Source organism: Agrobacterium tumefaciens str. B6 (genome assembly GCF_001541315.1).
Taxonomy (GTDB): Bacteria; Pseudomonadota; Alphaproteobacteria; order Rhizobiales; family Rhizobiaceae; genus Agrobacterium; species Agrobacterium radiobacter.
This window is the reverse complement of record NZ_LMVK01000010.1, coordinates 57,672-113,885: the sequence shown is the minus strand read 5'-3', so window position 1 is coordinate 113,885 and position 56,214 is coordinate 57,672. Positions and strand designations below refer to the sequence as shown.

The following is a 56,214-nucleotide window of genomic DNA, read 5'->3' as shown; positions in this document are numbered from 1 at the left end:
TTCCGTTCTTCCGAAATATTGGGATGCGCGAGCGCAGGGGCGCGGCGAATTCGGTGTCTCCACACCACGGATTTCAGGCTCGCATTCGCGGGACCGGATAATTGATTGATAATTGCCATCCTCAATACGCCAGAATCTGCCGCAAACGGAACGGCCAGAAAGCAATTATTAAGCCTCAATAAAGGCGCTGGCGGTCGCGGTGCCGTCAGCACCCGGGTCTTCGCCACACCGCGACCAGAGGGAACAAAAATGAAAATACTTTTGGGTGCCACAATTCTTTCCGCCGGCTTCGCCTTTTCAGGCGGCGCAGCCTATGCTGCCGACTGCGGAAACGTGACAATCGCCAGCATGAACTGGCAATCCGCCGAAGTTGCCGCCAACCTGGACAAGTTCATTCTTGAAAAGGGCTATGGATGCTCCGCCGAAATCGTGACCGGCGACACCGTGCCGACACTGACCTCCATGGCCGAAAAAGGCCAGCCGGATATTGCCCCCGAGGCATGGGTCAGCCTGCAGCCGGAAATCGTCAAGCAGGGTCTGGAAGGCGGCAAAGTGGTCGCGGCCGCAAAAATTCTTTCCGATGGCGCTGTTCAGGGCTGGTGGATCCCGAAATACCTCGCAGATGCCAATCCCGATCTCAAGACCATTCCGGACCTCTTCAAACATCCCGAGCTCTTCCCGTCGCCGGAAGACAAGTCGAAGGGCGCCGTGTTCAACGGCCCGCAGGGCTGGGGCGGCACTGTCGTCACCGCGCAGCTGTTCAAGGCTTTCGGCGGTGAAAAGGCCGGCTTCACCCTCGTTGACACCGGCTCCGCCGCAGGTCTCGACGGTTCCATCGCCAAGGCTTACGAAGCCAAGCAGCCATGGGTCGGCTATTATTGGGCGCCCACCTCGCTGCTCGGCAAATATGAGATGGTAAAGCTCGAATTCGGCACGGACTATGATGCGGCAGAATGGAAGCGCTGCACCTCGGTTGCCGATTGTCCGGACCCGAAGCCGAACGCATGGCAGGTGGACGACGTGCAGACGCTGGTCAGCAAGTCCTTTGCCGATCGTGCCGGCCCCGCCATGGACTATCTCAACAAACGCGCCTGGACCAACGCGACCGTCAACAAGCTGATCGCCTGGATGACGGATAACCAGGCGACCGGCGAAGATGGCGCCAAGCAGTTCCTGAAGGAAAACGAAGCTCTCTGGACGGGCTGGGTTTCTCCGGAGGTCGCGGAAAAGGTCAAGGCCGCCCTTTAAAAGCCGGTCCTTACATATCTGCCCGGCAACCGGCGTTCGCCAGCGGCGACGCCGCGCCCGCACCGGCTCCGAAATGCCCAAGGCTTTCGGTGGCGATGCGCCGGTTCAACAGAGCGTTCCGCCTTGCGTCCTGAAGGATGCGCGGCGCTCTGGCGATTTTGCTCCCGGAGCGCGGAGGACATCGATCCCCGCCTCCGGTTCGTCATGGAGAACAGGATATGGAATGGCTTTTCAAATTTCCGACCATGAATGACGATGCTCTGCGCGCGCTGAAAAAAGTCATCGACGAGGGGTTCCGGGCTTTTACCCGAACCTATGGCGGCGCAATCGAGGGGCTGTTTACCCCCCTTCAGAGCTTCCTCATCTGGGCGGAAAGGCTTTTGATCGGCGCACCCTGGCCGGTCGTTATTCTTATTGTCGCCGCGCTCGCCTGGTTCGGCAGCCGCAGCGCCACCATTGTTTCGCTGTGTTGCGGCATTCTCTTCGCCATCGGCTGGTTCGGCATGTGGGAAGACACGATGAAGACGGTCTCGATGATCTTCGTCTGTGCGGTGCTGTCCATCGTCGTCGGCCTGCCTATCGGCATCGCCATGGCGCGCTCCAACCGCCTGCAGAGCGTGGTCAATCCCGTTCTCGACGTTATGCAGACGATGCCGAGTTTCGTCTATCTCATTCCCGTCGTCATGCTGCTCGGCATCGGCCGCGTGCCTGGCGTCATCGCCGTCGTCATCTATGCCATTCCGCCGATGATCCGGCTCACCAATCTCGGCATCCGCATGGTCGACCACGACGTGCTGGAGGCTGCCGATGCCTTCGGCTCCTCGAAGCGCCAGAAGCTTTTCAAGGTGCAGCTGCCGCTCGCACTCCCCACCATCATGGCCGGCATCAACCAGACCATCATGATGGCGCTCGCCATGGTCGTCATTGCCTCGATGATCGGCGTGCAGGGTCTTGGCCAGCCGGTGCTGAAGGCCATCGCCAACCAGTATTTCACGCTCGGCGTATTCAACGGGCTTGCCATCGTCGGCATCGCCATCATCTTCGACCGCATCAGCCAGGCCTATGGCCTTCGCCTGCAAAAACACCGGGAAGTGGCGCATGGCTAGTCAATCGATCGAAATTCGCAGCCTCTACAAGATTTTCGGCCCCAAGGCGGCCGACTATGTCGACCCCGTCAAGGCCGGCATGTCCAAGGCGGATCTCAATGCCAAACATGGCCACGTGCTCGGCCTGCGTGATATCAACATCACCATGCCGGGCGGGCAGATCACCGTTATCATGGGCCTTTCCGGCTCCGGCAAATCGACGCTGATCCGCCACGTCAACCGGCTGATCGACCCGACCGCCGGCGAAATCCTCTATGGCGGCACCGATGTCTGTCGCCTCAACGAAGCGGACCTGCTGGAATTTCGCCGCCACAAGACGGCAATGGTGTTCCAGAAATTCGGCCTCTTGCCGCACCGCAACGTGCTGCAGAATGTCGTCTATGGCCTTGAAGTGCAGGGCGTCGACAAGCGCGAGCGGGAGGAAAGGGCGGAAGTCTGGATCAGGCGCGTGGGGCTGGAAGGCTTCTCCAACCATTATCCCAACCAGCTTTCCGGCGGCATGCAGCAGCGTGTGGGTCTGGCGCGGGCGCTCACCAATAATGCCGAAATCCTTTTGATGGACGAAGCCTATTCTGCGCTCGATCCGCTCATCCGCGTCGACATGCAGACAGTGCTTCTGGAACTGCAGAAGGAATTGAAAAAGACCGTGGTCTTCATCACCCACGATCTCGACGAGGCGCTGCGGCTGGGCGACAAGATCGCCATTCTGCGCGATGGCGAAATCATCCAGCAGGGCACGGCAGCCGAAATCGTCATGTCGCCGGCCGACAGTTATATCGAGGCCTTCGTCGAGGAGGTCAATCGCGGCAGGGTCATTCGCCTCGGCGCCATCGTGCAGCCGGAGTTTTCCGGCCAGTCGCGGCTTCAGCTCGATGCGGATATGACGGTTGAAGAGGGCCTGCGCGCGCTCGTCCGGGAAAATGTCAGCAGCGCCACGGTCGTTGGAGAAAATGGCAAGGCGCTCGGCGCCGTCACCACCGACGCCATCATGCGCTGCCTCGTCAGGACCGCCTCGGGTGAGGAAGCGGGCGCGGCGGAACGGCTCTCAGGCTGAGCCTTCAAGCCACCCGGCCATGCCCTTCGCGGCGGCCTTGCCGGTGGCGAAACAGGCGGTGAGCAGATAACCGCCGGTCGGCGCTTCCCAATCCAGCATTTCCCCGGCAGCGAATATGCCGGGGAGCCTTTCCAGCATGTAGCTTTCATCAAGGCCGCTCCAGGCAATACCGCCGGCCGACGAAATCGCCTCGGCAATCGGTCTCGCCTGCAAAAGCGGTATCTCCGCATGTTTTATTCTCGCGGCGACAAACTCGTCCGGCATGGCGGCGATATCGGGAAATATTTCCCGCAGAAGCCCGACCTTCACAGCCGATAAGCCGGCCGCCTTGCGCATACGGTTTGCAAAACTCTCCTTCCGGCCGAGCTTCCCCAGATCGAGGCTGAGACGTTCCACCGTACGTGCCGGTGCAAGATCAATCGCGAGCGATACTTTGCCCGCCTGTTCCAGCCGGTCGCGCAGGGCGGCGGAATGGGCATAGATCACGCTGCCCTCAATGCCATGCTTTGTTATCACGAATTCGCCCTGAAAGGCTCCTGCCGGCGAAATGGTGACCGTGGATTTCACCGCTTCACCCGCAAAACGCTCACGGAAGACATCACTCCAGTCAACGTCGAAACCGCAATTGGCCGGGCGGAACGGGGAGAGCTCGACGCCTTTGGCCGCAAGCGCCGGAACCCATGCGGCATCGGAGCCGAGACGCGGCCAGCTGGCACCGCCCAGCGCCAGCAGCACGGCATCGGCTTTGATAGTGACCCCGCCCCCCGGGGTCGAAAAACCCAGGTGCTCGCCGGAAAACCCCGTCCATCGATGCCGCGTCCGGATGGTTACGCCCTGCGCCTCCAGCCGGGCGAGCCATGCCCGCAGCAGCGATGAGGCCTTCATGACCGTGGGAAACACCCGGCCCGAGGTGCCGACAAAGGTCTCCTGCCCCAGCCCCTGCGCCCAGTCGCGCAACATATCGGGGGTGAAATCATCGAGGGCGGCACGCAGCCGTGGTTCCGCCTCGCCAAACCGCTGACGGAAACTGTCGTAGTCTTCGGCATGGGTGATGTTGAGGCCGGATTTTCCGGCCATCAGCAATTTGCGCGCCACGGTCGGCATCGCTTCGAACACCGTCACGGCATGGCCCGCCGCCGAAAGCACCTCGGCCGCCATCAGTCCCGCCGGCCCGCCGCCGATAACAGCAACCTGCCTCGCCTTGCTCAAAACCTTCTCCATCGCCATCTTCGCCATTCCGAGCCTTATACCGATTTCCGCATGCGAATATATGCGTTATTGAAACGCCCATGTTCACGCTCGACCGCCCCGTTTCCTTTTCGCAGGATATCAAGAAAAGCCGCTTCATCGCCTTTGCCGCGCCGGTGACGGGCGAAGAGGATGCGAAGAACTTCCTCGCGGCGCATTCCGATCCCGACGCGAACCATAATTGCTGGGCATGGCGAAGCGGCCAGACCTATCGTTTCAGCGATGACGGCGAACCCTCGGGAACGGCCGGGAAACCGATCCTTCAGGCCATCGACGGCCAGGCGCTGGATAATGTCGCGGTTCTCGTCATCCGCTGGTTCGGCGGCATTCTCCTCGGCAGCGGCGGGCTCATGCGCGCCTATGGCGGCACGGCGGCGGCCTGCCTGCGGTTAGGCGAGACGTCACCGGTCATCGCTTATGTCAGCGCCACGCTGAGCTGCCCCTTCTCCGATCTGGCGCTGGTGAAATCACGCCTGTCCGCCACCCAGAACCTGCGGATGGAAAGGGAAGATTTCACCGGCACCGGCGCGGATATGCTGCTCTCGGTTCCGGTCGAGGAAGCCGAACGGCTCACCCGGCTTCTGAGCGACCTGACCAGCGGGCGCGTCAATCTCCATATTCCCGACTAGCGGCCTGTCCGAATGTGCAATTCGTGCTAAGGAAGCGCCATGTCATCCGAGCTTTCCAACCCCGTCTATAATCCGCCACTCGACCCCTGGCTCACCATCGTGCACCGCGACGAGGACCTGCTGGTGCTGGATAAGCCGAGCGGACTTCTCTCCGTGCCGGGGCGCGATCCGGCGCTTTCCGACAGCCTGATGGCGCGTGTGCAGAAACAGTTCCCGAAAGCGCTGATGATCAACCGGCTGGATAAGGACACGTCAGGCATCGTGTTGATGTCCCTGAACCGCAGGGCGCATGCGGCGATTGCGTCGCAGTTTGAAAACCGCCAGACGCGCAAATCCTATGTCGCCATTGTCTGGGGGGAGGTTGCCGGAGAGGCGGGGGAAGTGACCCTGCCACTCGCCATCGATCCCGAAAACAAGCCCCGCCACCGGGTCGACCACGAAAACGGCAAGCCCGCGCAGAGCCTTTGGCGGGTGCTGGAACGTTTGCCGCTTCCGGCAACGCGGCTGGCGCTGACCCCCCTCACCGGCCGCACCCACCAATTGCGGGTGCATATGAAGGCGCTTGGCCACCCCATTCTCGGCGATGAATTTTATGCCGAGGGTAAGGCGCTCGCTGCCGCACCGCGCCTGATGCTGCATGCGCAGGAGGTTGGCTTCCGCCATCCGGATGGGCGTGACGTCACCTATACCGTGCCCTGCCCGTTCTGAGGTCGCAGATGAAGGAACAAAAAGAAAGCTTCGTGGTGGATTTTGTCGGCGGTGCGGTGGGCCACCGTTTCCGCTCCGACGAAGGGCGCGGACAGGCTCTGCCCAAGGCCGCGGGTTTCACCAAAGGCCGAACGCCAAAAATCGTCGATGCCACGGCCGGGTTGGGGCGCGATGCCTTCCTGCTCGCATCCCTCGGGGCTGACGTCACCCTCATCGAACGCTCAGCGGAAATGCATGCCCATCTCGCCGATGGCATTCGCCGCGCCCTGGAAGCGGGCGGCGCCTACGCCGAGGCGGCAGCGCGCATGACGCTGCTCAACGGCGATTCACGCTATCTGCTGAAAGAGCTTTCACCCGAGGTGGTGATTGTCGACCCCATGCATCCGCCGCGCCACAACACGGCGCTGGTGAAGAAGGAGATGCGGGTGCTGAGAGAACTGGTTGGCGCCGACCCGGACCAGGTGCAGCTGATGGAGGCTGCACTGGAGAATGCGACGAAACGGGTGGTTCTGAAATGGCCCCTGCGCGCCGAGCCGATGCCGGGCATTCGCAAGCCTTCGCATCAAATAATGGGAAAAAACACCCGTTATGATGTCTTCATGATCTTCGGAAAATCTCTCGACGAGGAGGAATGATCAGCGGAAGCTCGGCTTGCGCTGCGCATTCATCAAAAGCTCGTGCCGCGAGGCGAACTCGCCGAACAGCTTTCTGAGACGGGCCTCCTCCGCCTTGTCCAGCCGGTAACGCCGGCAGAATTCCGCGACGTTCAGGATCGGTCTGGTTCTGTTGCCGTCTATGGTCTTGTTGTCGATGATCTGCATGGCGCCCTCCTCATAACAGAGGCCAAACGCCGCTCACGCCTTGCGGTTCCCTATGAATTCGCATGGATGAGAAAAGAGCGTGCAGCCTGCACACGGACCGATCAAGTTTTCTTGAAACTATCGCAGGAAACGAAATCCTCCCCAAATGGTTCTCTGCCTGATGTAACGATGGAAGGGAGACCCATGTTCCACAACAACCGATTTCTGAGTTCGACGATCCTGTGTGCGCTGCTCGCCGTGCCCTTTGCCGGCGCTGCACACGCCCAGACCGCCCCGGCTGCCGAAACGAAACGGCCGAATGCGCCGGATCAGAAGCCGGCTTTTGAGGGCCAGACACGCGCGCCGCAGGCCGCCTCCCAGCCGAATATCGAAAAAACCATCGTCGCCGAGGGGCTGCCGCACCTGTGGTCCATGGAATTCCTGCCGGATGGCCGCATGCTTGTCGCCGCCAAGGAAGGGGCCATGCATATCGTCGCCGACGGCAAGGCCGGCCCGGCGATTGCCGGCGTACCGGAGGTGGCGTCCGACGGACAGGGCGGACTTCTCGACATCGCGCTCGCGCCCGATTTCGAAACATCGCGCACCATCTTCTTCTCCTTTTCCGAACCGCGCGATGGTGGCAACGGCACCTCCGTCGCGTCGGCCAAGCTGACCGAAGATGGCGGCGCGACGAAACTGGAAAATGTCTCGGTGATTTTCCGCCAGATGCCGACCTATGACGGCGACAAGCATTTCGGCTCGCGCCTCGTCTTCGGACCTGACAACGAGCTTTATGTCACCGTCGGCGAGCGCTCGGATTCAAAGCCGCGCGTGCAGGCGCAGGATCTGTCGAGCGGGCTTGGCAAGGTCTTCCGCATCGATGCTGAAGGCAAGGCCTTTGAAGGCAACCCCTTCGCCGGCCAGCAGAACGCCCTTCCCGAAATATGGAGCTATGGCCACCGCAACCTGCAGGCCTCGGCACTTGATGGTCAGGGCAGGCTCTGGACCGTGGAACACGGACCAAAGGGCGGCGATGAGCTGAACCTGCCAAAAGCGGGCCTGAATTACGGCTGGCCAGTCATCACCTATGGCATCGAATATAGCGGCCGCTCGGTTGGCGAAGGCGCTACCGCCAAAGAAGGTATGGAGCAGCCGGTCTATTATTGGGACCCGGTCATCGGCCCCTCCGGCATGGCCTATTATGATGGCGACCTGATTCCCGAATGGAAGGGCGCCTTCATCGTCGGCGGTCTGGTGAGCCAGGGTCTCGTGATCCTGCACATCGACGGCGACAAGGTCGCGACCGAAAGCCGTCTGCCCCTCGAGGCGCGCATCCGCGACGTGAAGGTCGGGCCTGATGGTGCGGTTTATGCCGTGACTGAAGAGCGTGGTGGCGGTGAATCGCAGATTCTGCGGATCGCCAAGGCCGGCTGAGAAAACTAACGACCGGAACGACAGGCCGCCGGAACGAAGGCGGCCTGTTTTTCGTTTGCCGCAGCGTGAAACCTGCCGGAAAAAACAATGCCACAACCGCCCACCCGCCTTCTTGCCAAAATCGGACTTGCCTATGTCAACGATCAGGAGCCGGGTATTTCCCGCGAAAAACGCGGGCGCGGTTTCTGTTACCGCCTGCCGGGCGGCGAGCTTCTCTCCGACAGCGTCGAACTGAAACGCATCAAATCGCTCGGTGTGCCGCCCGCCTATAAGGACGTCTGGATCTGCATCGACCCATCAGGGCATCTGCAGGCAACCGGCTTTGATGCACGCGGGCGAAAACAGTATCGTTATCACCCCGACTGGCACGCGCTCAGGGGCGAAACGAAGTTCTTTCAGCTCAAAAGCTTCGGCAAGGCGCTGCCCGCCATCCGCCGCCGCGCCATCGCCGATATCGAAAAGCAGGATCACGGGCAGGAGATGACGCTTGCCGCGCTCACGCTGCTGCTCGATGCCGCCTATCTGCGCGTCGGCAACCGCTCCTATCTCGAAACCAACGGCACCTATGGCGCAACGACATTGCTCAAGCGCCACGTTTCCTTCGGTGAAACCATCGAACTCCGCTTCGCCGCCAAGGGCGGGCAAAAGGTGAGACGGCAATTGCGCCACCCGCGCCTGCAGAAAATCCTCGAGGAGATCGCCGATCTGCCCGGCAAGGAACTCTTCGTCTGGCAGGATAGCGAAAACCGGGTGCATTCGGTCGATTCCAGCGATCTCAATGCCTACCTCTCGCGCATCGGCGGCACCGGCATTTCCGCCAAGACCTTCCGCACCTGGGGTGGAACGCTCGCGGCCTTCTGCAACGCAATGGAGCATGTGGCATCAGGTGAAAAACCGAGCATAAAAGGCATGTGCCAGGCGGCGGCGGTCGAGCTTTCCAATACGCCCGCCATCTGCCGCAAGAGCTATGTGCATCCCACCGTTCTCGATATCGCCACGGAGGAGAAAGCGCGGAAGAAGCTTGGCCGCATCCTGAAGGTCGGGGCAAAACCCGTCTCCGGCCTCAGGGCGGATGAAAGACGGCTGCTGGCCTTCCTGCCCTGAGGGTCAGCGGTTTCCCGCCCATTCCGCCAGTTCGCGCTCGGCCCTTTCCAGCGCGCTGTAATTCAAAAGCTTGCGCAGGAAGGCGACAGTGACGGCGCGGGTTCGAAGATTATACCGCCCTTCCGCATCGTCATCGCCAGCCGCCTGATGCACGTTAAGCTTCTCGTAGAGGCTTTGCAGGCGGTTCTGCACGCTGCGCAGCGACAGGTTGCGGCGGCGCGCAATCGCCTTGTCGGTGAGGCCGAGCGCGACATCGACAAGGATTTCATATTCGGAATCGGTGAAACCATGCGCCTTGCCGAGGCTCTTTTCCTGAAGGCCGCGCACTTCCCGGTCGATCACGCATTGCGCCTCGATAAAGATGCTGCGCAAGGCCAGCCGCAGACGGTCATCGGATGCCGATTTCAGCACGTAACCATAGGCGGCACCCTCAGGCACGATGCGGGAGACACCACGCACATAGGCCTCGTCGGAATAGTTGGACCAGAACAGGATGCGGGTATCCGGCCTTTCCTTCCAGATGGTGCGCGCCGCCTCGATGCCGTTGCGCTCGTTCATCTGCAAATCCATGACGATATGGGCGGCGCGATTTTCCCGCGCGAGCTTTTCGCCGGTTCTGCCGTTTGCCGCCTCCAGCACATTGTCGCATTCCGGCAGGGCGGCACGCACCGCCTCGTTCAGATAGGCGCGGTGCAGCGCATCGTCCTCGACGATCAGCACGTCCATGTCATAACTCCTCCCGCCGGTCGAAAGCGTCCGCCGGCAAGGTCACGGTGATGCGGGTTCCCGCCCCTTTGCCGTTGCCGCCAATATCGAACCTGGCTGAAATCAGCCGCGCCCGCGTCTTCATGTTGCCGATGCCGAGGCCGCCGGAGGCCCCGCCTTCGCCGCCGCCGCTGCCGTCATCACTCACCGTCACCCGCAAGCCGCCATCGATGGCGACAAGCGTTACGGCAATGGTTTCCGGCTGGGCATGGCGAATGGCATTGTTCACTGCCTCCTGTACGATGCGGAACAGCGATATGGCCACCGTCTTGTCGAGCCTTTCCACCAGCCCTTCCGTCTCATCGCTCACCGACCAGTCGATTGCCGACCCGCTATCGCGCACGGAGCGGTCCACATATGTCTCGATGGCTTCAACGACGCCAAACAATTGCAGGATGGAAGGTTTCGCCTCCTCGATGATCTCGCGCAGATCCTGCATGCAATGTTGCAGGCTGCGCACCACCGGCTCGAGCATTTCGCCCGAAACGTCGGGGGTATGGCTCATGCGTTCGATGCGCCGCGCCAGCCGGGTCAGGTCCGCCAGCGTCTGGTCATGCAGATCCATGCCGATACGCTGCCGCTCGGCCTCCAGAGCCTCGGTCAATTGCAAGGCGCCCAGCCTCAAACCCTCCTCACGGGCATTGGCGCGCGCCTCCTCGATGGCAGAGCGTTTGGCCTGTTCGGCAGCGCGGATGGCGTAGAAATAGGGCGCCAGCAGATCCGCAACCGCGCGGGCGTTCGTCACATCCTCCACCGTATAGGCGTTCGACTGGTGCGACGAGCAACTGAGCGCGCCAATGATATCGCCGTGCACCTTCATCGGCACATGCAGGCGGCTATGCAGATTAAGTTCGATGATCGGGCTGGAAAACGCCCCTTCGAAGTGGAAGCGCGGATCGGAGCAGGCGTCACCGCTTAACAGGTGCTCGACCTCGCCTGACAGCAGCGAACGGATCGGGCTTCCGGTGAGAAGGGCGGGCGGCTGCCGGCTCCAGGCGCTGACGAGACCGCTCTCATAGGCGATATGATATTTGTCATCCAGCTGCTTGATGCAGACATCCATATGGTCATGCGGGATGATATGGCTGATCTCCGTGGCGACCGCCTGAATGATGGCATTAAATTCCAGCTGCCCGGCAAGCAGCCGCGAAATGCCCATATAATGGTGAAAAAGAGCGCTTTTCGGCGTATCCAGCATGTGCGGACGCCCTCCCAAGCGTCTGCCTTCGACCTCTGCGGCGAAGTTTGAACCCATTGGGTGCCGCATCATTCATTCTGCGCCCGGCAGTGGCGTTTCGTCCTGCGGGTTCCCGCAAGCTTTCTGCGGAAACCCGCAGGAAGATTGCCGCGATCCGCCTATACAAGCCAAATCTTCTTGGTCATTCTCGCTTCTACTGGGGAAAGGAGCTCCAGTGCAAAGGAATTCCGCCTGCCGCCGAGGAGATTTGCGGCGCGCAAGGATTCCGGGCTCGAAAAGGGCAAGCCACGAGGGAGGAAATCAAATGGCTTTCAGGAAGATGCTTTTGGCATCGGCCGCTGTCGCATGCGCAGCTCTGCCGATCACCGCTTATGCCGACACGTCGGCCAAAAAAATCGCGCTTTCAAACAATTACGCTGGCAATTCCTGGCGTCAGTCGATGCTGACCAGCTGGGACAAGATCACCAAACAGGCGGTTGCCGACAAACAGGTTGCCGCCGCAGACGCCTTCACGACCGCCGAAAACCAGGCAACCGAACAGGCGGCGCAGATTCAGAACCTCATTCTTCAAGGTTATGACGCGATCGTCATCAATGCCGCCTCACCCACCGCCCTCAACGGCGCGGTGAAGGAAGCCTGCGACGCCGGCATCACCGTCGTCTCGTTCGATGGCATTGTCACCGAGCCCTGCGCCTGGCGCATCGCCGTAGACTTCAAGGCGATGGGCGCAAGCCAGATCGACTATCTCGCCAAGGCGATGCCGAAGGGTGGCAACCTGCTCGAAATCCGCGGCCTCGCGGGCGTTTCGGTGGACGATGAAATCCATGCCGGCATCGTCGACGCCGTCGCCAAGAACCCGCAGTTCAAGATTGTCGGTTCGGTCAATGGCGACTGGGCGCAGGACGTCGCACAGCGCGCTGTCGCCGGCATTCTGCCGAGCCTTCCCGAAGTTGCGGCAGTCGTGACGCAGGGCGGTGACGGTTACGGCGCGGCACAGGCTTTCGCCGCTGCCAAGCGCCCGACACCCACCATCGTCATGGGCAACCGCGAAGACGAGCTGCAATGGTGGAAACAGCAGAAGGATGCCGGCGGCTACGAGACCATGTCGGTCTCCATCGCTCCCGGTGTCTCCACGCTCGCTTTCTGGGTGGCGCAGCAGATTCTCGACGGCAAGGACGTGAAGAAGGACCTGACGGTTCCTTTCCTGCGCATCGATCAGGGCAATCTTGAGGAAAATCTCAAGAACACCCAGAAGGGCGGCGTCGCGAATGTGGAATATTCGCAGGAAGACGCCCAGAAGGCCATCGCCTCCGCCAAGTAGTCTGGACACTCTCCGGACATGAACGATTGCGGCGCTCCCCGAACGGGCGCCGCAACGGCCACCGATATCCCATTTTCAGATCACTGGCGTAAATGCTCATGAATGACATCATCGAGGCGGAAGAAGTCGTCGCCGCGCGCGGCGTGAAGGTCGTGTTCGGCGCGGTAAGGGCGCTGGACGGAGCCGATCTCGTCATCCGTTCGGGCGAATGCCTGGGGCTCGTCGGCCATAACGGTGCGGGAAAATCCACCATCGTCAACGTCATCAATGGCGGGCTGACGCCGCATGAGGGGTCCATTTCCTATCGCGGCGAACAAGGCCGTCAAGGAATCGCGGCAGCACGGGCCAGCGGCGTTTGCTGCGTGTTTCAGGAATTGTCGCTCTGCCCCAACCTGACGATCAGCGAAAACGTCCGCATCATGCATGCCGCGATGAGCGGGCGGAACTGGCGTGGACGTGCGCTCACCATGATCCGGCATACGCTGGACGAGATTTTTCCCGGCCACGGCATCGATTGCGAACTGACGATCGCCGAACTTTCCATCGCCGAGCGGCAGATGGTGGAAATCGCCATCAATTTCTGCCGAACCCCGGATGCTCCGAGACTTGTCATCCTCGATGAGCCAACCTCCTCGCTCGATGCCGGTCTCGCCGAGCAATTGATGGATTACGTCCGCCGTTTCGTGCGCACGGGCGGCTCCGTTCTGTTGATCTCGCATATTCTCGGCGAGATTCTTTCGACAGCCACCCGCATCGTGGTGATGAAGGACGGCCGCGTGGTCGCTGACCGGGCGGCGGCCGAGTTCACGACACGCACGCTGGTGGAAGCCATGGGCAGCGTCGTCAAGGAACAGGACAGGCAAAAGGGCGAAAACCGCAAAGCGGGCGAGAAGGTCCTTGCCATGCCGGCGCGCCGGGGCGAAGGCCTCGCCTTCGAGGCTTTCCGCGGCGAGATCATCGGCCTCGCCGGTCTCGGAGGCCACGGCCAGACGGAAGCGCTTCTCGATCTCTACCTTGCCCGCAACAGCAGTTGGCTGCCCGCGCGCAAGACGGATATTGCCTTCGTGGCGGGGGACCGCAGCCTGAACGGGACCTTTCCGCTGTGGAGCATCCTGAAGAACCTTTCCATCACCTCGCTGAGGGACATTTCATCCGCAGGCATGGTGGACCGGAACAAAGAGAGCGAACTCGGCGCGCAATGGAAAAAGCGCATCGAAATCCGCACGCCCGATATGGGCAATAAGATCCTTTCGCTCTCCGGCGGCAACCAGCAGAAGGTGCTATTCGCCCGCGCACTCGCCACCACGGCCAGTACCGTGCTGATGGACGACCCGATGCGCGGCGTCGATATCGGCACCAAACAGGAAGTCTACGACATCTTGAGAACCGAAGCCTCCCACGGCCGCACCTTCATCTGGTACTCCACCGAAATGGACGAAATCCGTCTTTGTGACCGCGTCTATGTTTTCCGTGACGGCGCCATTCAGGCCGAACTGGTGGGCGAGGACATCACCGAGCAGAATGTGCTGGCCGCCTCCTTTTCCGGAGAAGATCACGCATGAAACTCTCCGCCAGCGCCCTTCGCCTCATCATTCCCGCCGCCTCGCTCGCCTTCCTGCTCGCCGCCGTATTCTACATGCAGCCGCGCGCCATGAGCTATACCGGCCTCAACCTGCTGTTCAATCTGGCGGTGCCGATCGCGCTTGCCACCATTGCGCAGATGCTGATCATGTCCGTCAACGATCTCGATCTGTCGATGGGCACCTTCGTCAGTTTCTGCGCCTGCGTCACCGCCACCTTCCTGCAAACCACGCCGCTGCTTGGTATTGCGATCTTTGCCGGTGCGATTGCGGTTTATGCCCTGTTGGGCGCCATCATCCATATCCGCGCCCTGCCCTCCATCGTTGTCACGCTTGGCATGAGTTTCGTCTGGGGCGGCCTTGCCGTTCTCATCCTCCCCTCGCCCGGCGGCCAGGCACCCGCCTTCATCCGCGCACTGATGACGGCAAAACCGCCGCTCGTGCCGATTGCCATTGTCGCCAGCATCGTGATTGCGGTCGTCGCCCATTACATCGTCATGCGCTCCTCCTTCGGCGTGCTGATGCGCGGCGTCGGCGGCAATTTCCGCTCGGTCGAACGCTCCGGCTGGTCGGTCGTCGGCATCCGCGCCGCCACCTTTGCGCTGGCCGGTTTCTTCGCGGTGCTGTCGGGCATCGCACTTGTCGGGCTGACGACATCGGCTGATGCCAATATCGCGCTTCGCTACACGCTGCTGTCGATTGCAGGCGTCATTTTAGGCGGCGGCGAATTCGTCGGCGGCCGGGTTTCACCCATCGGTGCCGTCATCGGCGCGCTGACGCTGACGCTCGCCGGCTCCTTCCTGTCCTTCATGCGCATTTCGCCAGACTGGCAGATCGGCGCTCAAGGGGCGATCCTCATCATCGTGCTTGCGCTGCGCATCCTGCTCAACCGTCTCGAAAAGCGGGAGAAAAACCAATGAACGGGCTTTCGTCCTTCTCCAAAAAACCGTGGATATGGTCCTTTGCCGCAACGGCTGTCGTCTGGATTATCACGGTGCTCTTCACCGGCGGTGCAAGCTCCTTCGGCCTGTCGCACGCAGCGCTGACATTCGCGGCCTTTTCCGTCATCGTCGGCATCGGCCAGATGTTCGTCATCACGCTCGGACCTGGTAATATCGACCTCTGCGTTCCCGCAACGATGACGCTATCAGGCACGCTGGCCCTCAAATTCATGGATGTGTCCGATGGTCTCATCCTGCCGGGATTGCTGATCGCCATCCTGATCGGCATCGCCATCGGCATCGGCAATTACACGCTGATCAAGCTCCTGCGCATTCCGCCGATCATTGCGACGCTGTCCATGAGCTTCATCGTGCAGTCCATCGCCATCTGGTCCAACCGCGGCCTGCGCATCAAACCGCCGGAAACACTGGCCACTTTCGCCACGTCCAGTTCTTTCGGCATTCCGAACGTGGCGCTCGTCGCCTTGCTGCTCTCGGTCATTGCCTGGTTGCTGCTCGACCGCACATTTTACGGACGCTGGATTTCCGCCATCGGCCAGAGCACGTTCGCAGCCCGCATGACCGGCATTCCGGTGGATGGAACACGTTTCATCACCTATGTGCTCTGCGCGGTGCTGGCGGCGATTGCCGGTTATCTGCTCGCCAGCTTCTCCGGCGGCGCAGCACTCAACATGGGATCGGAATATCTGCTGATGTCCATCGCCGTCGTTGTCATCGGCGGCACGGCGGTGGCGGGCGGCGATTCCAATGTTCCCGGCATCTGGGGCGCTTCGCTCTTCATGTTCCTGGTGGTATCGATGCTGAATACCTATGGTTTCGGCGCGGGTATCCGCCTCATCCTCACCGGCCTCATCATCATCTCCGTCATCCTTCTGGCAAGCGGCCCCAAGGCCACGCGCTGAACCCCGAACGACAAGCCCTCAAGCGGACCACGCTCATGACCACAGACAAGACCTCCCCTTACGAAATCCACGATGACCGCTTCCGCCATCTGATCGTCGGCAATGCGGAACTGGAAGAGCTTTATTCCGGCTGCCGCTGGGCCGAAGGCCCGGTGTGGTTTGCCGATCTCAACTGCCTGCTGTTCAGCGATATTCCCAATGAGCGCATGCTACGCTGGGTGCCGGATGGCGGGATCTCGGTATTCCGCCAGCCTTCCAACTTCACCAATGGCAACACGCGCGACCGGCAGGGGCGACTTGTCTCCTGCGAGCATGGCGGCCGTCGCGTCACCCGCACCGAAGTCGACGGCTCGATCACCGTCCTTGCCGACAGCTACGGCGGCAAACGGCTGAACTCCCCCAATGACGTGGTGGTGAAATCCGATGGCAGTGTCTGGTTCACCGCCCCCACCTACGGCATTCTTTCCGACTATGAGGGATACAAGGCAGAGCCAGAACAGAAGACGCGCAACGTCTACCGGCTCGATCCCGCAACCGGAAAGATCGACATCGCCATTGACGACTTCGTGCAACCGAACGGTCTCGCGTTTTCACCTGATGAAACGAAGCTCTATGTTGCCGACAGCTCCTACAGCCACGATGTCTCCCGCCCGCGCCATATCCGCGTTTTCGACGTGGTGGATGGCGTGAAGCTCGCCAACGGCCGGGAATTCTGCAATCTCGACAGCGGCCTGCCGGACGGCTTCCGTCTGGATACGGCTGGAAACCTCTGGACCAGCGCCGGTGATGGCGTCCACTGCTTTTCGCCTGATAGTACGCTCATCGGCAAGATCAAGGTGCCGCAGACAGTCGCGAACCTCACCTTCGGCGGCCCGAAAAAGAACCGCCTCTTCATCACCGCAACGAAATCGCTCTACTCGGTCTATGTCGCCGCAACCGGCGCGCAAACGCCTTGAGGTGCTGAAAAACCGGAGGACACGGGCCGGGAGGGAACTGGCAAGACGGCTTCACCGCGCTATAAAAGCGGAATGAACGATGATTCCAGCCCTTTCCTGACCGACGATATGGCCCTGGATGGTGAAACGCCGGCCGTTGAGCCCACCAGCCGCATGCAGTCCTGGGCGCGCAATTCCGCTCTCTACCGGCTGGAACAGCGCATGATGACGGAAAAGCAGCTGCGCGACGCCATCATGCGCAAGGCGCGGGAAAAATTCGAGGATATCACCCCGGCTCAGGTGAAGGCGCTCGGCGAATTTGCCGTCACTTTTGCTTATGGCATCAAGGCGCTCGACGACACCGCCTATGCGGAAATTGCCGTGCGGAGCGGCCAGCGCAGCGGCAAGTCGAAACGCGGGCTCGCGCAGAAACTTCAGATCAAGGGTATCACCCGGGAAACGGCTGCAGTCGCGCTGCAGGAAACCAATGATCTGGTCGCCGCCGTCATCTTTGCACGCAAGCGCGCCTTTGGGCCTTTTCGCCGGGTCGAACTGGATGAAAAACGCAAGGCCAAGGAATTCTCCGCCTTCGCCCGCAACGGCTTCAGTTTTGAAATCGGCGCAAGAGTGATGGCGATGACGGCGGAGGAGGCCGAGGAGATTATCGCCGAAGCACCGCTCTGACACCTATTGCGGCATGGGATGGGTTTTCAGATAGGCGATCAGATCGGCTATATCCGTTTCGCTCCAGAGGCCGAAAAAGCGCATCGCATTTCCCGGGATAGCCTTCTTCGGGCTGGAAAGGAATTTTTGCAGTTCCTCCTCAGACCATACCCGGTCAGCCGCACCGGCATCCTTCAGCGCCTGCGAATAATGGCCGTAATCAGCCACGGAAGCCATCGGCCTGCCCACCACGCCCATCAGATGCGGCCCCATGCGGGTGCGCGGCGTGTCAACGCTGTGGCAGGTGGAGCAGCGGCTGAAGACCTTCTCGCCATGGGCCGCATCGCCCTCGGCAAAGGCGCTCGACGCAAGCAGGAGGAAAAACGCGGTCGCCGCAGCAGCTTGTTGGGAGATGAAAATCATGGTCCGGATAATACAACGCCCTCTCCGTCTGACAACGAAGAGGGCGTTTTTTGACATGCGACAGAATGCCCGGTCAAAACACCGGGCATTTCGCCGATCAGTTCGTGGCCGTCAGCGTCACGGACGTACCGGTGGCAGCGAGGTTGAGGCCAACCTGGCCGGTCACGCTGACCGTCTGCAGCTGGATGGAGCCGGAAGTGCCGCCAACGAGAACGTTGGTGCCGACGCCGAGACCGACGGTGACTTCAGCCGTAGCGCCCTGATAAAGGCCGCCCAGCGAACCGCGGTGGTAACCGGCGGTCGGGGCGAAAACGGCCCAGACCAGACGGCCCTGCGTGGTGAAACCGAGGTCAACGCCCATCTTGCGGATGGCGCCGGAGTAATGGTCGGTGCGACGGGCGCCCATGGTGGACTGGAAAGTGCAATCCAGTTCCTTGGCCGAGCCGAGAACGTAACCGACGCCGCCGCCGATATCGCAGGTGAGGTAACCGATCTTGACGCCGTTGCGATCGTCCTGCTCCTGCGGAGCCGGCTCATATCTTGCAAGGTCGGCAGCGAGGGCGGATGCGGTTCCGCCAAGGCCCATCGTCAATGCGGCAAAAGTTACGGCAACAGCCTTTTTCATCTGATTTTCTCCTGTTTTATTCCTACCCGCAGCAGCCCTTCTTGCCCTCTCCGGATATTGAATTCCGCACTGTTAACGTTTGTTCCCTGAAATCGATCCAAAACAACTTAATTGGAGGCGATGAAAGCGGAACGGTTAACAGTGTCTGATGGCGGTAGGATGCCATTAAGACATTGTTAGGGCGGGAAATGCGTGCGGAATCGCCATCAACAGCCAGCGTTGCCGGCCGTTGTTTTGCTGCAACAACTCAAAGCGGCAGGGCGACGGGAAAGCCGGTGGCGGCATGGGTCATGACATCCATGCGAACGCCATAGATGCGCTGCAACGTCTCCGGCGTCATGATCTCCTGCGGCGTTCCCCGTGCGATAAGCTGGCCGGAATGAAGCGCAACGATCTCATCGCAGAAGCGTGCTGCCATGTTGACGTCATGCAGCACCACGATGACGCCAAGACCCTTTTCGCGCGACAGTCTCTGAACCAGCGAAAGCACTTCGATCTGGTGCGCCATGTCGAGTGCGGAGATGGGTTCATCGAGAAGCAGGCTTTCAGCGTTCTGGGCCACCAGCATGGCAAGCCACACGCGCTGGCGCTCGCCGCCGGAAAGCGTATCGACCAGCCGATCGCGGAAGGCGACGGTATCGGTAAGCTCGATCGCCTCGTCCACCTTCTCCTGATCCGCCTTGCTAAATTGCCCGAGCGCCCCGTGCCAGGGATAACGGCCGAGCGCCACCAGCTCCTTGGCCAGCATGCCGGAAGCAGCCGGCGTATATTGCGGCAGATAGGCGAGCTTTCGCGCAAATTCGCGATTGCCCCAGGCGCCGAGTGATTTTCCCTCGAACGAGACCTTGCCCGCCGTCGGTTCCTGAATGCGTGCGAGAATCTTGAGCAGCGTCGATTTTCCCGAACCGTTATGACCGATCAGACCGATGGTCTTGCCGGTCGCAAAACTTGCCGTCAGCGGGTGCAGCAATGTCCTGCCCGGCACTTCCATCGTGACGCCATCAAGAGAAAAAAGCGGGATATCGTCGTAATCGACGGCAAGTGCTGCCTCACCCATGGTTCTCATCTCCGTAAATGTTCAAATAAATCATTGGCGCCTGCCTGAAAGCCAGATCAGATAGGGCGCGCCGGCCAGAGCCGCAAAAAGCCCGAGCGGCAGTTCATAGGGAAAGGTCACCGTTCGCGCCCCGAGATCGGAAAGCGCCATCAGCACCGCGCCGAACAGGAAAGAAGCCAACAGATGATCGCGCGGCGTGGTGAAGCCGGCGCGAAGCGCAATATGCGGCGCCATCAGCCCGACGAAGCTCAAGGGACCGACGAGCAGCGAGGCGGCCCCCGTGGCGATACCCGCCACCGCGATGACGGCGATACGCGCCAGGCCGAGCGGCAGCCCGAGCGAGAGCGGCACATCCCGGCCAAGCGGCAGGATCGTCAACCAGCGCGTCACCGACAGGGCAGTCGCCAGAAGCACGATGGAAAGAATGGCGAGAAAGATTGCCGAAGCCGGTGTCGCGGTCGAACCAGAGCCGCTGAGCCAGGCGAGAATCTGCCATGCCCGCTGGTCACCAATCGCAAGCAGCGCCGAAAGCACCGCCGAGCAGAGCGAACTGATAGCAATGCCGGCGAGCAGGATTTTTTCTGGCGCCAGATGCCGGCGTACGGCAAAGAATAGCACAAGGATCATGACGGCCGCCGAGCCGATGCCGGCGCCGCAAAACAGCTCGAACAGACCGGCCGCCGGGAAAATCGTGATGGCGGCGGCAAAACCGAGACCCGCGCCGCCGCTGACGCCGATGACCTCCGGGCTTGCCATCGGATTGCCGGTGAGCCGCTGCAAAAGAGCCCCCGCCATGGCGAGAAGACCGCCAGCGGCGATGGCCGCCATCAGCCGGGGCCAGCGGAAGGGCAGAAGGCTTTGCAGGTCACCCGCCCCCAGCATCGTCCAGCCCTGAGGCCCCCTGCCGATGGCGAGTGCTGCAAAGATCAGCGCGGCCATGACGATGAGCATCGGCAGCAGGGCCGTAAACCCGCGCCTTGTCGCGAGATCGACGCCTTCGCCGCGATGCACGTCGGTCGGCCGGATTTTCGGCAGCAGCCACAGAAGCAGCGGGCCGCCGATCAGGGCCGTCACCGCTCCGGTCGGGAAAACTTCCGCCGTCTTGTTTGCCAGAAGTTGCACGATACCGTCGCAGAACCAGAGCAGCAGGCCGCCCAGAAGCGGGGAAACGAAGAGCACCGAAGAAGAGCGCCGCACGCCAAGCGCCCGGGTGAGCGCAGGGGCGGCAAGGCCGATGAAGCTGACGAGGCCAACCGCCGAAGCGACGAAGGCGGCCAGCATGACGGCGACGGCGGCGACGGCGAGCCTGATCGAAAACAGCGATACGCCGAGCGATCGCGCGCCGGAATCGCCGAGACCGAGAACCGTCAGCGGCCTAACCAGCAGGCCCGTCAGGACAAGCCCCACGAGAAGCTGAAAGGTGAGAGACAGGGCGTTCGACCAATCCTGCTGGCTGAGCGAGCCGCCATTCCAGACCACGAGCGACATCAGATATTCGCCCTGCGCGAGCGTCAGCGCCGCGGAAACGGATGCGGCGGTGATGCCGACCAGGAGCCCTGCCACCACCATGGTTACCGGTTCGAAGGAGCGTCGCCAGCCAAGCAGGAAGACAATACCGGCGGCAGCGGCAGCGCCGGCAAGCGCCACCAGTGCGCGGTTGCCATCCAGCACCGAGGGAAAGAACAGCGTGGCGATGACGATGGCCAGTTGCGCGCCAGCCGAGATGCCGAGCGTCGAGGGATCAGCGATCGGGTTGCGCAGCAATTGCTGAAAAAGCGCGCCCGAGAGACCCAGCATCGCGCCCGCCAGAATGGCGACCGCCACACGCGGCATCAGGCTGAAAGCGAGGATGACCTGATCCATCGACATGGCGGCGGCATCAAAAGGCAGGCCGGGCCACGCACCGAAAGGCAGCCGCAGCAACCCGGCATGCAGGGAAAGACCGCAGGCCAGAATGAACAAAAGCCCGAAGAAAAGCGGGAGAGGCCGCGCCGTCACAAGGCTTCTCCCCGTGCCAAGAGCGCTTCGGTCAGAAGCCTCGCGAAACGCATGCCGGCGGTGATGCCGCCATAGGGGCCGACATTGGCAAGCGTCACCACCCGATTTTCCCGAACGGCAGGCAGCGCGCGCCAGATGGCGCTGTTGCGCAGAGTTTCCCGCGCCTCCACCGGAATATCGGAGACGATGACGATGCGCGCATCGGATGAGGCGGCGAGGTTTTCAAGCGGCACCGGGGCCGCGAAGGTGAATTGCGACCGATCCACCCAGGCATTGGTCAGCCCCAGACGGCCAAGAACATCCCCGAACATGCTATCCGCACCAAAGGCACGAAAATGCCGGGCGTCGCCTATGTTGATGACATAGGTCGGCCGTGCGGAAAACCCGGCAAGACGGGCCCGCATGGCGTGCAGTGCCGCTTCCGTTTCACCCAGAACCTTGCGCGCCTCTTCGGCCCGCCCGAGCTTTTCACCAAGCGCGGTGACCGCCGCCAGCGCCTTTTCGAAAGGCGGCTCACCCTTCACGTAAAAGGGCAGTGAAAAGACGGGGGCGATCGCTTCCAGCCTGCCGGTATAACGTGTGTAGAAAGGCGAAATCAGAATGAGCTCCGACCGGGTGAGCTGCAGAAGCTCGAAATTCGGAGCGCCGCGCAGGCCGAGATCGGCGACGGTTTCAGGGATATCAGGCTCGACCGCGCCGGACCGGAACTGGATGAGTTCGGTCGCCGCCACCGGCATGACGCCGAGCGCCACAGATGTTTCCAGCATGGCCCAGTCGATGGCGGCGATGCGCGGCGTCACTGCTGCCCGCGCCTTGCCCGCAAGAGCCGAGGCGGCGAGCAGGCTTAAAAATTCCCGCCGCCCCCAGAGGGGGGAAATCCATCGATCCTTACGCGTCATGCCCCTGCTGCTTCACTTTAATATGGCGTTACCAACGGTAGGTCAGCTTGCCCATAACGGTTCTGCCGTCACCGTAATAGCATCCGAAAGTGGAGCAACTAGAAATATATTCTTTATCAGTCAAGTTTTGCACGAGAAGCGAGGCGCGGTAGCCGTTCTTCTCGTAATGCACGCCGAGATCGAGCAGGGCGAGGCCCTTCATTTCGAAGGCATTGGCCGCATCGCCATAACGTTTTCCGACATAACGGACACCGCCGCCAATGCCGAAACCTTCAAGCGCCGTATCTTCCGGGAAGGTGTAGTCGAGCCAGAGGCTGGCGGCGTGCCGGGGCGTACTATCCAGTTCCTTGCCGTTGTTCACACGGCCGGAGACCTCGCTGTCCATGTAGGTATAGGCCGCCCGCAGGTCGAGCCCGTCTGCAAGGCTTGCGACGCCTTCCAGTTCGAGGCCCCTCACATGCGCCTCGTCCATCTGCTGCGTCACCCCGCCCACCGTCGTCGTGACGTTCTTCTGTTTCAGATCGTAGATCGCCGCGGAAAAGAAACCGTCAAAGCCCTCTGGCTGATATTTGATGCCCGCTTCCCATTGTTCGCCCGTGGTCGGTTTCGGCGCATCACCGACAGCCGGCTGCGGCACCGGCTCGAAGGAGGTCGCGTTGCCGACATAAGGCGCGATGCCGCCATCGAAGAGATTGCAGACGCCGACACGGCCTGTCAGCTTGTGGTAGTCCTTGTGGAGCGTGCGGTAGGTCGTTCCGTTGAACGTCGTGCCGCCGGTGCTTGCCCAATCCTGCCGCAGACCGGCGGTGACCCGCCAGTTCTCAAAAGCCATCTCGTCCTGCGCATAAAGACCGATCTGGGAAATATCCGTCTTCACATCGGCATAAAGCGTGCGCGAGGTGAGGCTGATCGGCCCGCCATAAACAGGATTGACGGGATTGAGCGGCGTCGCGGCCCAGAACTCGGTTTTGACGTTATTGTCGAAATAGCGGTAATCCAGCCCGACAAGCAGGGTGTGGTCGACTGGCCCCGTGGAAAAATCCGCCTGCAGGCTGTTCTCGATGTTGAAGGTGTTCAGCAATTCATCCTGGAACGTCGCATTGCGGCGGATAAGATTGCCGATCATGCCGCCGCTGGTCGAAGACATGCCGAGCGCCCGGTAGGACCAGTCGAAATTGGAATAACGAGCATTTTGCCGGAAGGTGAAGGTCTCATCGAAACGGTGCTCGAATTCATAGCCGATATTGGTGAACTTGCGGCTTGAGGTATCGAAAGAGGGATCGCCGACATAAAAGCTGCGATCCAGCATATTGCCTGGTCTCAGATAGGTCAGCGCCGGCGGCAGGCCAGACGGCGAACTCGGATTGTCGTGCTGATAGGAGGCGAGAACCGTCAGTTTCGTATCCTCGTCGGGCTGCCATGTCAGCGCCGGGGCGATGAAATAACGGTCATTCTGCAGATTGTCCGTCTGAAGATGGGCGTTGCGGGCCACACCCGTCAGGCGATAGGCAAAACTGTCGCTATCCGCGACCGGCCCACCAATATCGAACATCGACTGGTAATAATCGAAGCTGCCGATCTGCGCTCCGACTTCGCCGAAACGCTCGAAGGTCGGCCGCTTGCTGATGAGATTGATGAGACCGCCGGGATTACCCTGACCGTAAAGCACCGAGGCCGGCCCGCGAATGACTTCCACCCGCTCCAGACCGTAGACCTCATAAGACGGCGCACCGGCCGTGCGCATCAGCCGCAGACTGTTGAGAAACTGCAGCTGGTTACCCTGAAAGCCGCGAATGCGCGGCGCATCGAAACGTGGATCCGCCCCAAACGGCTGCGCGACGACGCCAGGCACATAATTCAGCGCCTCGCTGAGATTACGGACATTCTGCGCATCCATCTGATCCCTGGTGATGACGGAAACCGATTGCGGCGTCTCGATGAGGGATCGCCCCGTCTTGGTGGCGCTGGCGCTGGTTTTTGCCACATAGCCCTTCACCGGCGCCTTGGGGTCCTGATTTTTCGCGCCGTCCACGGTGATGGTCTGCAGCACCGTCGTTCCGGCTTCCTGCGCAAGGGCAACGCCGGAGGTCACGAACGCCACATAGGCGATGGCAGCGCAACCGCCCGCCAGAATGGAAATGTGTTTGGTTTTTCCCTGCACGCCAAGACCCTTCATCAACCGCGCCGCCATGAGACGGTTATTTTTCTGGAGAATTTAAGTCATCTTATTACGCAAGGAGCAGATTGTGATCCAATAAGTGAAACTGGATTTTTTCAGAACTACTGATTATGAAAATTCTCACGGATAATAGCTTGGAATTATTCAAATCCGTCAGGAAAGGCCGTGATGATGGGCAGGAAACCGGCAAACCGGGCGGACGCGTTCGAGCTGCGGCACCTGCGCTATTTCACCACGCTGGTGGATGAGCGAAATTTCGAGCGCGCCGCCGCCCGCCTCGGCATTGCCCAGCCGGGTTTGAGCCAACAGATCATGGCGCTCGAGCAGATCGTCGGCATGCCGTTGCTTGACCGGACAAGGCGATCGGTGAAGCTCACCACGCCCGGCCAGCTTCTTTATGAGGACGCCCGCAAAATTCTCGCCAATGCCGAGGCGACACTTGCGGCGCTCAAACGCGTCGATCGCGGCGAGACGGGCCGCATCTCCATCGGTTATGTCGCTTCGGCCGCCTATTCCGGCCTGATGATCCAGTCCATCGCCAGTTTCCGCGCCTCCCATCCCGACGTGGAATTGCAGCTCATCGAGATGGAAATGCGGCTGCAGCTCGCCAAGATCGCCGACGGCAACCTGGATTTCGCCTTCATCCGCCCGCCTGCGCCCGTTCCGGAAGGCGTCACAACCCATGTGGTTCTGCGCGAACCGCTGGTGGCCGCACTTCCTGAAAACCATCCGCTGGCCTTTGCGCTGCAGCTCGATCTCAAGAATCTTGCCGACGAGACCTTCATCACGCCGCGGCAGCCGCCGGATGTCGGCTTTCATTACAATACGATAGAAGCCTGCAATGAGGCCGGGTTCCAGCCGACGATCAGCCCGGAAGGCCGGGATTACACCACCATTACCAGCATGGTGGCGATCGGCCTCGGTGTGGCGCTGGTGCCGCGCTCGCTCGATTGTCTGCGGTTGCCGGGCGTGCGCTACGTGCCGCTTGCAGCGAGCGCCACGACTTCGGACCTCGCCATCGCCCACCGGAAAACGGAAGCCTCTCCCGCAGTCAGGGCCTTCATTCTCCATACCCGCAATTGACGCGACAGCACCCGTGGACGAAAAAACCGTCATCATCCGTTTACGCGGCATCGGCGGCAACAGGCCAGGCGACGCAACCGCATGAGATTACGGAAAGAATGCGCTCTTTTCGGCAAACCGGAAGCAAGGCCTAAATCCCGTCCGGATATTTTCTGTTCCCGCTTTTCCCCGCAGCCGCGGCGCAACGCATAATCGCGGCAGATTTCGATTTACGGGAGACAGCAATGGCTGAGACTTACGAACACCACGCCGCAGGCCTCGAATCCCCGGCATCCCATGCTTTCGAGGTTGTTCCTGATGATACGAACCCGCTTCCTTCCCCCACGCGGGCCATCTATGTGGGCAATGGTGGTCATCTCTGCCTGACCCTGCTTTCCGGCGCGACGGTGACCTTCCAGAACCTGCCCGCAGGCAGCCTGCTGCCGGTCAGGGCCACCCGCATATTTGCAACCCGCACCACCGCCACAGGCATTCTGGGGCTCAATTGAGCGCTCCATCGCCGGCTGATCTCCTCGATCTGAAACGCAGCCCTCGCCAGACACCCACCAAGGAGTGTGACACTTTCATGACAAGCTTTCAGGTTGATGTCAGCAAAATGAAGCATCCGCCATTGATCGGCCCATGCGGCAGCTTGGACAGCGGCGTTCCCGCCCCTTTTTCGTTGCCGCCGGCCTATCGGAAATCTGGTGGATCTGGCAGTGGCTCTTTTTACCGCGAAAGCGACGGGAACAATAACGTATCGTCCGGAGATCGGCAGCGTGCCACTCAGCCTGCTGACGGCGGCCTATCTGCTGTTTTTCACGAACCGGACATTCTGGTCGAAGGTTCACACCTATCTTTCCGCCTATCCGGTTGCCATCGTCGCGCTTTACGTTGCCATGGCCGCCCTTCTCGGCGCGCTCATCATCATTTTTTCCGCCAAATATGTCATCAAGCCGTTTGTGATCTTCCTGATCTTCGCCGCGGCGGCCGCTTCCTGGTTCATGGATCGTTACGGCATCGTCATCGACAGCGACATGATCCGCAACGCCATGGAGACGACACAGGCGGAGGCAGGCAATCTCATCACGCCCGGCTTTCTCTGGCATATGGCGATTTACGGACTGGTGCCGTCCCTCGTCATCATCGCCGTCCGCATCAGACACCGGCAGATCCTCGACAAGCTTTTGTGGAACACGATCAGCATCCTGATCTGTCTCGCCATCGCCGGCATCATCAGCTTCGCCAATTCCAAGACGTTCACCACCGCCGTTCGCCAGCACAAGGATATCGTCAAGAGCGTCAATCCATTGTCGCCGATCCTGTCGGCCGTCCATTATTTCACACTGGCCGGCAAGGAAGTCGATATTCAGGTCACGCCGGTCGGCAGGGATGCGAAGGTTCTCCCGGCATTGGGCGGGGTCCACAAACCCCGCATCACCGTTATCGTTGCGGGTGAGACGGCGCGCGCCGCAAACTTTTCCCTGAACGGTTATGGGCGTGACACCAATCCCGACCTCGCAAAACGCGGCGTGATCTATTTTCCGAACACCACCAGTTGCGGAACCGCGACGGCAATTTCCATTCCCTGCATGTTCTCGAAATTCCCGCGTTCGCAATATAGCCACAACAAGGCGCTCGCCAATGAAAACGTCATGGATGTCCTCGTCCATGCCGGCATTGGCGCCACATGGCTGGACAACAATACCGGCAGCAAGAATGTCGCCGACCGCATTGCCTATTTCGACCTGCCCTCCACCAATGACAGCCGCTTTTGCACCGGCGGAGAATGCCGCGACGATATCTTTTTCGACAAGCTCGACGCCTGGCTCAATAACGTCACCAAGGACAGCGTCATCGTGCTGCATCAGATGGGCAGCCATGGGCCGACCTATTATCTGCGCTACACCGACGAGTTCCGCAAATTCACCCCGGATTGCCGCACGGCCGAGCTTGGCAACTGCTCCGATGCGGAGATTGTCAACTCCTACGACAACACGCTTCTTTATACCGACCACTTCCTTTCGACCGTGATCGACAAGCTGAAGGCCCGTTCCGACAGGCTGGCGACGGGCATGATCTATGCGTCCGACCACGGCGAATCGCTTGGCGAAAACGGCGTCTACCTGCATGGCGCGCCCTATCTGCTAGCGCCCGACCAGCAGACCCATGTGCCGTTTCTCGTCTGGTTCGATGACGACTTCGCCAGATCCATGGGGCTGGATAAAGCCTGCCTGGCAAAAAGCGCGGCAGAGGGCGGGCGCTCGCACGACAATTATTTCCACAGCATCCTTGGAATGATGAACGTCTCCACTTCGGTCTACGATCCCTCGCTCGATGTATTCGGCGGCTGCACCCAGCGCCAGAACAGCTGAAACACCGTGCTTGACGCTTATCCGGAGAAAGAGATACGCAGGACGAAGCGATAGAGGGAGCTGTCTTGCGGGTTCTGCTTGTTGAAGACGATCATGTGCTGGGGGAGGCGCTGCGAGACCACGTCGCCGCGGCGGGTCACGCTGTCGACTGGTTCAAGACGCTGGGCGACGCCATGGCGGCGACGCTGACCATGGCCTATGGCCTGATCCTGCTCGACATGCGCCTGCCGGATGGCGAAGGCATCACCCTTTTGCAAACCCTGCGCAGGCGCGACGACGCGACACCTGTCATCATTCTGACGGCCCATGATCAGGTCTCCGACCGGATTGCCGGGCTGAATGCCGGGGCGGACGACTATCTGGTCAAGCCCTTCGATCTCAACGAGCTTTCAGCGCGCATGCTGGCGGTCTCGCGCCGTTATGAAGGGCGCTCGGCCCCCGTCATCCGCCTGCCCGGCATCGAGATCAACCAGGTGGCGCGCAATATCACCGTTGACGGAACGGCGCAGACGCTGAGCGCCCGGGAATGGGCCGTGCTCGAAAAACTCGTCGAACATCCCGGCGCGGTCGTCTCGAAAGCGCAATTGCACGACACGCTTTACGAATTCGGCGCGGAAATAGAAAGCAACACGGTCGAGGTCTATATCAGCCGGCTGCGCAAGAAAATCGGCCATGACCGCGTCGAGACCGTGCGCGGCGTCGGCTACACCATCAGGTAAGAACGGCAGGCAGGCAGATATGGCCAGACCGACCAGCATGACCCGCAAACTCGTCACAGCGCTGACGAGCGTTGTCGCCATATCCTGGCTTCTCGCCTGCGGATTGGGCGTCATGGTGATGCAGGACGAATTCGCCGAGATTTTCGACGCCGGTGTTGAGGAAACCGCGGAAAGGCTGCTGCCCCTGCTGGTGGACGACCTCAGGGAAAACAATACCGCGCCTGCCGCGCAAAAGCTCAACCAGACGTCGGAACGGGCGGAGTATCTGACCTATCAGGTTCGCGACCGGGAAGGACAGGTGGTGCTGCATTCGCATGACAGTTCGACGGAGCCTTTCGAGGTCTCGCTCGAACCCGGTTTTTCCGAAACCGCGACCCAGCGCATCTTTACGGTTGCGACACCGGACGGCAATTATTTCCTGCAGGTCGCCGATGCCTTCGCCAATCGCCGCGAGGCGATTGAAGAGGCGGGCCCCGCGCTGCTGCTTCCCGTTCTCATCCTCATTCCCGCCAGCATTTTCGCCGTCATCGTCGTGGTGCGCAGGACACTGCGACCGATACAGACCCTGCGCGACGACATCAGCAAGAAGGATGGCGGCAATCTCGCACCGCTGCCAACACAGCCCTTTCCGGCCGAACTCCATCCCATCGCCCGTTCGGTCAATCTGCTGCTCGGGCGGTTGCGATCGGCAATCGAGGCGGAACGGGAATTCACCGCCAACAGCGCCCATGAATTGCGCACGCCGATTGCCGGTGCCCTGGCGCAGGCGCAGCGGCTCCATGCCGACATCCCGCCGGAACTGGCGCCGCGCGTGGAAAATATCGAAAAATCCCTGCAGCATCTCGGCCATCTCGCCGAAAAACTGCTTCAGATGTCGCGGGCGGAAGCAAGGATCGGGGTTACCGACAAGGCGAACGATCTCATTCCCGTTCTCGAACTCGTCATCGACGATATGATGAGAACGGCAATCGGCTCATCCCGCATCCGCTTCACCAATCGCTGTGAAGGCGGCCTGTCCTGCAGGATAGGCGCGGATGCCTTCGGCATCATCATCCGCAACCTCCTCGAAAACGCGCTGATCCACAGCCCGCCGGAAAGCCCCGTGCAGGTCGTCGCCGAAACAGACGGCACGATCCGCGTCGTGAATTCCGGCCCGGCAATCGACGGGGCGCTCCTACCCAAGCTGACGACGCGTTTTACCCGAGGCCAGACCGCGGCTGATGGCACCGGGCTCGGCCTTGCCATCGTCAAAAGCCTGGTGGAGCAGACCGGCGGAGAGCTGGTGCTTTCCTCTCCGGCGCCGGGCCGGCAGGACGGTTTTGAGGCCCGCATCGTCCTTCCGGTCGAAGCCGCCTGAATGCGCTGAAAACAAAAACCCCGCCGGGAAGGCGGGGCTTTTATCGGTTCGGATAGAGCGGAGGGGCTCAATCCTCGTGGATATGGCTGTGATCGCGCGTATCGCGCATCTTCACATAAACCACCAGCGACAACGCGATCATGATCGTCACATACCAGAAGAACCAGTTTTCGTGGCCGATCTGCTTGAATTTCAGGGCCACGAATTCCGCCGTTCCGCCGAATATGGTGTTTGCCAGCGCATAGGGCAGAGCCACGCCAAGCGCGCGGATATGGGCGGGGAACATTTCCGCCTTCACCACCGCATTGATGGAAGTGTAGCCGGTAACGATCAACAGACCAACCAGCACGAGGGCGAAAGCCATGATCGGATCGGTCGTCGTCGAAAGCGTGCTGAAGATTGCGTAGGTGAACAGCGTGCCAAGAATGCCGAAGCCCACCATCAGCGGCTTGCGACCGATCTTGTCCGAAAGCGCGCCGGCAATCGGCTGGCACAGCATGAAGACGAAGAGCGCAGCCGTGGTAATTTCGGTGGCGCTTTCCTTGCTGAAACCTGACGTGTTGACGAGGAACTTCTGCAGATAGGTCGTATAGGCATAAAAGGCGAGCGTGCCGCCTGATGTCAGCGCCATCACCATCAGCGCTTCCCTCGGATAGTGCTTGAACAGCGCCCATCCGCTGGATTTCGGCTTGTCGGCGGCTCCGCTCTTGGCGTTTTCGAAGGACTGCGTCTCGGCAAGGCCACGGCGGATATAGAACACCGCGATCGCCAGGATGCCGCCGATGAAGAAGGGAATGCGCCAGCCCCAGGAGCCAAGCTGCTCCGGTGTCAAGGCCCGCTGCAGCACCAGAAGCACCGCCAGCGCCAGAAGCTGACCGGAAATAAGTGTCACATACTGGAAGCTGGAGAAGAAACCGCGGCGGTTCTTTCCGGCCATTTCGCTGAGATAGGGCGCGCTCGCGCCATATTCGCCACCAACGCTGATACCCTGTAGAAGGCGGGCGAAAACCAGAATGGCCGGTGCGGCAATGCCGATCGTCTCATGGCCGGGCGTGATTGCGATCAGCAGCGAGCCGAGACACATCAGCGTGACTGACAGTGTCAGGCCGGCCTTGCGGCCCTTGCGGTCGGCATAGGTGCCCATGAACCAGGCCCCGATGGGCCGCATCAGAAATCCGACAGCGAAAACGGCGGCCGCACTCAGGAGTTCGGCGGTCTGGTTTCCGGAAGGGAAAAACACCGGCGCGAAATAAAGGGTGAAGGCCGAATAGACGTACCAGTCGTACCATTCGACGAGGTTGCCCGCCGATCCGCCGATAATGGATTTCAAACGGGTTTTCTGGTCCGGTGCCGTGGCAGGACCATTTGCCATAATATTCACGGGTAAACTCCAATTCATCTTCGTCTGGAGATGGAAGGGCGAACGGAAGGTGTGATAATTTGTCGCTCTCGGTGGGGGTATATACCCGTCATATTGCAGTGCGCAAGTTTATACCGCATCGCAATATTGCCGAGGAAACAGTCAGGGCTTCCAAGACCCTCGTGGCTCCCGACCTTTAACCACCGGTCTTCTCGTCGGATTTTGGGTAGACACCGCGAAAGTAAAAAGCGCCCCGACTGTGATCCGCCTTGTAAGCCGCCCGCGCTCAAACTAAAAAATATCAATGATTTACGATATATCGGACATCCAGATCGAAAAGCTCCTCATTGCCGCCGCCCGTGCCGGCGAGGCGCTGGCGCGGCTGGACGAGCGGATCGATCGGTCACCGATGAAACACGGCTTCATCGAAAGGCAGGATTTCACCGACGCCATTTCCTCTATGTGGGTGGATGGCGAACTCGTCCATATGGAAGATCTGGTGCTGCATGACGCGCATATGGATGTGCGCGCACCGACCCATGAAATGACGGCGGCACACCGGATTCTCCGTTCAAGGCGGCTGATCTTTTCCAATGCCGCCGGCTGGGCCTTTACCGCACCGGGTCTTGCGAGGCTCCGCGGCAGGGCCGCGCTTGCCGAAGAGGCAGCGCCCCCTCGACAAACGCTCGATCACTCCCTTGATGAAGAAGCCGACGTGGAGGGAGAAACATCGCTGGATGGCGCTTTTTCCGAGCTGGACGCGCTTCTGGCGCGCAGCGCCGCAACGCTCGATGCGATTACCACCGGCAACGCGCTTCCGACGATGCACCGGGAGGAAAGCCATGCGATCATCAACGAACCCGACTGGGACGAGGATGAAAGACTGAAAGAATGGTGGGAGGTGCATGCACGCACAGAGGAATTACCCGCAATTCTTCGCACCGCCATCCTGCTCGACGCCTGGAACATGATCGAGGTGCTGCAACGCAGCCCCTGGCTCGGCCGGCTTCTGGCCTCCGCTTTCCTGCGCGACGGCGCCGTGACGCCCGATCACCTGCCGGCGCTGAGCGCCGGTCTTCGCGCGATCCCACGCGAGCGCCGGCACGCGAGACACCAGACGCAGCGCCTTATCGCCCTTCTCGACAGCTTCTACGAAGCGGCACAGGCCGGCATGAAGGAACATGACCGGCTGACCCACGCGCGCGACCGCATGATGCGCAAGCTGGCCGGCCGGCGTTCCTCCTCACGTTTGCCGGAACTCGTGGAGCTTGTCGTCTCCCGGCCGGTGGTCTCGGCGGCGATGATCGTCAAGGAACTCGGCACCACGCCGCAGGGCGCGATCGGCCTCGCCAACCAGCTGGAATTGCGGGAAGTGACGGGTCGTGGCCGGTTTCGCGCCTGGGGCATGCTGTAGCGAAAGCCGCCCTAACCCCCGCGGAAACCCCGAAAAACGGCATTTTTTCGGCCTTTTCCCGGCAAGACGCGCCGCAGGAATGCAGCGATCACGAATCTTAACAAAATTTAACTATTGCGTAGGTGGATGAAGCCGCTATGTTCCTCGCTGCGTTGCAACACCGATTTCTTCTCCGGCAACGCGGTCGCATTCGGCCCGGCAACTTTTCTTTGCCGCCCGCATTTAAGTGTCCACCATCAGGGAGATGCAAATGACAATTTCAGTCTCACAACCCGATTCCGATCACGAAACCGATGCTCCTTTCGCCAAAAAAGTCCTCACCGCTCGCAATCTCGCCGGATATACGGTCGAGCAGCTTGCCGTGACCTGCGGTCTGACCACCAGCGAAATACGCGCCCTGGAAGACGGCACAGACAGCGATCCGCTGCGCATCAGGCGCGTTGCCGCCGCACTGCATATTCCCGTCGAAACCGTTATCTGATCCCTCTAGCGATCACCAAAAATCTCAGCGCCGCCGGTGGACAATGTTCCCGGGAACATCCGGGCGGCGCACTTGGCCTGATGCCGCCAATCCCCTCCGGAACATTTTCCGCGCCCCTCTTAACATTTTCGTTATCCGGCACCACATGGGGTTCACGAGCGACCATGTTCGGCCGAGTTCGACATGTGCCCTGCCCGTGCGAGAGCAGCAACAACCTCCGGAATCCTGCCATGACACTAAGTCTCGACACCGAAGAACGCGTTTCTTCAGCACTGGATGAATTGTGGCCAGCGGAAAAGACGGAAATTCTCGACTGGCTCATCACCGGCACCAAGGACGAGCGCTTTATCGACGAGATATTCGTCGAGCTCTGCAGCAGGCTGCGGGCGAGCGGAATTTCCGTGGCGCGGGGCGTGCTCGCTTTCCGCATTCGCCATCCGCAATGGCTTGGCGCGCGCATTCTGTGGAAAGCCGGCCTGTCCTCCGCCGAGATCGCCACCTATGGCTACGGGTCGGAAAATACGCCCGAATATCTCAACAGCCCCATCAACGACATTCATCAGGGCGCCACCGAAGTTCGCCACCGACTGAACGGAGAGGAGATCGATGAACCCGGCTACACGATCTACGAAGACCTGCGGGCCGAAGGGCTGACGGATTATTGCGCCTGGCCGATCGAACACACCTTCGGCAAGCGCCATGTCGCCACATTCTCCAGTGACCGGCCCGGCGGTTTTTCCGACAGCGAAATCCTCGCCTTGAAAAACCTGCTTCCGGCGCTCGCACTCGTCAGCGAAATACGCCTGAAAAACCGCATGACGCGCACCCTGCTGGAGACCTATGTAGGGCCGCATGCGGGCGAAAAGATCCTCAATGGCGCAACGACGCGCGGCAGCGGCATGACGGTGGGCGCGGCGATCCTGATCTGCGACCTGCGCAATTTCACCCATATTTCCGACCTCTGGCCGCGCGACGATGTCATCGAGCTTCTGAACGGTTATTTCGACGCCATGTGCGATCCCATCGAGGAATTCGGCGGCGAAATCCTGAAATTCATGGGCGACGGGCTGCTGGCGATTTTCCCGCTCAGCGATCCCAAGGCCTGCGAAAACCTGCTGAAAGCCATCGCCAGCGCCCAGAAAAGCCTCGTTGCGCTCAATGAAATCAATCGTCGGAAGGGCCACGATTCCCTGGGTTACGGCATCGGCGTGCATGTCGGTGATGTCATGTACGGCAATATCGGTTCGAAAACCCGCCTCGATTTCACTGTCATCGGCCCCGCCGTCAATATTGCCTCGCGGCTGGAAACACTGACCAAGGAGACCGGGCGCAACGTGCTTTTCTCCGAAGAATTCGTCCGCATGGCAGGACATCAGGAAAAGCTCGAAAATCTCGGCCCATGGCTGCTGCGCGGACTGGAAACCCCGGTCGAGGTTTACGCGCTTCCGCCAGAGACGAACATAATCTCCGACTGAACGGGTCGCCTTCACCCACCTTGCTCCACCCCGCACGGCTCCTTCTGACGGAGGTGACGCTTTGTTGCGGGCGCCTTTTCGGCGATGCCGTTTCCGCTGTTCCGTCCCCTCTCAAAACGCTTGACACATCTGCGATGTCGATCTAGCAAAATAGAACATATATTCCATATCGAAACATTGCTTGCATTCATATTCTGTCTTTCCGGGAGTGAGGGACGGGTGTGAGAAACCGGAGGAAAGATGGTTACGAAATTGGCACTGCTCGGCGCTGGACGGATCGGCAAGGTCCACGCCAAGGCGATCACCACCGACAGCCGTGCGCAGCTAGTGGCCGTTGTGGACGCCATGGCCGGTGCTGCGGAAGCAATCGCCCGCGAAGCGCAGTGCAAGGTCAGCACGATCGATGAGGTTCTGGCCGACAAGACGATCGATGCCGTCATCATCTGCACGCCGACCAACACCCATGCCGACCTGATCGAGCGTTTCGCCCGGGCCGGCAAGGCGATCTTCTGCGAAAAGCCCGTCGATCTCGATGTTGCCCGCGCGGAAGCCTGCGCGAAGGTGGTTGAGGAAACCGGTGCGAAGGTGATGCTCGGTTTCAACCGCCGTTTCGACCCGCATTTCCAGGCCGTTCACAAGGCCATCGAAGATGGCCGCATCGGCAAGGTGGAAATGGTGACCATCACCAGCCGCGACCCCGGCCCGCCGCCGGCTGAATATATCAAGGTCTCCGGCGGTATCTTCCGCGACATGACCATTCATGATTTCGATATGGCCCGCTTCCTGCTCGGCGAGGAAGTGGAAAGCGTGTTCGCAACCGGTTCGGTTCTCGTCAATCCGGAGATCGGAGCGCTGGGTGATTTCGACAGCGCCAGCATCATCCTGACGACGAAAAGCGGCAGGCAGGCGATCATTTCGAACTCTCGCCGCGCGACCTATGGTTACGACCAGCGCATCGAAGTGCACGGCTCGCTCGGTTCGGCAGCGGCCGAAAACCAGCGCCCGGTTTCCATCGAAATCGCCAATGCGGAAGGCTACACCCGCCCGCCGCTGCATGATTTCTTCATGACGCGTTATACGGCGGCCTATGCCGCGGAAATCACCGCCTTCATCGACAGCATCGAAAACAATGTCGCGCCCTCGCCTTCCATCAAGGACGGGCTGGTCGCGCTGAAGCTGGCCGACGCCGCGCTGAAATCCACCGCTTCGAAGGCGGCCGTGAAGATCGGCTGAAGCCACAACCGAGACGCTGTGCGTCTTGCTAAACCCTCTGTCCGCCGCACAATTGTTGACGGCGGCCAGCCGTGCCTGGCCCAAGGCCCTCGGCAGCAGGCCCACATCATCCAAGCTCCACGTCAACCTGCAGCGCGTCGCACCTCTCAGATCTCACAATAGGCTGGCGCACCCACCGCCCTCATTCCTGTGCTCGTCACAGGAACCAGCCGACGCGCGTCTGCGCGGCGGGAGGACCGCTTTCAGTCCGAGGACTTGGACTGGCTGGATCCCTGTGACAAGCACAGGGATGAGGGGGAGAGCATCGCAAAATCACATTCCAACAATTGACCTTTGAGAAGGCAGCTTCCGGACTTGCATGGCAGCTATTCGGAAAATAAGGTTGTCTGACAAGGTACGGCCATAACATATGGCTGTTACCCACCTCATTCACCCCGAATACTCTTTTGCCGGCGGCAGTCGGATAGCGGTTTTTTCATGCCATCACCCAGGACCGGCTTTGTTTATGCGCTTGTCGCTTTCACGATCTTTGCGGCGCAGGATGGCATTTCGAAGCATCTGGGCAGCGCCTATCCGCCGGTTTTCGTGGCCATGCTGCGATACTGGGCCTTTGCCGTTTTTGTTCTGCTGATGGCTGCAAAATCCGCCGGTGGCATCAGGGGCGCCGTCATGGCCAACCGTCCCTGGCTGCAGATCGGCCGTGGTGTGCTTCTTGCCGTGCAGATCGTTTTTTCCATCTTCTCCTTCGCCGTCGTCGGGCTGGCGCACAGCCACTCCATCCTCGCCTCCGCGCCGCTGATCGTTGCAGCATTGTCCACGCCGTTGCTGGGAGAACATGTGGGCTGGCGGCGCTGGTGCGCCATTTTTGTCGGCTTCATCGGCGTTCTCGTCATCCTCAAGCCGGATGGCGAAGGCTTCGACAACAAGCTGATCATCACCTTCGTGGCCGCCTTCATGCTGGCGCTCTACAGTGTCCTGACCCGCCTCGGCAGCAAGAGCGATTCAGCGATGACCAGCTTCTTCTATACCGGCGTGGCCGGTGCGGCGGCGCTGACGCTGGTCGGCCCGTTTTATTGGGTCAACCTTGCCCCGCAGGATTGGGGATGGATGCTGGCGCTCTGCATTACCGGCATGAGCGGCCATTATTGCCTGATAAAGGCGTTCGAACTGGCGGACGCCGCCTCTGTGCAACCCTTTTCCTATTACCAGCTGGTGCTCGTCTCCATCATCGGCGTCACCATCTATGGTGAAGTGGTGACGTCCAATATGGTGATCGGTGCGGCGATCGTCATTGCCGCCGGCCTTTTCACCATCTGGCGGGAACATGTGGTTGCCAGGAGGAACCGCCGCCAAGCCTGAGCCTCACGCCCGGCGAGATCGATCAGACGAGAGCCGCCTCACAACGCAGAAGCATCCCAAACAGATCACGCGGCTCATCCGGATCGGCCAGCAGATCAAGCTCCGTATAAAGGCCCGTGGATGGCAGTTTTGAACGCACGTAACGCAAAGCCGAAAAATCTTCGGTCGCGAAACCAACGCTGTCGAACAGCGTGATCTGCCTGTCGCTTGCCCGCCCCTCCCTTGCGCCGGCAATGACCTGCCAGAGCTCGGTAACGGGATAATCCGCCGGCAATTGCTGGATTTCACCTTCAATGCGCGTCTGCGGCGGATATTCGACGAAAATATCGGAGCGAAGCAGAATATCCCGATGCAGTTCCGTCTTGCCGGGGCAATCGCCGCCGACGGCGTTGATGTGAATGCCGGGCCCGACCATGTTGTCGGTCAGGATCGTCGCATATTGCTTGTCAGCGGTAACTGTCGTGATGATGTCAGCCCCTTCGACCGCTTCCTGCGCGCTCTCGCAGATCTTGATGGCAAAACCCTGCCCGGCGAGATTACGGGCGCATTTTTCACTGGCGGACCGGTCGATATCGAAAAGACGCAACGTGTCGATGCCAAGAATCGCCTTGAAAGCGCGCGCCTGGAATTCGCTCTGCGCGCCATTGCCGATGATGGCCATGGAGCGGGAATTTTTGCGGGCGAGATATTTCGCCGCGACGGCTGATGTTGCGGCGGTGCGCAGCGCCGTCAGGATCGTCATCTCGGTCAGAAGCAGCGGATAACCATTGCCGACATCGGAAAGCACGCCGAAGGCCGTCACGGTCTGGCGGCCTTCTCTCATGTTCTTCGGATGGCCGTTGACATATTTGAAGCCGTAAAGCGTGCCATCGCTGGTCGGCATCAGTTCGATGACACCTTCCTTCGAATGCGAGGCGATGCGCGGCGTCTTGTCGAAGCTTTCCCAGCGGCGGAAATCCTCTTCCACCACATCGGCAAGCTCGCGCAGGAAGGTATCGATACCCACGCGCAGCACGAGTTTCATCATGTGATCGACGCTGACGAAGGGCACGATATTGAGGTTCGGTATCACGGTCATCACATCACCCCTTTCAGCCGGCCCGTGTCGGGCGGTCCATGACCCGCTTGCCCAGCAGGCTGGCGGCAAGATCGACCATCAGGGTCGCGGTTCTGCCGCGCTCGTCGAGAAACGGGTTGAGCTCCACGAGATCAAGACTGCAGACCAGCCCGCTATCATGCAGCATTTCCATGACGAGATGCGCCTCGCGGAACGTCGCGCCACCCGGAACCGTGGTGCCGACGGCCGGCGCGATGGACGGCTCAAGAAAATCGACATCGAGACTGACATGCAAAAGACCGTTTGCCGCCTGAACCCGCGCCAAAAATTGACGCAGGAGAACGGCAACGCCGTGTTCGTCTATCGAACGCATGTCGTGAACGGTGATGCCGCTCTCTTCCAGTGCGGCCCTTTCGGCCGGATCAACGCTGCGGATGCCGATCATGCCGATATTGTCTTCAGGAACCGCATGGGAAAGCGGCGGGAAATAACCCTCAAACCCCTTTCGCCCGCTGAAATAGGCAACCGGCGTGCCGTGCAGATTGCCGCTGCGCGTCGTCTCCAGCGTATGGTAATCGGTATGGGCATCAAGCCAGAGCACAAAAAACGGCCGGCCGGTCTCGGCCACCCGGCGCGCCATGCCGGCGACCGTCCCCGCAGAAATCGCATGGTCGCCGCCGAGGAAGATCGGCACGGCGCCGGCGCTTTCACGATAGGCAGCCTCTGTCAGCGCCTCCGTCCAGGCCACGGTTTCAGCCAGATGATGCACCGCCGGGTTGGGATGGTGGAATTCTCGCAACGGCGCGGGCGTCACATTGCCGGTATCGACGACCCGGTGTCCCAGTTCTTCGAGAGCATGTGCCAACCCCGCAACGCGATAGGCGCTGGGGCCCATCTCGCATCCCAATTGCCCGGCCCCGATCTGCAGCGGCGCACCGATCAGCCTGATATCCATTCCCGTCCTCGCTTTCCTGCCAATAGCCCAGTTCAACACAGTGACCCGGCGAAATGAACATCAAATATTGGCAATATTATCGAAATAAGCTATCGATCTGCTAAAATTAATTTATCAAACTGGTCATCATGGATAATCTCGACGAACGGCTCATCACCCTTTTGCGGCATAATGGCAGGCGCAGCATTTCTGATCTCGCAATCGAGACGGAAACCTCGCGCGCGACGGTGCGCTCGCGCATCGAAAGAATGGAGAACGACGGCACCATCATCGGTTACACCGTCATTCTACGCGCCGACGCGGTGGAGGCGGCGATCCGCGGCATCATGATGATCGAGATTGAAGGCCATGTGACTGATCGTGTCATCCGCACCCTTGGCGGTTTTCCGGAAATATCCGAAATCCACAGCACCAACGGCCGCTGGGACCTGATCGTGGAACTCAACGCCGCCACACTCAGCGATTTCGACGCGGTGCTCCGCCGCATCCGCCTGGTGCCCGGCATCACCGGCAGCGAGACCAGCCTCCTGCTCTCCACCCCGCGCTCCACCCGCGCACGGCTCTGACCCCTGAGACGAAACGCAAAACAGGGATAAAACGCATTTTTCGATTTTTTCGACTTGCGCCCCGCAATAAATCATCTATATGACGACCCACCAAAGCGAACACGGCAACGTGCTTCGGGCTTTTGGGGAATAGTTCAATGGTAGAACGACGGACTCTGACTCCGTTAATCTTGGTTCGAATCCAGGTTCCCCAGCCAAATTTCTCCAAATAAAATCAGCTTCTTGAGTTTGGAATGGTACGCGTCATGGCGATGCCCTGTTCAAACGCGATAAACGACCGCTCCACCAGACATGCCCGCGCCCGCAGCCGTTAAAAGCAGGGTTTCGCCTTGCAAAAAGGACCGTTCGGCATTGGTAATGGACAGCGAAAGCGGAATGGTTGCGGCGGAGGAATTGCCGAAGCTTTCTATCGTGCGAACCGTCTTTTGCCTGTTGATACCGAGATTGCCGCAGACGGCGTCAAACATGCGGGCATTGGCCTGATGGGGTACGAAACGGTCGATGTCGGCTGCCGTCATTCCGGCCTCGTGCAGCACCCTTTTCGAGGTCTCTGTCATCAGCATCACGGCGCGGGAGAAGACCTCGCGGCCATCGCGCATTGTCATTAGCACCTCTTCGGCGGATGTATCGGCAGAGAACGGCTGGCTACTGCCTCCCGCCGCTATCTGGATCAGATCATAACCGCCGCCATCCGCAACAAGATCGGCTGACAAAAGCCCACGCTGCGCCTCTTTGCAGGGCTTGAGTACAACGGCGCCGGCGGCATCAGCGAACAGGACCGCGCTTGCCCTTTCCACCGGATTGATACGGCGGCTCAATATATTGGCGGCAACGACGAGCACGGCGCGGCCGTGGGTGCGGACAAAGCCATCGGCAAGGGTGAGCGCATAAAGAAAGCCGGAACAGGCCCCAGCGAGATCGATCGCGCCGGATCGGACGAGGCCCAGCCGGTGTGCGAGCAGCGGCGCCGAGGGTGGCAGAAGATGATCCGGTGTAGAAGTTGCAAGCAGCGTCAGCGCGATCTCGGCGGAGCCAATTTCCGCATCTTCCAGCGCCATGCGGCCGGCTCTTGCGGCAAGGCCGCTCAACGTGTCACCCTCATGCGCCCAATAACGCGTGCGGATGCCGGTGCGCCTCTCGATCCAGCCGGCCTCCAGCCCGAGGCTGGCCTCTATCTCGGCATTATCGACACATCTTGACGGAACGGCATGACCAAAACCGGCCATGCGGGAAGAACGGGTCTGCATTGTCAGGGCTTTCGGAGACGGTTCTGGAACAGGCTGAACATGGCCGTACGCTGTTTTCACGCGATGCCGGCCGCACGCGATTTTAACGATGCGGTTTCGGTGACGATCCCGGCCACCTCGTCGATGGCGTCAAAGGCGCTGGTCAGATCTTCCCCCGTCGAACAATAGGGCGGCATCAGATAAAGCACATTGCCGAGCGGGCGGATGACGAACCCGCGCTCGCGGAACAATTGCCGCATGCGCGGGCCCGCCTCGGCGAGATAACCACCGGCAGGCACCACGAGGTCGAGCGCCGCGATGGTCCCCATTTGCCGGATGCCGGTGAAACGCCGGTCATCCGCAAATCGCCGGAGATTGTCGCGCAGCATCTGTTTCAATTGCCCGATGCGCTGAAGCACGGGCTCATCCCGCCAGACCTGAAGATTGGCCACAGCGGCAGCGCAGGCAATCGGATTGGCCGTATAGGAACTGGAATGGAAAAAGGTCTTGCGGCGATCCGTCGAAAAATGCGCATCGAAGATTTCCGCGCTGCACAGCGTTGCCGCGAGCGGCAGCGAGCCGCCCGTAAGCCCTTTGGAAGTGCACAGAATATCCGGCGAAATACCTGCCTGTTCGCAGGCGAACAGGGTTCCCGTTCGGCCCCAGCCCGTCATCACTTCGTCTGCGATGACGAGACAACCATGGCGCTCGGCGATCTGTTTCAGCCCGGCCAGTATATCCGCACCGTACATCTTCATTCCGCCGGCTCCGAGCACCAGCGGCTCGATCAGCAAGGCGGCGATGCGGCCCGAACGGCAGAAGCTCTCGAACATGTCCAATGTCTGCTGTTCACCGCCCGCTTGCGGAAAAGCCAGCCGGTCGACGCCGAAGAGTAACGGTTCGTAAGCGGCATTGAATACGCCGCGCTCACCTGTTGACATGGTGCCGATGGTATCGCCGTGATAACCATGCTCCATCACCACGATACGGTCGCGCTTTTCCCCGCGATTGTGGAAATAGCCGAGCGCCATTTTCAGCGCCACCTCAACCGCAGTCGAGCCACTATCGGAATAAAACACGTGGCTTAGCCCGTTGGGTGCAAGCCCGATCAGCCCGCGCGCCAGCGTTTCGGCGGGTTCATGGGAGAACTCGGCGAAAATGACCTGGTCGAAGGCCTCGGTCGCGGCGCGGATGGCCGCCATGATCGCCGGGTGCCGGTGCCCGTGGGTGATGACCCACCAGGAGGAAATGCCGTCGAACAGGCGATTGCCGTCCTCATCGACGAGAAATGCGCCTTCCGCTGATACGACGCGTTTCATCGGCGGTTCCAGCCCATGCTGGGTGAAAGGATGCCAGACAGGGGAACGGCTCATGCCGGCGCCTCCAGAAAATCAGCGAGATTGAAGTGTTGGGCAAATGCCTGATGCAGCGCCTCTGATGTCATCTCCGGCAGGCGCGGCAGACGACCAAGCGGGCGGACGGCGCCGACATTGGCGATAACGCGCTCATTTTCCCGGTTCTCGTCGCCGATGAAGACTACGCCCTGCACCGGAATGGCGCGGCGCCGCAACGCCTCGAGCGAGAGCAGCGTGTGGTTGATGGTGCCAAGCGAGGTCCTTGCGCACAGCACAAGCGGAATTTGCCAGCGGGCGAAAATATCGGCGAACAGCAATGTGTCTGTCAGCGGCACCAGAAGCCCGCCCGCCCCCTCGATGACAAGAGGTCCATCCGTTTGCGGCGGCATCAGAAGCGCGGGATCGATCGTTACATTCTCAAGGTGGGCCGACAGATGTGGCGAGGCCGGCATTTTCAGGCGATAGGCCTCCGGCACGATACGGGCCTGCGGCACACCCCCCAGCCGTTCCACCGTCTCACTGTCTGTTTCTTCCTCCAGCCCGGATTGCACGGGCTTCCAGTAATATGCCTGCAGGGCGTGGGTCAGCGCCGCGGAAAAAACCGTCTTGCCGATGCCCGTGTCGGTGCCTGAAATGACGAAACGAGGGCTCATTTCCGCTCCTCCGCCAGCGAAACGGCAAGCAGCCCTACCATATCGGCGATCTGTCTCTCATCCACGTTGAGCGTGATGGCGATGCGCAGGCGCGCCGTGCCTTCCGGCACCGTCGGCGGGCGGATCGCGCGCACATCGAAACCGCCTTCCCGCAGATGCGCGGCGATACGAAGCGAACGGGCATTGTCACCGATCATCACCGGTAATATCTGCGAGCCGCTGGGCGCAACACCGAGCCGGGAGCGAAGCTCTTCGCCGGCAAAGTTTACCAGCTCCGCCAGCCGCAAACGCCGCCACGGCTCATCGACGATGATACGCAGGGCTTCCCGCACCGCCGCCGCCATCAGCGGCGAAGGCGCGGTCGAATAGATGAAACCGCGGGCGCGGTTGACGAGATAATCGGCAAGAACCGCAGGCAGGCTCAAAAGCGCGCCGGAAAGGCCGAGCGCCTTGCCGCGGGTGTGCAACCCCCCCACATTGCCGTGGCCCTCCAGCCCCGCGGCAAGGCCGCGCCCGCCGGGGCCGAACACGCCGGTCGCATGCGCCTCATCGACGACAAGGAAGCCTTCGTGTTTCTCGGCAAGATCAGCCAGGGCCGCAAGCGGTGCACGGTCCCCATCCATGGAATAAAGGCTTTCGACGGCGATCCACGGGCGGCCCCGGCCACCCTCCTGCCGCCAGCGGATTATTTCCCGTTCGAATGCCTCGACCTGATTATGCGGCACGGCGATCACCTTCGCCTTGCCGGCGGCAATACCATCATGGACGCTGGCATGGATGAGGGCGTCGTGAAGGACGAGGTCTTCCCGCAGCGGCAATGTGGAGAACAGCGCGACATTGGCGGCAAAACCGCTGCCGAAATAGATTGCTTTTTCAGCCCCGAACAGCCCCGCTGCTTCCGCTTCCAGCGCCTCATGTTCGCGGTGGTTGCCGCGCAGCAGCCGCGAGCCGCCGGCCCCTGCCGGCACGCCCCTTCCGATGGCATCGGCAAATGCCTCCTTCAGCCGGGGTGAATCGGCAAGGCCAAGATAGTCGTTGGAGGTGAAATCGATCCCCTCCTGGGGAGCGAGCACGCGCAGCCGCGACTTGCGCTGCAGGCCGGCGAGCTTTGCCTCATAGGGGAAGAGCGCCGTGAGATTCACCGGCACCCTCCCGTCTCCCCAGACTGCAATTCCGTGGGCTGCAGTTCCATCGGCTTCAGGCCCAGCCGGCGGAAAAGCGCCGTATCGTGGTCCTCACCCGGATTATCCGCCGTCAGCAGTGTCTCACCGATGAAGATGGAATTGGCACCGGCCAGGAAACAGAGCGCCTGTGTCTCATCGCTCATCTCCGTACGCCCGGCCGAAAGCCGCACATGCGAACGCGGCATCAGGATACGCGCCAGCGCGATGGTGCGGATGAAATCGATGGGATCAACGGGATCGGCATTGGCGAGCTTCGAGCCGGGGATCGGGATCAGCCTGTTGATCGGCACGCTTTCCGGCGGACCCGGCAGGTTGGCGAGCGTCACCAGCATCGAAATCCGGTCTTCCACCGTTTCCCCCATGCCGAGAATACCGCCGGCGCAGACCTTGATGCCGGCATCGCGGACATTGGCAAGCGTTTCCAGCCGGTCCTCGAAGGTACGGGTGGTAATGATCTGCGAATAAAACCGCTCGGACGTGTCGACGTTGTGATTGTAGTAGTCGAGACCGGCATCGGCCAGCCGTTCGGATTGTTCCGGGGTCAGCATGCCGAGCGTCATGCAGGTTTGCATGCCGAGCGCCTTCACGCCCTCGACCATGGCCACCACCGCCTCCATGTCGCGTTCCTTGGGATTACGCCAGGCAGCCCCCATGCAATAGCGCGTCGCCCCGCCTTCCTTCGCCTTGCGCGCCTCAGTCAGCACCCGCTCCACTTCCATCAGTTTGGAGGCCTTGAGGCCGGTGGGGTTGCGGGCGGACTGGCTGCAATAACCACAATCCTCCGGGCAGCCACCGGTCTTGATGGATAAAAGCCGGCTCATCTGGATGGCATTGGGATCGAAATGACAGCGATGCCCCTGCTGGGCGCGGAACAGGAGATCGTTAAACGGCAAATTATAGATAATTTTTGCTTCTTCGAGTGACAAACTGCTGCCAATACCTGGAATCGGGGCTGGATTTCTGTCGATTTGCGTGACGATCTGGTCCATCTGTCGATCTTTCCCTCAAAATAAATAGATAGAAGTTCTTTTTATCTATTTTTTTCGGGCTGCTTTTTGCAAGAACTTTTTTTCGAGAAAAATTTCCGAGAGGAGAGATGGGCGGCACATGCGGGATCAGAATCGCCGGGTTTCAATGCTGAAATTCATTGAATACGCACGCACTCACGGAAAAGATCGGATCGGCCAATGGCGTGAAAACTCCGCACTTGCTAAGGGTGAGACATGATCGCACTTCGTCCCTCCGAGAGCCGCGACGCTGCCCGCATCCTCGACATATGGAGCAAAGCAGTCGACGCCACCCACCAGTTCCTCCTGCCGGCGGATCGCGCCGCGATCGGGAAGGAAGTCGAATCTTTCCTGCCACAGGCGCCGCTGACGCTGGCCGTCGATGCTTCTGACCATGTCCTCGGTTTCATGTTTCTGCATGAAGGGCATATGGAGGCGCTTTTCATCGATCCGGACCATCATGGCCAAGGCATCGGCAAGGCACTGGTGCAGAGGGCGCTTGCGCTTCATCCCGCGCTGACCACTGACGTCAACGAACAGAACGGCGAGGCCATGGGTTTTTATCGTCGGCTGGGATTCGAACCGACCGGACGCTCCGATCTGGACGGACAGGGGCGACCCTATCCACTCGTTCATCTTCGATTTCGCGCAACGGAAAAATAGGCCGCCGAGATCGTCGGGGAGGATCAAGCCACGAACACCATAGTCCGCTTCGCAACCGACGATTTTCTGCCCGAACACCGCTTCGACCAATGGCGCGAAGTGCGCGGCAAAAGCCTGTTTGGCGTGACGATCGAGCTTGCACGGGATCTTCGCCACAGTTTCAAGGGTTCGTTTCAGGCGCGCGCCGTCGCCGGCGCCGTGGCAACAGAAATGCGCGCTTCCTCTTACCGGGTAAACCGCACGGAAGCCGATATTGCCCGCATTGCCGGCAACAGCCTCTGCATCGGCCTGCAGGTCAAGGGTTCGGGGTTTCTGCATGCCGGCAGGGATCAGGTTCACGCCGTCGGCGGCGGCGATATCACCATCAACTATTCCGACTTGCCCTATGACGCGATACCGGGAAACGAGGCCGATTTTCACTACAAGATGCTAAAAATCCCCGTGGACTACGAGGTCATGCTCGGTCAGGCCACCGATGACCTGTTTGCGACGCGTTATGCGGAAAACAATAGTTTCGCCCTGCCCTTCCGGGCCCTTTTCAACGCGCTGAACGCTGCCCCCGGCAGGCTCATCGATCCCGCACGCGATGTCACGCATATCGCCCGGCTTGCCATGACGGCGCGCGGACGGCTTTCGCCCGCCATGCCGGAGGTGCGCGCCGCGCTCAGGACCGGGCTCTGTTATGCGGCCCAGGACATCATGATACGAAAAAAATCCCGGCAGAACCTCACCCCTGCCGCAGTCGCGAAGGAACTGGGCATTTCGCTTCGGCAATTGCATGTGGTTTTCGAGGGTGCGGAACTGTCGTTTTCCCGCACGCTCTCCTCCATGCGGATCGAGGAAGCGAAGCGGTTGCTGCTGGCATTCCCCGCTCTGCCGGTCACACAGATCGCCTATGGCTGCGGCTTCGACAGCCTTGCAACATTTTACCGTGTGTTCGCCGGCACCTATGGCATGACGCCCGGTGACGCCCGCGCTGCGGATATGCCGTCGGCTTAAAATTTCACCTCTGCGCGCAATGAGAAGACGCGCCATTTCAGCTCCTGTAAGGCCGCTAGACCATCCCATTCCGGAGCGCGGCCCATGACCAATTTTTTCGACTTTGCGATTTCCCGACTACCGGCCGTCGTCGCCGATGGCCGCGGTCCGGCACCCTGCGAAATAGAGGCGATGCTGCAGAAAGAGCCCTTCGCGGCCGCGCTGCGGCTTCTATCGGGTAGCTTTATCGCCCTCTACGAAGGCTCGCCCGAGATGACCGCGCTCTTCGCAACACGCCAGAACCGGCTTCTTTGCCATGCGCTTCTGGCGCTCTATTTTCAGAAATGCGGGGACTGTGAAACGGCAACGGGAGAAGCAGCCCTGACGCGGGAAGATTTCGGCCATCTGGCGCTCCGGCACGGGCTCGCCAGCCACAGCGTTGCCTATGCCTTCTTCAAAGAGGCGCTGAAACGCGGAATGACACGCCCGGTCGACCAATCCGGCAACGGGCCGGGCAATGGGGTGGTGCCTTCAGCCCCGGCGCTGGCGATGCTCGCGCAATGGTACGACGTGCATTTTCAGGCGCTGGGCCTGCTCGATGAGGGCTTCAGGGCATCGCGCTTCATCAGGCGATCGGAAGCCCTGCTTCCCCATATCCACCCCCGTGTATCACAGGCGTTTCTGTCACATCCGGAGGTGCGCTGCCCCGGCCCGCTTTCCATCATTTTCAACTGGTTCGATGCGGGCGGCCTGCTGATGGACCGCCTTATCGCCGGGATCGACTGGGAAAGACCGCCCGAACAGGGCAAACGTGTGACCGATGTGGAAACCGTGACACAGCTGGCGACCTCCCTCTCCGTGTCACGCATCCATGTCGGCCGCAAGCTTGCAGCGGCCGAACTGATCGGCGGCATAGGCTGGAGCGGACGGCGCGGCCGTTCCGCGCTCTGGATCTCGCAGGGCTTTTACGAGGAATATGCCCGCACACAGGCCCGCAAGCTTCTCATTCTCGATGATGCCTTCATCGACGTCGTGTGAGCTGCGGACAAACTGCACGCCCTGCCATTCGACTGGAAGGTTTGGCTCCGCATCAAGCGCGACATAAAGGCTTTCGTTGATGGTTATGAGGGATATCCATTGACAAATCACAGGACTGCAGCTTTTCTATCCAGCATGCGTGAGATGTTGCGAGCATCGAAATTGATGGCCCTGTTGTTCAGACTGGTGATGATCCTGTCACTGGCGGGCTATAGCGTTTCCACTGTCAATGCCGCAATGCATCCTGCCGAAGCCGGTGGAATGCAGCACGATCAGTCCGCCATGATGGATCACGGCGCGATGATGGACCATGGCGGTTCAGCCATGATGTCCGACAGTCATGATCACAAAGATATGGCCGCCGAGCATGATAGCGGCGCCCAAAAAACCGCAAAGCCCCAATGCTGCGGCGATTTCTGTCTCGGCATGGCGGTCCTGATCAGCCACGACACCACTGGCAGACCCGTCGTCAACAGCATCCGCTCCTTCCTTGACGACAGCAAGGCGCTGGGCCAGACTCCGCTGCTTCACCGCCCCCCGAATATCTGAACAGGCAAAGCCCGCCTTTGGGCAATGACCGTGCGTGAGCGGCTTTAGCGCCGTCGCGCCGTTGCATCTCCTGTTCGGAAAATATCCATGAACCCGATTTATATTGTGGTTGCAGCGCCCCTGCTTCTGGGCGGCTGCACAGCCACATCCCTGATGAACGACGCCGCTTCCTATGACGATGCGGCAAACCCGACGCTTGGCGCGGGGCCCATCCGCTATCAAACCCCGGTTGCGGGTTACACGCACCGCGCGCCGGTGGACCCGAAGCCCTGGCGTAACCAGAACGATGCACAGGCTCCGAAAGGAGATGCATCATGACATCACGCACAGTCAAGCTCGGCGCTAAACTCGCGGCCACCCTTTGCCTGCCGTTTCTTCTCGGCGGCTGCGTCACAGCCGCCCAATATGCGTCGCGCGACGCCGGTTTCACCAATGTTTCGGCCCGAACATCCGAAGCAACAGGCAAGCAGGCGGTCTGGGTGCAGAACCGCACCGAGGCGCAGGCGACGCAGGCCCGCGTCAAATCGCTGATGACAACCAGCAAGACCCTTGATGTCGAGACGGCGGTGCAGGTTGCGCTCCTGAACAACAAGGGCCTTCAGGCGGCCTATGCCGATCTCGGCGAATCCGCCGCCACCGCATGGCAATCCACCATGCTGGTCAATCCGCGGGTCGGCATTGGGCTGACGGGGATCGGCACCCCGGGGCTCAGGGCCTACAAGGCGATCGAAGGTGTCGTCGTCACCAATATTCTGGCGCTCGCTACCCTCAAGGAAAATGTCGAGATCGCCGATACCGGTTTCCGCAAGGCGCAGCTCGCGGCCGCGCTGAAGACGCTGCAACTGGCGTCGGATACCCGCCGCGCCTGGATCAGCGCGGTAGCAGCATGGGAAAATGTCGGCCAGCTGGCGCAGGCACAGACCGCGGCGGACGCCGCCTCGGAACTTGCCGTCAAGCTTGGAGAAGCCGGTTCGCTCAACAAGGAAGGTCAGGCCCGCGAGCAGGTCTTTTATGCCGAACTGACCGGTCAGATCGCCAAGGCGCGACTTGAGGCCCGTCTTGCCAAGGAGGAACTGACGCGGCTGATGGGACTGTGGGGAGCGGATATCGAATACACCATTCCCAACCGCCTGCCCCCGCTTCCGAAGGCGCTTAACAAACGGGACATGATCGAGGCCGAGGCGCTGCAGCGCCGTGTGGACCTACAAATGGCCAGGCTCGATCTGGAGGCCACCGCACGATCGTTCAAGCTCACCGAGGCCACCCGATACGTGACCGATCTCGAAATCCGCTCGGGCTTCGAGACCGAACGCGAGCTGGAAGACGGCGAAAAACACAAACAGACGACCGGCAATGCCGAGCTGGAATTCGTCATTCCGATCTTCGATTCCGGTCAGGCGCGCATGCGGGAATCCGAACTTGCCTATATGCGCGCGGCAAACCTGCTGGCGGAAAAGGCGGTCAATGTCCGCTCGGAAGCCCGCTCGGCCTATCAGGCCTATCGCTCGAATTACGACATCGCCCGGCACTATCGCAACAGCGTGGTGCCGCTGCGCACCAAGATCGAGGAGCAGTCGCTGCTGACCTATAACGGCATGATCACCAACACCTTCGAACTGCTCGCCGACAGCCGGGAAAAGGTCAATTCAAGCCTGCTGGCCATCAATGCCAAACGCGACTTCTGGCTCGCGGAGGCCGGCCTCGCTCCCGCCATCTACGGCGGAGGTACAGGTGCTGCGGCAGGTGCGGAGACCGAGGTTGCCGCCGCTGGCGGCGGTGGCGGACATTGAGAAAGGAAATCACCATGTTGAATAGAAGAAACTTTCTGGGTGTCGGCGCCGCTATGGTCTCCACGGCGGCCTGGGCGAAAACATCGAATAGCAGCCTGCCGGAAGCAGCCGTGATGGAAACGGCCGCGACCCAGGCTCCGGTCAAGCCCACCACCGGCCCCGATTACAACCCGGTCGTTACCCTCAACGGCTGGACCCTGCCCTTCCGGATGAACAAGGGCGTCAAGGAATTCCCCCTTGCCGCCGAGCCGGTGGAGCGCGAAATGGCGGAGGGCATGACCGCCCGGCTGTGGGGCTATAACGGCCAGTCGCCGGGCCCGACCATCGAAGCCGTCGAAGGCGACCGGGTGCGTATTTTCGTCACCAACAAGCTGCCGGAACATACAACGATCCACTGGCACGGCATGATCCTGCCGTCGGGCATGGACGGCGTCGGCGGCCTGTCGCAGCCGCATATCCCTGTCGGCAAGACCTTCGTCTACGAGTTCGATCTCGTGAAGTCGGGCACCTTCATGTACCACCCGCATTCGGACGAGATGGTGCAGATGGCGATGGGCATGATGGGCTTTTTCGTGATCCACCCGAAGGACCCGGCATTCATGCCCGTGGATCGCGACTTCGTGTTCCTCATCAATGCCTTCGACATCGATCCCGGCTCCTATGTGCCGAAGATCATGACCATGACCGACTTCAATCTGTGGTCATGGAACAGCCGGGTGTTTCCGGGCATCGATCCACTGGTGGTTTCCAAGGACGACCGGGTGCGCGTGCGCGTCGGCAACCTGACCATGACCAACCACCCGATCCACATGCACGGTTACGATTTCGAAGTGACCTGCACGGATGGCGGCTGGGTGCGGCCCGAGGCGCGATGGCCGGAGGTCAGCATCGACATCCCCGTGGGTGCGATGCGCGCCTATGAATTCGACGCCAAATATGTCGGTGACTGGGCAATCCATTGCCACAAGTCGCACCACACGATGAACGCGATGGGCCATGACGTCCCGACCTTCATCGGCGTCGACAAGAAGACCGTCACCGAAAAGATCCGCAAGGTCCGGCCGGAATATATGCCGATGGGCACCGCCGGCATGGCCGATATGGGCGCGATGGAAATGGAGATCCCTGAGAACACCGTTCCGATGATGACGGGATGGGGTCCGCACGGCCCCATCGAGATGGGCGGCATGTTCTCCGTGGTGAAGGTTCGTGAAGGCATCTCCGCGGGCGATTACGCCGATCCCGGCTGGTACGAAAACCCGCCCGGAACCCAGGCCTGGGAATGGACCGGCGAGTTGCCGGATACACAAAAAAACACCGACCCCAAAACGCAGATCACGCCGCAACCGATGAAACACGGCTGATTGCGCAGACCAACGACCCCATCAAAATCAAGGAACATACAGAATGACCAAATTGAAACTTGCACTGCTTCTCACCGCTCTCGCCACGCCAGCCCTGGCATCGGGCACCCACGGCGGCGGCCATGCAGCGATGGCGATCGGCGAACCCGGCGACAAGGCCAAGGTGACCCAGACCATTCAGGTGACGATGAAGGAAACGCCCGACGGCAAGATGCTGTTCACGCCCGCCAAGTTCGAATTCAAGAAGGGTAAGACGGTTCGCTTTGTCGTGAAGAATGTCGGCGAACTGGACCATGAATTCATTCTCGATGAACAGAAGGCCAATCTGGAGCACAAGGCCGCCATGGAGAAGGCGCCGGAGATGGAACACGACAATCCGAACGCGATCAGCCTCGCGCCGGGCGAGAGCGGCGAAATCGTCTGGAAATTCACCAATGACGGCATGTTCGAATTCGCCTGCCTGAAACCCGGACATTACGAGGCCGGCATGCGCGGCGATCTCAAAGTTTCTGCAAAATAATCCAGCAACAAAGGAATATGACCATGAAGACCATCGTTAAAATCACCGTCGCAGCAGCACTCCTGCTCACCGCTCCCCTCAGTGCATTCGCAGAGGAATTCACCAAGGGAACGGTCAAGAAGGTTGATGCTGCGGCCAAAAAGGTCACCATCATCCATGAAGAACTGAAGAACCTCGACATGCCGGCCATGACGATGGTGTTCCGCGTCAAGGACGATGCGCTCCTCGCCAGGCTCAAGGAAGGCGCCAATATCGAGTTCATTGCAGAACGCGCCGAAGGCAAGCTTGTCGTCGCACAGGTGAAATAAGGCCTCAGCAGCCGGTCCAAAAGAAACAGAAAGGGCAGCGGTTTTCCGCTGCCCTTTCTGTATTGGTGTCAGGACGTCCTGCGAACTCTAGTGTTCGGCAAATGGCCTTGGTCCTACGGCGGGCCGGGACCCGCCGGCCCCGGGCGGGAAGGCCGCGGCTATCGCCTGCCGATTGTTCATGAACGGCCGTTGGGGCGGAGGGAACACCACGAGCATCAAGGGCCATGCAATCAGGACATCGGAGAGGGAGAGAGCCCCCATCGCCACCCTGTTCAGGGAGACAATCACGATAAACGGCGCCAGTATTGCGGTGCCTATCAGGCGAAATTTCTCTGGCAGGAGGATGATGAAGGCCAGGAGGGCGACTGCGGAAGCACTTTCACCGGAAGGAAAAGAGCAGTTTCGGGCGCAGCTGCCATTGAGGGAAAGAACCGACGTAAAAAACAACTCTCCCCCGAACTCTGCGAGATGCCGCGGCCTTGCCCTGCCGAACAGGTTTTTCAGGGCATGCACCGTGGCGCCTGGTCCAAGAGCAAAGAAGACCATAATAAACAGCAGCTTATGTGGCGGGAAAAGCCGTGGAAGGCCGCGCAAAAATGGCATGGCGAAAAGCATGCCCGCAAGTCCTGATAACAAGACCGCCGGAAGCATGCGGTTCAGATCGCGGACGGCAATCAGGAACTCGTCCTCACCGAGGGTGAAACCGTCCGCCCAGAATTGCCGGCTCACTTCAAGATCGATATCCGGCCTGATCGTAAAGACGATCATCATCGCAAAGGCGACCAGCAGAGCCTGCAGAGAGGGGCTGCCGGAAGCACTCACAAATGCCTGACGGACGACAAAGACGGCGTTTGCGCGAAATTTCGACCGCCGGGTCCAATTCCGCTTCTTTTGGTGGGTTTTACTGGCGAGAGACTGGTGCATGACCAGTTCTCTTCCGCAGAAATGTCAAGGCATTGCGGAGAAAGACACAAGACTGCAAGGAAAGCGGTGCGCATTGGCTTTATTAGAGGATAGAGGCTCTTGCCCGACGTTTCGCATCCGCTTAGCGTCCCGCCACCACCACAGCCTATATATGAATAAATTTGCGGGTTCAGCATGGACAAAGGGCTTATTCTGATCGTCGAAGACGACCCTGATATCATTCAGATTCTGGACGCCTATCTCATTCGCGAAGGATACAGAACCGTCAGAGCCGGCGATGGAGAAACGGCGCTGACCCATTTCTCCATGTTGAGGCCGGATCTGGTTCTCCTCGACATCCGCCTGCCGAAATTCGATGGCATCGAGGTGTTGAACCGCATCCGGCGGGAACGGGAAACGCCCGTCATCATGGTCACCTCTCTTGCGGAGGATATGGACAAGCTGACCGGCCTTCGCCTCGGCGCTGACGATTACATCGTCAAACCTTTCAATCCGCATGAGTTGATCGCCCGGGTGAATGCCGTGCTGAAACGCACGCGACAGCCAGGCTCCGGCGGGGTTTTGCGCTTCGGGGCCATAGAAGTGGACACCGAAGCTTATGTCGCGGCCGTCTGCCATGGTGGAGAGCGGGCCGTTCTGCCCCTGACGCTGAGCGAGTTCCGGATCCTCGCCCATATGACGCGCCGTCCCACCCACGCCTTTCAGCGCGCCGATATTCTCGACGCCTGCCTGCCGGAAAGCGATGCGCTGGCGCGCACCATCGACACACATATCGCCAATCTGCGCAAGAAACTGACGGATCATGGCGCCTGCGGTTATCTGGTCTCGGTGCGCAGCGTCGGTTATCGGCTGGCCGGGGAGCAGAAACCATGAAGCCCTGGCGACTCCGCCTGCGCACGATGACGGCGATCACCATCACCACGATGCTCATCTTTGCCGTTGCTTTGGTCTATTTCGGCGTTTCCTGGTATGCGGACAACATTGAGGAGCGCATCATCGCCCAGCTGTCGCCCGATGCCGCCAAGGCCTTCTCGGATATCGACCTGGGCATGATGCCGGATCAACGCCAACTTCAAGCCCTTGTCGAGGTTTTGCCGGGCCTGGAGGATCAGGCAGATAACGAGCTTATCAAATCGGTGTTCGTCTTCGGATTGCTCGGTGTCTTCCTGTGCAGCTTGCTTGGTTATTTCATATCTCGGCGCATTGCCGCACCTCTCGGCGAACTTGCTGATGCCGCGCGGCGCATGGCGACCGGCAACTTCAGCGGCGGCGCAAAGATCAAGGCGAGCCCCATCGCCGAAGTCGCATTTCTGGTTGACAGTTTCGAGACTCTGACGCGGGAACTTCAGATGATGGAGCGCCGGCTGAAGTTCAACACGATGGCGGTGGCCCACGAGCTGCGCACCCCACTCACGATCCTGCGGGGCCGTTTGCACGGCATCGCGGATGATGTCTTTCCCCTCGACAAGCAAGCCATTCGCCACCTCATCGTCCATGTTGAGGGACTGGCGCGTCTTGTTGACGATTTGCGCACACTTTCGCTGGCGGAAACCAACAGTCTCGTCAAAGACACCGAACCGCTTGATCTTGCCGCCGAATGCGCGGCGGTGGCTGAAGCGGCCCGGCCACTGATGGATGAGGTCGGCATTGATCTCAATATGTCGCTGGAGCCCGCACCCGTTTGCGGCGATCGACAACGCCTTCGGCAGCTTCTGCTGATTCTGATGGATAATGTGCGCCGCTACGCGGCGAGCGGCGGGTTTCTGCGTTGTTCGACCGGGGTTCAGGACGGGCGCGCCTTTGTCGCGATCGAGGATAAAGGGCCGGGCTTTCCCGCTGGCGTCGAGGCGCACGGCATCGAACTCTTCTGGCGGACGGAACCGTCGCGCGCGCGCAAAACCGGTGGCACAGGTCTCGGCCTGTCGATTGCCCGCGCAATCGCACGGGCGCATGACAGCGATCTCCAGATAAAGGCGCGGCCGGATGGCGGAACTATCGTGACGATTGTCTTCGGGGAAGCCTCCTAAAATATCCCGGCCAACCGTCTCTTTGCGGTTGCTTGTTTTTGCGCTGAGGCGACGAACCGGTCTTCACATGGGACAGGCTGTTTCTCGACAGAATCTTGACAATTCCGGCGCATGCCCCGGCTGAACACCATGTTCTGCCGGAAGCCCATTTATGTCGCGCATTCAAGATGCTGCCGTTCTGGCAGAGAAACTCCCGGTCACGGATGATGTGGCCGAGACAGTTTCGGAAACACCCCGTTTTTTGTTGCTCTGGAGAATTATGACCTTTACCCGACGCGCCTACTGGAAGCGGGCGGTCCTTTTCTGGCTGCGTTTTGCGATCAATCCATTGGTCACCTTTCGGTGGTGGCGGTTTCTGGCGGATTTTTCAACAGAGC

The 56,214-nt window shown here is 60.5% G+C and carries 56 protein-coding genes and 1 tRNA gene (1 of these 57 cut by a window edge); 38 read left to right on the top strand and 19 right to left on the bottom strand.

What is annotated here, in order from left to right; all coding sequences use genetic code 11:
- Window positions 1-249: 249 nt before the first annotated feature.
- The 3 genes from ASB65_RS09540 (at window position 250) to ASB65_RS09530 (ending at window position 3,408) form a co-directional block, all read left to right on the top strand.
- Window positions 250-1,248, top strand: a complete 999-nt coding sequence (locus ASB65_RS09540; RefSeq protein WP_060723803.1) for an ABC transporter substrate-binding protein — start codon at window positions 250-252, stop codon at window positions 1,246-1,248.
- A gap of 218 nt (window positions 1,249-1,466) precedes the next feature.
- A complete protein-coding gene (locus ASB65_RS09535; protein WP_060723802.1) occupies window positions 1,467-2,354 on the top strand; it encodes an ABC transporter permease in 888 nt (295 codons plus the stop codon).
- Window positions 2,347-3,408, top strand: a complete 1,062-nt coding sequence (locus ASB65_RS09530) for a quaternary amine ABC transporter ATP-binding protein (protein ID WP_003508494.1) — start codon at window positions 2,347-2,349, stop codon at window positions 3,406-3,408. Before ASB65_RS09535 ends, ASB65_RS09530 begins: the two co-directional genes overlap by 8 nt.
- On the opposite strand, the gene ASB65_RS09525 is transcribed toward ASB65_RS09530, so the two are convergent.
- The gene (locus ASB65_RS09525) at window positions 3,400-4,644 is read right to left on the bottom strand and encodes a TIGR03862 family flavoprotein (RefSeq protein WP_060723801.1); all 1,245 of its coding nucleotides are present in this window, start codon (window positions 4,642-4,644) and stop codon (window positions 3,400-3,402) included. The genes ASB65_RS09530 and ASB65_RS09525 overlap by 9 nt on opposite strands.
- Before the next feature lie 53 nt (window positions 4,645-4,697).
- Here ASB65_RS09525 and ASB65_RS09520 point away from each other — a divergent pair, with 53 nt between their 5' ends.
- The 3 genes from ASB65_RS09520 to ASB65_RS09510 are packed head-to-tail and all read left to right on the top strand — an operon-like array spanning window position 4,698 to window position 6,628.
- Window positions 4,698-5,285: an IMPACT family protein gene (locus tag ASB65_RS09520; RefSeq protein ID WP_003508491.1), complete on the top strand. Its 588-nt coding sequence runs from the start codon at window positions 4,698-4,700 to the stop codon at window positions 5,283-5,285.
- A gap of 39 nt (window positions 5,286-5,324) precedes the next feature.
- Complete coding sequence (locus ASB65_RS09515) at window positions 5,325-5,993, top strand: pseudouridine synthase (protein ID WP_060723800.1); 669 nt, start codon at window positions 5,325-5,327, stop codon at window positions 5,991-5,993.
- Window positions 5,994-6,001: 8 nt separating this feature from the next.
- Window positions 6,002-6,628 carry a class I SAM-dependent methyltransferase gene (locus ASB65_RS09510; protein ID WP_060723799.1) on the top strand — a complete coding sequence of 209 codons (627 nt, stop codon included), beginning with the start codon at window positions 6,002-6,004 and terminating at the stop codon, window positions 6,626-6,628.
- Here ASB65_RS09510 and ASB65_RS09505 read toward each other — a convergent pair whose 3' ends face one another.
- On the bottom strand, window positions 6,629-6,814 hold the full coding sequence (locus ASB65_RS09505) for a hypothetical protein (protein WP_060723798.1): 186 nt from the start codon (window positions 6,812-6,814) through the stop codon (window positions 6,629-6,631).
- Between the two features lie 183 nt (window positions 6,815-6,997).
- Here ASB65_RS09505 and ASB65_RS09500 point away from each other — a divergent pair, with 183 nt between their 5' ends.
- Together ASB65_RS09500 and ASB65_RS09495 are read left to right on the top strand one after the other, a co-directional pair.
- Window positions 6,998-8,227 (top strand): PQQ-dependent sugar dehydrogenase, encoded by a 1,230-nt coding sequence (locus tag ASB65_RS09500; RefSeq protein WP_060723797.1) that lies wholly within the window; start codon window positions 6,998-7,000, stop codon window positions 8,225-8,227.
- Between the two features lie 87 nt (window positions 8,228-8,314).
- A complete protein-coding gene (locus ASB65_RS09495; protein ID WP_060723796.1) occupies window positions 8,315-9,331 on the top strand; it encodes a DNA topoisomerase IB in 1,017 nt (338 codons plus the stop codon).
- A 3-nt stretch (window positions 9,332-9,334) separates the two neighbouring features.
- Here ASB65_RS09495 and ASB65_RS09490 read toward each other — a convergent pair whose 3' ends face one another.
- Both ASB65_RS09490 and ASB65_RS09485 read right to left on the bottom strand, forming a co-directional pair.
- Window positions 9,335-10,057: a response regulator transcription factor gene (locus tag ASB65_RS09490; RefSeq protein WP_020010058.1), complete on the bottom strand. Its 723-nt coding sequence runs from the start codon at window positions 10,055-10,057 to the stop codon at window positions 9,335-9,337.
- A gap of 1 nt (window position 10,058) precedes the next feature.
- The gene (locus tag ASB65_RS09485; protein ID WP_060723795.1) at window positions 10,059-11,294 is read right to left on the bottom strand and encodes a GAF domain-containing sensor histidine kinase; all 1,236 of its coding nucleotides are present in this window, start codon (window positions 11,292-11,294) and stop codon (window positions 10,059-10,061) included.
- A gap of 304 nt (window positions 11,295-11,598) precedes the next feature.
- On the opposite strand from ASB65_RS09485, the gene ASB65_RS09480 reads away from it, so the two are divergent.
- From ASB65_RS09480 to recX, 6 genes are all read left to right on the top strand, one after another.
- A complete protein-coding gene (locus ASB65_RS09480) occupies window positions 11,599-12,615 on the top strand; it encodes an ABC transporter substrate-binding protein (protein WP_060723794.1) in 1,017 nt (338 codons plus the stop codon).
- A 98-nt stretch (window positions 12,616-12,713) separates the two neighbouring features.
- Window positions 12,714-14,177, top strand: a complete 1,464-nt coding sequence (locus ASB65_RS09475) for an ATP-binding cassette domain-containing protein (protein ID WP_060723810.1) — start codon at window positions 12,714-12,716, stop codon at window positions 14,175-14,177.
- On the top strand, window positions 14,174-15,115 hold the full coding sequence (locus ASB65_RS09470; protein WP_060723793.1) for an ABC transporter permease: 942 nt from the start codon (window positions 14,174-14,176) through the stop codon (window positions 15,113-15,115). The genes ASB65_RS09475 and ASB65_RS09470 overlap by 4 nt, the downstream gene beginning before the upstream one ends.
- Window positions 15,112-16,059 (top strand): ABC transporter permease, encoded by a 948-nt coding sequence (locus ASB65_RS09465; protein ID WP_060723792.1) that lies wholly within the window; start codon window positions 15,112-15,114, stop codon window positions 16,057-16,059. Before ASB65_RS09470 ends, ASB65_RS09465 begins: the two co-directional genes overlap by 4 nt.
- A 35-nt stretch (window positions 16,060-16,094) precedes the next feature.
- Window positions 16,095-17,015: an SMP-30/gluconolactonase/LRE family protein gene (locus tag ASB65_RS09460; RefSeq protein WP_060723791.1), complete on the top strand. Its 921-nt coding sequence runs from the start codon at window positions 16,095-16,097 to the stop codon at window positions 17,013-17,015.
- Window positions 17,016-17,087: 72 nt separating this feature from the next.
- A complete protein-coding gene (gene recX / locus ASB65_RS09455; protein ID WP_060723790.1) occupies window positions 17,088-17,678 on the top strand; it encodes a recombination regulator RecX in 591 nt (196 codons plus the stop codon).
- Between the two features lie 3 nt (window positions 17,679-17,681).
- Here recX and ASB65_RS09450 read toward each other — a convergent pair whose 3' ends face one another.
- The 6 genes from ASB65_RS09450 to ASB65_RS09425 form a co-directional block, all read right to left on the bottom strand.
- Window positions 17,682-18,080 carry a c-type cytochrome gene (locus ASB65_RS09450; protein WP_060723789.1) on the bottom strand — a complete coding sequence of 133 codons (399 nt, stop codon included), beginning with the start codon at window positions 18,078-18,080 and terminating at the stop codon, window positions 17,682-17,684.
- Window positions 18,081-18,177: 97 nt separating this feature from the next.
- The gene (locus ASB65_RS09445) at window positions 18,178-18,705 is read right to left on the bottom strand and encodes a DUF992 domain-containing protein (RefSeq protein ID WP_003508463.1); all 528 of its coding nucleotides are present in this window, start codon (window positions 18,703-18,705) and stop codon (window positions 18,178-18,180) included.
- Between the two features lie 247 nt (window positions 18,706-18,952).
- A complete protein-coding gene (locus ASB65_RS09440; RefSeq protein WP_060723788.1) occupies window positions 18,953-19,762 on the bottom strand; it encodes an ATP-binding cassette domain-containing protein in 810 nt (269 codons plus the stop codon).
- A 30-nt stretch (window positions 19,763-19,792) separates the two neighbouring features.
- Window positions 19,793-21,760, bottom strand: coding sequence for a Fe(3+)-hydroxamate ABC transporter permease FhuB (gene fhuB / locus ASB65_RS09435; RefSeq protein WP_060723787.1), 1,968 nt, complete (start codon window positions 21,758-21,760; stop codon window positions 19,793-19,795).
- The gene (locus ASB65_RS09430; RefSeq protein ID WP_019566562.1) at window positions 21,757-22,659 is read right to left on the bottom strand and encodes an iron-siderophore ABC transporter substrate-binding protein; all 903 of its coding nucleotides are present in this window, start codon (window positions 22,657-22,659) and stop codon (window positions 21,757-21,759) included. The genes fhuB and ASB65_RS09430 overlap by 4 nt, the downstream gene beginning before the upstream one ends.
- Window positions 22,660-22,687: 28 nt before the next feature.
- Window positions 22,688-24,850, bottom strand: a complete 2,163-nt coding sequence (locus tag ASB65_RS09425; protein WP_060723786.1) for a TonB-dependent siderophore receptor — start codon at window positions 24,848-24,850, stop codon at window positions 22,688-22,690.
- A gap of 156 nt (window positions 24,851-25,006) precedes the next feature.
- Here ASB65_RS09425 and ASB65_RS09420 point away from each other — a divergent pair, with 156 nt between their 5' ends.
- The 5 genes from ASB65_RS09420 to ASB65_RS09400 all read left to right on the top strand — a co-directional run bounded on the left by ASB65_RS09420 (window position 25,007) and on the right by ASB65_RS09400 (window position 30,351).
- Window positions 25,007-25,921: a LysR family transcriptional regulator gene (locus tag ASB65_RS09420; protein ID WP_003508453.1), complete on the top strand. Its 915-nt coding sequence runs from the start codon at window positions 25,007-25,009 to the stop codon at window positions 25,919-25,921.
- 224 nt (window positions 25,922-26,145) lie between these two features.
- The gene (locus tag ASB65_RS09415; protein WP_003508451.1) at window positions 26,146-26,409 is read left to right on the top strand and encodes a spike base protein, RCAP_Rcc01079 family; all 264 of its coding nucleotides are present in this window, start codon (window positions 26,146-26,148) and stop codon (window positions 26,407-26,409) included.
- A 198-nt stretch (window positions 26,410-26,607) separates the two neighbouring features.
- Complete coding sequence (locus ASB65_RS09410) at window positions 26,608-28,275, top strand: phosphoethanolamine transferase (protein ID WP_060723785.1); 1,668 nt, start codon at window positions 26,608-26,610, stop codon at window positions 28,273-28,275.
- A 65-nt stretch (window positions 28,276-28,340) separates the two neighbouring features.
- Window positions 28,341-28,994, top strand: a complete 654-nt coding sequence (locus ASB65_RS09405; protein ID WP_003508448.1) for a response regulator transcription factor — start codon at window positions 28,341-28,343, stop codon at window positions 28,992-28,994.
- Window positions 28,995-29,013: 19 nt separating this feature from the next.
- Complete coding sequence (locus tag ASB65_RS09400) at window positions 29,014-30,351, top strand: sensor histidine kinase (protein ID WP_060723784.1); 1,338 nt, start codon at window positions 29,014-29,016, stop codon at window positions 30,349-30,351.
- A gap of 67 nt (window positions 30,352-30,418) precedes the next feature.
- Here ASB65_RS09400 and ASB65_RS09395 read toward each other — a convergent pair whose 3' ends face one another.
- Window positions 30,419-31,723 (bottom strand): MFS transporter, encoded by a 1,305-nt coding sequence (locus ASB65_RS09395; RefSeq protein ID WP_060723783.1) that lies wholly within the window; start codon window positions 31,721-31,723, stop codon window positions 30,419-30,421.
- A gap of 292 nt (window positions 31,724-32,015) precedes the next feature.
- On the opposite strand from ASB65_RS09395, the gene ASB65_RS09390 reads away from it, so the two are divergent.
- The 5 genes from ASB65_RS09390 (at window position 32,016) to ASB65_RS09370 (ending at window position 37,673) form a co-directional block, all read left to right on the top strand.
- A complete protein-coding gene (locus tag ASB65_RS09390) occupies window positions 32,016-33,125 on the top strand; it encodes an RHE_PE00001 family protein (protein ID WP_020809210.1) in 1,110 nt (369 codons plus the stop codon).
- 250 nt (window positions 33,126-33,375) lie between these two features.
- Window positions 33,376-33,606 (top strand): helix-turn-helix domain-containing protein, encoded by a 231-nt coding sequence (locus ASB65_RS09385; protein WP_020809209.1) that lies wholly within the window; start codon window positions 33,376-33,378, stop codon window positions 33,604-33,606.
- A gap of 230 nt (window positions 33,607-33,836) precedes the next feature.
- A complete protein-coding gene (locus tag ASB65_RS09380; protein WP_003508438.1) occupies window positions 33,837-35,081 on the top strand; it encodes an adenylate/guanylate cyclase domain-containing protein in 1,245 nt (414 codons plus the stop codon).
- Window positions 35,082-35,321: 240 nt separating this feature from the next.
- A complete protein-coding gene (iolG, locus tag ASB65_RS09375) occupies window positions 35,322-36,314 on the top strand; it encodes an inositol 2-dehydrogenase (protein ID WP_060723782.1) in 993 nt (330 codons plus the stop codon).
- Between the two features lie 477 nt (window positions 36,315-36,791).
- Window positions 36,792-37,673 carry a DMT family transporter gene (locus ASB65_RS09370; protein ID WP_060723781.1) on the top strand — a complete coding sequence of 294 codons (882 nt, stop codon included), beginning with the start codon at window positions 36,792-36,794 and terminating at the stop codon, window positions 37,671-37,673.
- 22 nt (window positions 37,674-37,695) lie between these two features.
- Here the strand turns inward: ASB65_RS09370 and ASB65_RS09365 are convergent, their stop codons facing one another.
- On the bottom strand, window positions 37,696-38,751 hold the full coding sequence (locus ASB65_RS09365; protein WP_060723780.1) for an ornithine cyclodeaminase: 1,056 nt from the start codon (window positions 38,749-38,751) through the stop codon (window positions 37,696-37,698).
- 13 nt (window positions 38,752-38,764) lie between these two features.
- Window positions 38,765-39,685, bottom strand: a complete 921-nt coding sequence (gene rocF / locus ASB65_RS09360; protein ID WP_060723779.1) for an arginase — start codon at window positions 39,683-39,685, stop codon at window positions 38,765-38,767.
- A gap of 128 nt (window positions 39,686-39,813) precedes the next feature.
- On the opposite strand from rocF, the gene ASB65_RS09355 reads away from it, so the two are divergent.
- Together ASB65_RS09355 and ASB65_RS09350 are read left to right on the top strand one after the other, a co-directional pair.
- Window positions 39,814-40,251, top strand: a complete 438-nt coding sequence (locus tag ASB65_RS09355) for an Lrp/AsnC family transcriptional regulator (RefSeq protein ID WP_003508428.1) — start codon at window positions 39,814-39,816, stop codon at window positions 40,249-40,251.
- A 123-nt stretch (window positions 40,252-40,374) separates the two neighbouring features.
- Window positions 40,375-40,448 (top strand) — tRNA-Gln (locus ASB65_RS09350).
- Window positions 40,449-40,511: 63 nt separating this feature from the next.
- On the opposite strand, the gene ASB65_RS09345 is transcribed toward ASB65_RS09350, so the two are convergent.
- The 5 genes from ASB65_RS09345 to bioB are packed head-to-tail and all read right to left on the bottom strand — an operon-like array spanning window position 40,512 to window position 45,658.
- Window positions 40,512-41,498 carry a beta-ketoacyl-ACP synthase III gene (locus ASB65_RS09345; RefSeq protein WP_060723778.1) on the bottom strand — a complete coding sequence of 329 codons (987 nt, stop codon included), beginning with the start codon at window positions 41,496-41,498 and terminating at the stop codon, window positions 40,512-40,514.
- A gap of 56 nt (window positions 41,499-41,554) precedes the next feature.
- Entirely contained in the window at window positions 41,555-42,850 is a 1,296-nt protein-coding gene (locus tag ASB65_RS09340; RefSeq protein ID WP_060723777.1) for an adenosylmethionine--8-amino-7-oxononanoate transaminase, read from the bottom strand.
- The gene (bioD, locus tag ASB65_RS09335; protein WP_060723776.1) at window positions 42,847-43,485 is read right to left on the bottom strand and encodes a dethiobiotin synthase; all 639 of its coding nucleotides are present in this window, start codon (window positions 43,483-43,485) and stop codon (window positions 42,847-42,849) included. Before bioD ends, ASB65_RS09340 begins: the two co-directional genes overlap by 4 nt.
- Entirely contained in the window at window positions 43,482-44,627 is a 1,146-nt protein-coding gene (locus ASB65_RS09330) for an 8-amino-7-oxononanoate synthase (RefSeq protein WP_060723809.1), read from the bottom strand. The genes bioD and ASB65_RS09330 overlap by 4 nt, the downstream gene beginning before the upstream one ends.
- On the bottom strand, window positions 44,624-45,658 hold the full coding sequence (gene bioB, locus ASB65_RS09325; protein ID WP_060723775.1) for a biotin synthase BioB: 1,035 nt from the start codon (window positions 45,656-45,658) through the stop codon (window positions 44,624-44,626). Before bioB ends, ASB65_RS09330 begins: the two co-directional genes overlap by 4 nt.
- A 234-nt stretch (window positions 45,659-45,892) precedes the next feature.
- Here bioB and ASB65_RS09320 point away from each other — a divergent pair, with 234 nt between their 5' ends.
- From ASB65_RS09320 to ASB65_RS09280, 9 genes are all read left to right on the top strand, one after another.
- Complete coding sequence (locus ASB65_RS09320) at window positions 45,893-46,339, top strand: acetyltransferase (protein ID WP_020810257.1); 447 nt, start codon at window positions 45,893-45,895, stop codon at window positions 46,337-46,339.
- 99 nt (window positions 46,340-46,438) lie between these two features.
- Window positions 46,439-47,338, top strand: coding sequence for an AraC family transcriptional regulator (locus ASB65_RS09315; RefSeq protein ID WP_060723774.1), 900 nt, complete (start codon window positions 46,439-46,441; stop codon window positions 47,336-47,338).
- Between the two features lie 84 nt (window positions 47,339-47,422).
- Complete coding sequence (locus tag ASB65_RS09310) at window positions 47,423-48,355, top strand: hypothetical protein (protein WP_060723773.1); 933 nt, start codon at window positions 47,423-47,425, stop codon at window positions 48,353-48,355.
- 165 nt (window positions 48,356-48,520) lie between these two features.
- Window positions 48,521-48,904 carry a hypothetical protein gene (locus ASB65_RS09305; protein ID WP_060723772.1) on the top strand — a complete coding sequence of 128 codons (384 nt, stop codon included), beginning with the start codon at window positions 48,521-48,523 and terminating at the stop codon, window positions 48,902-48,904.
- Between the two features lie 87 nt (window positions 48,905-48,991).
- The gene (locus tag ASB65_RS09300; protein WP_003508366.1) at window positions 48,992-49,222 is read left to right on the top strand and encodes a hypothetical protein; all 231 of its coding nucleotides are present in this window, start codon (window positions 48,992-48,994) and stop codon (window positions 49,220-49,222) included.
- Entirely contained in the window at window positions 49,219-50,694 is a 1,476-nt protein-coding gene (locus ASB65_RS09295; protein WP_060723771.1) for a TolC family protein, read from the top strand. Before ASB65_RS09300 ends, ASB65_RS09295 begins: the two co-directional genes overlap by 4 nt.
- A 14-nt stretch (window positions 50,695-50,708) precedes the next feature.
- Window positions 50,709-52,058, top strand: a complete 1,350-nt coding sequence (locus ASB65_RS09290) for a multicopper oxidase family protein (RefSeq protein ID WP_060723770.1) — start codon at window positions 50,709-50,711, stop codon at window positions 52,056-52,058.
- A gap of 43 nt (window positions 52,059-52,101) precedes the next feature.
- The gene (locus ASB65_RS09285; protein ID WP_003508363.1) at window positions 52,102-52,578 is read left to right on the top strand and encodes a cupredoxin domain-containing protein; all 477 of its coding nucleotides are present in this window, start codon (window positions 52,102-52,104) and stop codon (window positions 52,576-52,578) included.
- 23 nt (window positions 52,579-52,601) lie between these two features.
- A complete protein-coding gene (locus ASB65_RS09280; protein ID WP_003508362.1) occupies window positions 52,602-52,886 on the top strand; it encodes a copper-binding protein in 285 nt (94 codons plus the stop codon).
- A gap of 87 nt (window positions 52,887-52,973) precedes the next feature.
- On the opposite strand, the gene ASB65_RS09275 is transcribed toward ASB65_RS09280, so the two are convergent.
- Complete coding sequence (locus ASB65_RS09275; RefSeq protein ID WP_060723769.1) at window positions 52,974-53,810, bottom strand: phosphatase PAP2 family protein; 837 nt, start codon at window positions 53,808-53,810, stop codon at window positions 52,974-52,976.
- A gap of 174 nt (window positions 53,811-53,984) precedes the next feature.
- On the opposite strand from ASB65_RS09275, the gene ASB65_RS09270 reads away from it, so the two are divergent.
- The 3 genes from ASB65_RS09270 to ASB65_RS09260 form a co-directional block, all read left to right on the top strand.
- Window positions 53,985-54,683, top strand: coding sequence for a response regulator (locus ASB65_RS09270; RefSeq protein WP_003508360.1), 699 nt, complete (start codon window positions 53,985-53,987; stop codon window positions 54,681-54,683).
- Complete coding sequence (locus ASB65_RS09265; protein WP_060723768.1) at window positions 54,680-55,837, top strand: ATP-binding protein; 1,158 nt, start codon at window positions 54,680-54,682, stop codon at window positions 55,835-55,837. Before ASB65_RS09270 ends, ASB65_RS09265 begins: the two co-directional genes overlap by 4 nt.
- 151 nt (window positions 55,838-55,988) lie before the next feature.
- Window positions 55,989-56,214, top strand: the 5' portion of a protein-coding gene (locus ASB65_RS09260) for a DUF535 family protein (RefSeq protein ID WP_060723767.1). 728 nt of this gene lie beyond the right edge of the window; only the first 226 of its 954 coding nucleotides appear in the window; the start codon lies at window positions 55,989-55,991; its stop codon lies beyond the right edge, outside the window.

Coding starts and splice junctions, on each gene's coding strand:
- bioD (WP_060723776.1), bottom strand. CDS start 43,485: ATGAGCCCTCGTTTCGTCATTTCAGGCACCGACACGGGCATCGGCAAG.
- ASB65_RS09280 (WP_003508362.1), top strand. CDS start 52,602: ATGAAGACCATCGTTAAAATCACCGTCGCAGCAGCACTCCTGCTCACC.
- ASB65_RS09415 (WP_003508451.1), top strand. CDS start 26,146: ATGGCTGAGACTTACGAACACCACGCCGCAGGCCTCGAATCCCCGGCA.
- ASB65_RS09540 (WP_060723803.1), top strand. CDS start 250: ATGAAAATACTTTTGGGTGCCACAATTCTTTCCGCCGGCTTCGCCTTT.
- ASB65_RS09380 (WP_003508438.1), top strand. CDS start 33,837: ATGACACTAAGTCTCGACACCGAAGAACGCGTTTCTTCAGCACTGGAT.
- ASB65_RS09505 (WP_060723798.1), bottom strand. CDS start 6,814: ATGCAGATCATCGACAACAAGACCATAGACGGCAACAGAACCAGACCG.
- ASB65_RS09310 (WP_060723773.1), top strand. CDS start 47,423: ATGACCAATTTTTTCGACTTTGCGATTTCCCGACTACCGGCCGTCGTC.
- ASB65_RS09515 (WP_060723800.1), top strand. CDS start 5,325: ATGTCATCCGAGCTTTCCAACCCCGTCTATAATCCGCCACTCGACCCC.
- ASB65_RS09290 (WP_060723770.1), top strand. CDS start 50,709: ATGTTGAATAGAAGAAACTTTCTGGGTGTCGGCGCCGCTATGGTCTCC.
- ASB65_RS09385 (WP_020809209.1), top strand. CDS start 33,376: ATGACAATTTCAGTCTCACAACCCGATTCCGATCACGAAACCGATGCT.
- ASB65_RS09450 (WP_060723789.1), bottom strand. CDS start 18,080: ATGATTTTCATCTCCCAACAAGCTGCTGCGGCGACCGCGTTTTTCCTC.
- ASB65_RS09270 (WP_003508360.1), top strand. CDS start 53,985: ATGGACAAAGGGCTTATTCTGATCGTCGAAGACGACCCTGATATCATT.
- ASB65_RS09395 (WP_060723783.1), bottom strand. CDS start 31,723: ATGGCAAATGGTCCTGCCACGGCACCGGACCAGAAAACCCGTTTGAAA.
- ASB65_RS09355 (WP_003508428.1), top strand. CDS start 39,814: ATGGATAATCTCGACGAACGGCTCATCACCCTTTTGCGGCATAATGGC.
- ASB65_RS09320 (WP_020810257.1), top strand. CDS start 45,893: ATGATCGCACTTCGTCCCTCCGAGAGCCGCGACGCTGCCCGCATCCTC.
- bioB (WP_060723775.1), bottom strand. CDS start 45,658: ATGGACCAGATCGTCACGCAAATCGACAGAAATCCAGCCCCGATTCCA.
- ASB65_RS09430 (WP_019566562.1), bottom strand. CDS start 22,659: ATGACGCGTAAGGATCGATGGATTTCCCCCCTCTGGGGGCGGCGGGAA.
- ASB65_RS09295 (WP_060723771.1), top strand. CDS start 49,219: ATGACATCACGCACAGTCAAGCTCGGCGCTAAACTCGCGGCCACCCTT.
- recX (WP_060723790.1), top strand. CDS start 17,088: ATGAACGATGATTCCAGCCCTTTCCTGACCGACGATATGGCCCTGGAT.
- ASB65_RS09400 (WP_060723784.1), top strand. CDS start 29,014: ATGGCCAGACCGACCAGCATGACCCGCAAACTCGTCACAGCGCTGACG.
- ASB65_RS09370 (WP_060723781.1), top strand. CDS start 36,792: ATGCCATCACCCAGGACCGGCTTTGTTTATGCGCTTGTCGCTTTCACG.
- iolG (WP_060723782.1), top strand. CDS start 35,322: ATGGTTACGAAATTGGCACTGCTCGGCGCTGGACGGATCGGCAAGGTC.
- ASB65_RS09520 (WP_003508491.1), top strand. CDS start 4,698: ATGTTCACGCTCGACCGCCCCGTTTCCTTTTCGCAGGATATCAAGAAA.
- ASB65_RS09275 (WP_060723769.1), bottom strand. CDS start 53,810: ATGCACCAGTCTCTCGCCAGTAAAACCCACCAAAAGAAGCGGAATTGG.
- ASB65_RS09535 (WP_060723802.1), top strand. CDS start 1,467: ATGGAATGGCTTTTCAAATTTCCGACCATGAATGACGATGCTCTGCGC.
- ASB65_RS09265 (WP_060723768.1), top strand. CDS start 54,680: ATGAAGCCCTGGCGACTCCGCCTGCGCACGATGACGGCGATCACCATC.
- ASB65_RS09490 (WP_020010058.1), bottom strand. CDS start 10,057: ATGGACGTGCTGATCGTCGAGGACGATGCGCTGCACCGCGCCTATCTG.
- ASB65_RS09440 (WP_060723788.1), bottom strand. CDS start 19,762: ATGGGTGAGGCAGCACTTGCCGTCGATTACGACGATATCCCGCTTTTT.
- ASB65_RS09485 (WP_060723795.1), bottom strand. CDS start 11,294: ATGCTGGATACGCCGAAAAGCGCTCTTTTTCACCATTATATGGGCATT.
- ASB65_RS09420 (WP_003508453.1), top strand. CDS start 25,007: ATGATGGGCAGGAAACCGGCAAACCGGGCGGACGCGTTCGAGCTGCGG.
- ASB65_RS09390 (WP_020809210.1), top strand. CDS start 32,016: ATGATTTACGATATATCGGACATCCAGATCGAAAAGCTCCTCATTGCC.
- ASB65_RS09525 (WP_060723801.1), bottom strand. CDS start 4,644: ATGGCGAAGATGGCGATGGAGAAGGTTTTGAGCAAGGCGAGGCAGGTT.
- ASB65_RS09340 (WP_060723777.1), bottom strand. CDS start 42,850: ATGAGCCGTTCCCCTGTCTGGCATCCTTTCACCCAGCATGGGCTGGAA.
- ASB65_RS09495 (WP_060723796.1), top strand. CDS start 8,315: ATGCCACAACCGCCCACCCGCCTTCTTGCCAAAATCGGACTTGCCTAT.
- ASB65_RS09465 (WP_060723792.1), top strand. CDS start 15,112: ATGAACGGGCTTTCGTCCTTCTCCAAAAAACCGTGGATATGGTCCTTT.
- ASB65_RS09300 (WP_003508366.1), top strand. CDS start 48,992: ATGAACCCGATTTATATTGTGGTTGCAGCGCCCCTGCTTCTGGGCGGC.
- ASB65_RS09470 (WP_060723793.1), top strand. CDS start 14,174: ATGAAACTCTCCGCCAGCGCCCTTCGCCTCATCATTCCCGCCGCCTCG.
- ASB65_RS09460 (WP_060723791.1), top strand. CDS start 16,095: ATGACCACAGACAAGACCTCCCCTTACGAAATCCACGATGACCGCTTC.
- ASB65_RS09305 (WP_060723772.1), top strand. CDS start 48,521: ATGGCCCTGTTGTTCAGACTGGTGATGATCCTGTCACTGGCGGGCTAT.
- ASB65_RS09285 (WP_003508363.1), top strand. CDS start 52,102: ATGACCAAATTGAAACTTGCACTGCTTCTCACCGCTCTCGCCACGCCA.
- rocF (WP_060723779.1), bottom strand. CDS start 39,685: ATGGATATCAGGCTGATCGGTGCGCCGCTGCAGATCGGGGCCGGGCAA.
- ASB65_RS09445 (WP_003508463.1), bottom strand. CDS start 18,705: ATGAAAAAGGCTGTTGCCGTAACTTTTGCCGCATTGACGATGGGCCTT.
- ASB65_RS09510 (WP_060723799.1), top strand. CDS start 6,002: ATGAAGGAACAAAAAGAAAGCTTCGTGGTGGATTTTGTCGGCGGTGCG.
- ASB65_RS09475 (WP_060723810.1), top strand. CDS start 12,714: ATGAATGACATCATCGAGGCGGAAGAAGTCGTCGCCGCGCGCGGCGTG.
- ASB65_RS09500 (WP_060723797.1), top strand. CDS start 6,998: ATGTTCCACAACAACCGATTTCTGAGTTCGACGATCCTGTGTGCGCTG.
- ASB65_RS09530 (WP_003508494.1), top strand. CDS start 2,347: ATGGCTAGTCAATCGATCGAAATTCGCAGCCTCTACAAGATTTTCGGC.
- ASB65_RS09480 (WP_060723794.1), top strand. CDS start 11,599: ATGGCTTTCAGGAAGATGCTTTTGGCATCGGCCGCTGTCGCATGCGCA.
- ASB65_RS09365 (WP_060723780.1), bottom strand. CDS start 38,751: ATGACCGTGATACCGAACCTCAATATCGTGCCCTTCGTCAGCGTCGAT.
- ASB65_RS09345 (WP_060723778.1), bottom strand. CDS start 41,498: ATGCAGACCCGTTCTTCCCGCATGGCCGGTTTTGGTCATGCCGTTCCG.
- ASB65_RS09425 (WP_060723786.1), bottom strand. CDS start 24,850: ATGGCGGCGCGGTTGATGAAGGGTCTTGGCGTGCAGGGAAAAACCAAA.